Source organism: Vagococcus changpingensis, from assembly GCF_058211775.1.
The window spans coordinates 1-57,671 of the sequence record NZ_JBYVZB010000001.1 but is presented as its reverse complement, the minus strand read 5'-3'; the positions used below and the strand labels follow the sequence as shown (position 1 = coordinate 57,671).

Annotated in this window: 61 protein-coding genes, 2 tRNA genes, 1 rRNA gene and 3 pseudogenes (1 of these 67 running past the window's edge); 14 read left to right on the top strand and 53 right to left on the bottom strand. The window is 33.2% G+C overall.

All coding sequences use genetic code 11. The features are described from left to right. Nucleotides 1-110, top strand: the 3' end of a protein-coding gene (locus AC37UB_RS00335) for an iron-containing alcohol dehydrogenase (RefSeq protein ID WP_117974071.1). The gene continues 1,075 nt to the left of window position 1, outside the view; 110 of the gene's 1,185 nt are visible here — the last part of the coding sequence; its start codon lies beyond the left edge, outside the window; the stop codon is at nt 108-110. 37 nt (nt 111-147) lie between these two features. On the opposite strand, the gene AC37UB_RS00330 is transcribed toward AC37UB_RS00335, so the two are convergent. The 8 genes from AC37UB_RS00330 to rbsR form a co-directional block, all read right to left on the bottom strand. Further along, on the bottom strand, nt 148-867 hold the full coding sequence (locus AC37UB_RS00330; protein WP_241699618.1) for an epoxyqueuosine reductase QueH: 720 nt from the start codon (nt 865-867) through the stop codon (nt 148-150). Nucleotides 868-1,269: 402 nt separating this feature from the next. Beyond that, nucleotides 1,270-1,473 (bottom strand): hypothetical protein, encoded by a 204-nt coding sequence (locus tag AC37UB_RS00325; protein ID WP_117974067.1) that lies wholly within the window; start codon nt 1,471-1,473, stop codon nt 1,270-1,272. A gap of 23 nt (nt 1,474-1,496) precedes the next feature. Continuing rightward, nucleotides 1,497-1,628 (bottom strand): VanZ family protein, encoded by a 132-nt coding sequence (locus AC37UB_RS00320; RefSeq protein ID WP_370448246.1) that lies wholly within the window; start codon nt 1,626-1,628, stop codon nt 1,497-1,499. 81 nt (nt 1,629-1,709) lie between these two features. Next, the gene (locus tag AC37UB_RS00315) at nt 1,710-1,835 is read right to left on the bottom strand and encodes a hypothetical protein (RefSeq protein WP_255424334.1); all 126 of its coding nucleotides are present in this window, start codon (nt 1,833-1,835) and stop codon (nt 1,710-1,712) included. A 117-nt stretch (nt 1,836-1,952) separates the two neighbouring features. Then, nucleotides 1,953-2,831 (bottom strand): ribose/proton symporter RbsU, encoded by an 879-nt coding sequence (gene rbsU / locus AC37UB_RS00310; RefSeq protein ID WP_117974063.1) that lies wholly within the window; start codon nt 2,829-2,831, stop codon nt 1,953-1,955. Nucleotides 2,832-2,862: 31 nt separating this feature from the next. Beyond that, nucleotides 2,863-3,258, bottom strand: coding sequence for a D-ribose pyranase (gene rbsD, locus AC37UB_RS00305; protein WP_117974061.1), 396 nt, complete (start codon nt 3,256-3,258; stop codon nt 2,863-2,865). Then, nucleotides 3,258-4,172: a ribokinase gene (gene rbsK, locus AC37UB_RS00300; RefSeq protein WP_117974059.1), complete on the bottom strand. Its 915-nt coding sequence runs from the start codon at nt 4,170-4,172 to the stop codon at nt 3,258-3,260. Before rbsK ends, rbsD begins: the two co-directional genes overlap by 1 nt. A 93-nt stretch (nt 4,173-4,265) precedes the next feature. After that, the gene (gene rbsR / locus AC37UB_RS00295; RefSeq protein WP_117974057.1) at nt 4,266-5,258 is read right to left on the bottom strand and encodes a ribose utilization transcriptional repressor RbsR; all 993 of its coding nucleotides are present in this window, start codon (nt 5,256-5,258) and stop codon (nt 4,266-4,268) included. A gap of 101 nt (nt 5,259-5,359) precedes the next feature. Here rbsR and AC37UB_RS00290 point away from each other — a divergent pair, with 101 nt between their 5' ends. The 3 genes and pseudogenes from AC37UB_RS00290 (at nt 5,360) to AC37UB_RS00280 (ending at nt 6,793) form a co-directional block, all read left to right on the top strand. Further along, nucleotides 5,360-5,557, top strand: coding sequence for a hypothetical protein (locus tag AC37UB_RS00290; protein WP_117974055.1), 198 nt, complete (start codon nt 5,360-5,362; stop codon nt 5,555-5,557). 294 nt (nt 5,558-5,851) lie between these two features. Continuing rightward, nucleotides 5,852-6,214 (top strand): annotated as a pseudogene (locus tag AC37UB_RS00285) (helix-turn-helix domain-containing protein); the annotation flags it as partial. A gap of 48 nt (nt 6,215-6,262) precedes the next feature. Next, complete coding sequence (locus tag AC37UB_RS00280; protein ID WP_490685379.1) at nt 6,263-6,793, top strand: hypothetical protein; 531 nt, start codon at nt 6,263-6,265, stop codon at nt 6,791-6,793. Here AC37UB_RS00280 and AC37UB_RS00275 read toward each other — a convergent pair. The 3 genes from AC37UB_RS00275 to AC37UB_RS00265 are packed head-to-tail and all read right to left on the bottom strand — an operon-like array spanning nt 6,786 to nt 8,754. Next, entirely contained in the window at nt 6,786-7,286 is a 501-nt protein-coding gene (locus tag AC37UB_RS00275) for a hypothetical protein (protein ID WP_490685131.1), read from the bottom strand. The two genes, AC37UB_RS00280 and AC37UB_RS00275, sit on opposite strands and share 8 nt — an antisense overlap. After that, the gene (locus AC37UB_RS00270; RefSeq protein WP_490685130.1) at nt 7,258-7,683 is read right to left on the bottom strand and encodes a transglutaminase-like domain-containing protein; all 426 of its coding nucleotides are present in this window, start codon (nt 7,681-7,683) and stop codon (nt 7,258-7,260) included. Before AC37UB_RS00270 ends, AC37UB_RS00275 begins: the two co-directional genes overlap by 29 nt. Nucleotides 7,684-7,728: 45 nt before the next feature. Next, on the bottom strand, nt 7,729-8,754 hold the full coding sequence (locus tag AC37UB_RS00265; protein WP_490685129.1) for a threonine aldolase family protein: 1,026 nt from the start codon (nt 8,752-8,754) through the stop codon (nt 7,729-7,731). 395 nt (nt 8,755-9,149) lie between these two features. Between AC37UB_RS00265 and AC37UB_RS00260 the strand changes: the two genes are divergently transcribed. Both AC37UB_RS00260 and AC37UB_RS00255 read left to right on the top strand, forming a co-directional pair. Next, on the top strand, nt 9,150-9,722 hold the full coding sequence (locus AC37UB_RS00260) for a hypothetical protein (RefSeq protein ID WP_117974049.1): 573 nt from the start codon (nt 9,150-9,152) through the stop codon (nt 9,720-9,722). Nucleotides 9,723-9,735: 13 nt separating this feature from the next. After that, the gene (locus AC37UB_RS00255) at nt 9,736-10,743 is read left to right on the top strand and encodes a helix-turn-helix transcriptional regulator (RefSeq protein ID WP_490685128.1); all 1,008 of its coding nucleotides are present in this window, start codon (nt 9,736-9,738) and stop codon (nt 10,741-10,743) included. Nucleotides 10,744-10,782: 39 nt separating this feature from the next. Here the strand turns inward: AC37UB_RS00255 and folP are convergent, their stop codons facing one another. The 9 genes from folP to AC37UB_RS00210 all read right to left on the bottom strand — a co-directional run bounded on the left by folP (nt 10,783) and on the right by AC37UB_RS00210 (nt 16,190). Then, on the bottom strand, nt 10,783-11,559 hold the full coding sequence (folP, locus tag AC37UB_RS00250; RefSeq protein ID WP_490685127.1) for a dihydropteroate synthase: 777 nt from the start codon (nt 11,557-11,559) through the stop codon (nt 10,783-10,785). Between the two features lies 1 nt (nt 11,560). After that, nucleotides 11,561-12,127, bottom strand: a complete 567-nt coding sequence (locus AC37UB_RS00245; protein WP_117974045.1) for a non-canonical purine NTP pyrophosphatase — start codon at nt 12,125-12,127, stop codon at nt 11,561-11,563. 2 nt (nt 12,128-12,129) lie between these two features. Next, nucleotides 12,130-12,693: a GTP cyclohydrolase I FolE gene (folE, locus tag AC37UB_RS00240; RefSeq protein WP_117974091.1), complete on the bottom strand. Its 564-nt coding sequence runs from the start codon at nt 12,691-12,693 to the stop codon at nt 12,130-12,132. A 1-nt stretch (nt 12,694) separates the two neighbouring features. Further along, nucleotides 12,695-13,183: a 2-amino-4-hydroxy-6-hydroxymethyldihydropteridine diphosphokinase gene (folK, locus tag AC37UB_RS00235; RefSeq protein WP_117974043.1), complete on the bottom strand. Its 489-nt coding sequence runs from the start codon at nt 13,181-13,183 to the stop codon at nt 12,695-12,697. Nucleotide 13,184: 1 nt separating this feature from the next. Further along, entirely contained in the window at nt 13,185-13,547 is a 363-nt protein-coding gene (gene folB / locus AC37UB_RS00230; protein WP_117974041.1) for a dihydroneopterin aldolase, read from the bottom strand. Between the two features lie 133 nt (nt 13,548-13,680). Beyond that, complete coding sequence (locus AC37UB_RS00225) at nt 13,681-13,872, bottom strand: hypothetical protein (RefSeq protein WP_147340788.1); 192 nt, start codon at nt 13,870-13,872, stop codon at nt 13,681-13,683. Between the two features lie 84 nt (nt 13,873-13,956). Continuing rightward, nucleotides 13,957-14,217 carry a metal-sensitive transcriptional regulator gene (locus AC37UB_RS00220; RefSeq protein ID WP_071456657.1) on the bottom strand — a complete coding sequence of 87 codons (261 nt, stop codon included), beginning with the start codon at nt 14,215-14,217 and terminating at the stop codon, nt 13,957-13,959. A 19-nt stretch (nt 14,218-14,236) separates the two neighbouring features. Continuing rightward, nucleotides 14,237-15,877 carry an FAD-dependent oxidoreductase gene (locus AC37UB_RS00215; RefSeq protein WP_241699624.1) on the bottom strand — a complete coding sequence of 547 codons (1,641 nt, stop codon included), beginning with the start codon at nt 15,875-15,877 and terminating at the stop codon, nt 14,237-14,239. A gap of 1 nt (nt 15,878) precedes the next feature. After that, nucleotides 15,879-16,190, bottom strand: coding sequence for a rhodanese-like domain-containing protein (locus AC37UB_RS00210; RefSeq protein ID WP_490685126.1), 312 nt, complete (start codon nt 16,188-16,190; stop codon nt 15,879-15,881). A gap of 184 nt (nt 16,191-16,374) precedes the next feature. Between AC37UB_RS00210 and AC37UB_RS00205 the strand changes: the two genes are divergently transcribed. Then, nucleotides 16,375-17,187, top strand: coding sequence for an NUDIX domain-containing protein (locus AC37UB_RS00205; RefSeq protein WP_117974035.1), 813 nt, complete (start codon nt 16,375-16,377; stop codon nt 17,185-17,187). Between the two features lie 22 nt (nt 17,188-17,209). Further along, the gene (locus tag AC37UB_RS00200; protein ID WP_117974034.1) at nt 17,210-17,899 is read left to right on the top strand and encodes an alpha/beta fold hydrolase; all 690 of its coding nucleotides are present in this window, start codon (nt 17,210-17,212) and stop codon (nt 17,897-17,899) included. 35 nt (nt 17,900-17,934) lie between these two features. On the opposite strand, the gene AC37UB_RS00195 is transcribed toward AC37UB_RS00200, so the two are convergent. From AC37UB_RS00195 to ppdK, 3 genes are read right to left on the bottom strand one after another with little or no spacing between them, the layout of a single operon-like run. Further along, complete coding sequence (locus AC37UB_RS00195) at nt 17,935-18,765, bottom strand: pyruvate, water dikinase regulatory protein (RefSeq protein WP_117974031.1); 831 nt, start codon at nt 18,763-18,765, stop codon at nt 17,935-17,937. Beyond that, complete coding sequence (locus AC37UB_RS00190; protein WP_079345118.1) at nt 18,752-19,384, bottom strand: helix-turn-helix transcriptional regulator; 633 nt, start codon at nt 19,382-19,384, stop codon at nt 18,752-18,754. Before AC37UB_RS00190 ends, AC37UB_RS00195 begins: the two co-directional genes overlap by 14 nt. 13 nt (nt 19,385-19,397) lie before the next feature. Next, on the bottom strand, nt 19,398-22,034 hold the full coding sequence (gene ppdK, locus AC37UB_RS00185; RefSeq protein WP_490685125.1) for a pyruvate, phosphate dikinase: 2,637 nt from the start codon (nt 22,032-22,034) through the stop codon (nt 19,398-19,400). A gap of 175 nt (nt 22,035-22,209) precedes the next feature. Here ppdK and AC37UB_RS00180 point away from each other — a divergent pair, with 175 nt between their 5' ends. Continuing rightward, complete coding sequence (locus tag AC37UB_RS00180; protein ID WP_490685124.1) at nt 22,210-23,067, top strand: YitT family protein; 858 nt, start codon at nt 22,210-22,212, stop codon at nt 23,065-23,067. Nucleotides 23,068-23,106: 39 nt separating this feature from the next. Here the strand turns inward: AC37UB_RS00180 and AC37UB_RS00175 are convergent, their stop codons facing one another. The 20 genes and pseudogenes from AC37UB_RS00175 to uvrB form a co-directional block, all read right to left on the bottom strand. Further along, complete coding sequence (locus AC37UB_RS00175; RefSeq protein WP_071456648.1) at nt 23,107-23,355, bottom strand: KH domain-containing protein; 249 nt, start codon at nt 23,353-23,355, stop codon at nt 23,107-23,109. A gap of 13 nt (nt 23,356-23,368) precedes the next feature. Next, a complete protein-coding gene (gene rpsP, locus AC37UB_RS00170) occupies nt 23,369-23,644 on the bottom strand; it encodes a 30S ribosomal protein S16 (RefSeq protein ID WP_117974025.1) in 276 nt (91 codons plus the stop codon). 96 nt (nt 23,645-23,740) lie between these two features. Further along, a complete protein-coding gene (locus AC37UB_RS00165) occupies nt 23,741-24,631 on the bottom strand; it encodes an ATP-binding cassette domain-containing protein (RefSeq protein ID WP_490685123.1) in 891 nt (296 codons plus the stop codon). A gap of 10 nt (nt 24,632-24,641) precedes the next feature. Continuing rightward, nucleotides 24,642-25,817, bottom strand: coding sequence for an ABC-2 transporter permease (locus AC37UB_RS00160; protein ID WP_490685122.1), 1,176 nt, complete (start codon nt 25,815-25,817; stop codon nt 24,642-24,644). Further along, the gene (locus AC37UB_RS00155) at nt 25,810-26,859 is read right to left on the bottom strand and encodes a hypothetical protein (RefSeq protein ID WP_490685121.1); all 1,050 of its coding nucleotides are present in this window, start codon (nt 26,857-26,859) and stop codon (nt 25,810-25,812) included. The genes AC37UB_RS00160 and AC37UB_RS00155 overlap by 8 nt, the downstream gene beginning before the upstream one ends. 92 nt (nt 26,860-26,951) lie before the next feature. Then, nucleotides 26,952-27,686 carry a potassium channel family protein gene (locus AC37UB_RS00150; RefSeq protein WP_490685120.1) on the bottom strand — a complete coding sequence of 245 codons (735 nt, stop codon included), beginning with the start codon at nt 27,684-27,686 and terminating at the stop codon, nt 26,952-26,954. Between the two features lie 560 nt (nt 27,687-28,246). Next, entirely contained in the window at nt 28,247-28,600 is a 354-nt protein-coding gene (locus tag AC37UB_RS00145; protein ID WP_117974019.1) for a phage holin family protein, read from the bottom strand. Next, complete coding sequence (locus tag AC37UB_RS00140) at nt 28,600-28,920, bottom strand: PspC domain-containing protein (RefSeq protein ID WP_117974017.1); 321 nt, start codon at nt 28,918-28,920, stop codon at nt 28,600-28,602. The genes AC37UB_RS00145 and AC37UB_RS00140 overlap by 1 nt, the downstream gene beginning before the upstream one ends. An 18-nt stretch (nt 28,921-28,938) precedes the next feature. Next, nucleotides 28,939-30,438, bottom strand: a complete 1,500-nt coding sequence (gene liaX, locus AC37UB_RS00135) for a daptomycin-sensing surface protein LiaX (protein WP_117974015.1) — start codon at nt 30,436-30,438, stop codon at nt 28,939-28,941. 185 nt (nt 30,439-30,623) lie between these two features. Continuing rightward, nucleotides 30,624-31,928: a murein hydrolase activator EnvC family protein gene (locus AC37UB_RS00130; protein WP_158559467.1), complete on the bottom strand. Its 1,305-nt coding sequence runs from the start codon at nt 31,926-31,928 to the stop codon at nt 30,624-30,626. Between the two features lie 136 nt (nt 31,929-32,064). After that, nucleotides 32,065-32,478, bottom strand: a pseudogene (locus tag AC37UB_RS00125) (argininosuccinate lyase); the annotation flags it as partial. After that, nucleotides 32,469-33,054, bottom strand: a pseudogene (locus AC37UB_RS00120) (argininosuccinate synthase domain-containing protein); the annotation flags it as partial. The pseudogenes AC37UB_RS00120 and AC37UB_RS00125, both read right to left, overlap by 10 nt. 191 nt (nt 33,055-33,245) lie before the next feature. Continuing rightward, a complete protein-coding gene (gene phoU, locus AC37UB_RS00115) occupies nt 33,246-33,923 on the bottom strand; it encodes a phosphate signaling complex protein PhoU (protein WP_117974011.1) in 678 nt (225 codons plus the stop codon). A gap of 37 nt (nt 33,924-33,960) precedes the next feature. After that, the gene (pstB, locus tag AC37UB_RS00110) at nt 33,961-34,713 is read right to left on the bottom strand and encodes a phosphate ABC transporter ATP-binding protein PstB (protein WP_117974009.1); all 753 of its coding nucleotides are present in this window, start codon (nt 34,711-34,713) and stop codon (nt 33,961-33,963) included. An 11-nt stretch (nt 34,714-34,724) separates the two neighbouring features. Further along, nucleotides 34,725-35,534, bottom strand: a complete 810-nt coding sequence (pstB, locus tag AC37UB_RS00105) for a phosphate ABC transporter ATP-binding protein PstB (protein WP_117974007.1) — start codon at nt 35,532-35,534, stop codon at nt 34,725-34,727. 13 nt (nt 35,535-35,547) lie between these two features. Next, nucleotides 35,548-36,432, bottom strand: coding sequence for a phosphate ABC transporter permease PstA (pstA, locus tag AC37UB_RS00100; protein WP_117974005.1), 885 nt, complete (start codon nt 36,430-36,432; stop codon nt 35,548-35,550). Next, nucleotides 36,432-37,352: a phosphate ABC transporter permease subunit PstC gene (gene pstC / locus AC37UB_RS00095; RefSeq protein ID WP_117974003.1), complete on the bottom strand. Its 921-nt coding sequence runs from the start codon at nt 37,350-37,352 to the stop codon at nt 36,432-36,434. The genes pstA and pstC overlap by 1 nt, the downstream gene beginning before the upstream one ends. A gap of 29 nt (nt 37,353-37,381) precedes the next feature. Beyond that, the gene (locus AC37UB_RS00090) at nt 37,382-38,224 is read right to left on the bottom strand and encodes a phosphate ABC transporter substrate-binding protein PstS family protein (protein ID WP_490685368.1); all 843 of its coding nucleotides are present in this window, start codon (nt 38,222-38,224) and stop codon (nt 37,382-37,384) included. 245 nt (nt 38,225-38,469) lie between these two features. Next, a complete protein-coding gene (uvrA, locus tag AC37UB_RS00085; RefSeq protein WP_490685119.1) occupies nt 38,470-41,292 on the bottom strand; it encodes an excinuclease ABC subunit UvrA in 2,823 nt (940 codons plus the stop codon). Nucleotides 41,293-41,304: 12 nt separating this feature from the next. Next, nucleotides 41,305-43,305 carry an excinuclease ABC subunit UvrB gene (uvrB, locus tag AC37UB_RS00080; protein ID WP_490685118.1) on the bottom strand — a complete coding sequence of 667 codons (2,001 nt, stop codon included), beginning with the start codon at nt 43,303-43,305 and terminating at the stop codon, nt 41,305-41,307. A 150-nt stretch (nt 43,306-43,455) separates the two neighbouring features. Here uvrB and AC37UB_RS00075 point away from each other — a divergent pair, with 150 nt between their 5' ends. Then, a complete protein-coding gene (locus tag AC37UB_RS00075) occupies nt 43,456-44,790 on the top strand; it encodes a C1 family peptidase (RefSeq protein WP_490685117.1) in 1,335 nt (444 codons plus the stop codon). A 47-nt stretch (nt 44,791-44,837) separates the two neighbouring features. Here the strand turns inward: AC37UB_RS00075 and AC37UB_RS00070 are convergent, their stop codons facing one another. Together AC37UB_RS00070 and AC37UB_RS00065 are read right to left on the bottom strand one after the other, a co-directional pair. After that, entirely contained in the window at nt 44,838-45,785 is a 948-nt protein-coding gene (locus AC37UB_RS00070; protein WP_241699626.1) for an LCP family glycopolymer transferase, read from the bottom strand. 100 nt (nt 45,786-45,885) lie between these two features. After that, a complete protein-coding gene (locus AC37UB_RS00065) occupies nt 45,886-47,061 on the bottom strand; it encodes a MalY/PatB family protein (RefSeq protein ID WP_117973993.1) in 1,176 nt (391 codons plus the stop codon). 162 nt (nt 47,062-47,223) lie between these two features. Between AC37UB_RS00065 and AC37UB_RS00060 the strand changes: the two genes are divergently transcribed. Together AC37UB_RS00060 and feoB are read left to right on the top strand one after the other, a co-directional pair. After that, nucleotides 47,224-47,460, top strand: a complete 237-nt coding sequence (locus AC37UB_RS00060; RefSeq protein WP_158559466.1) for a FeoA family protein — start codon at nt 47,224-47,226, stop codon at nt 47,458-47,460. After that, nucleotides 47,450-49,363 carry a ferrous iron transporter B gene (gene feoB, locus AC37UB_RS00055; RefSeq protein WP_233519212.1) on the top strand — a complete coding sequence of 638 codons (1,914 nt, stop codon included), beginning with the start codon at nt 47,450-47,452 and terminating at the stop codon, nt 49,361-49,363. The genes AC37UB_RS00060 and feoB overlap by 11 nt, the downstream gene beginning before the upstream one ends. 43 nt (nt 49,364-49,406) lie before the next feature. On the opposite strand, the gene AC37UB_RS00050 is transcribed toward feoB, so the two are convergent. From AC37UB_RS00050 to AC37UB_RS00030, 5 genes are all read right to left on the bottom strand, one after another. Next, nucleotides 49,407-49,613 carry a heavy-metal-associated domain-containing protein gene (locus AC37UB_RS00050; protein WP_117973987.1) on the bottom strand — a complete coding sequence of 69 codons (207 nt, stop codon included), beginning with the start codon at nt 49,611-49,613 and terminating at the stop codon, nt 49,407-49,409. Nucleotides 49,614-49,708: 95 nt separating this feature from the next. After that, nucleotides 49,709-51,007, bottom strand: a complete 1,299-nt coding sequence (gene asnS / locus AC37UB_RS00045; RefSeq protein ID WP_117973985.1) for an asparagine--tRNA ligase — start codon at nt 51,005-51,007, stop codon at nt 49,709-49,711. Nucleotides 51,008-51,028: 21 nt separating this feature from the next. Continuing rightward, nucleotides 51,029-52,216: a pyridoxal phosphate-dependent aminotransferase gene (locus AC37UB_RS00040; protein ID WP_117973983.1), complete on the bottom strand. Its 1,188-nt coding sequence runs from the start codon at nt 52,214-52,216 to the stop codon at nt 51,029-51,031. A 13-nt stretch (nt 52,217-52,229) separates the two neighbouring features. Then, nucleotides 52,230-52,709: a cell wall elongation regulator TseB-like domain-containing protein gene (locus tag AC37UB_RS00035; RefSeq protein WP_117973981.1), complete on the bottom strand. Its 480-nt coding sequence runs from the start codon at nt 52,707-52,709 to the stop codon at nt 52,230-52,232. Nucleotides 52,710-52,734: 25 nt separating this feature from the next. Next, nucleotides 52,735-55,428: a helicase C-terminal domain-containing protein gene (locus tag AC37UB_RS00030; protein ID WP_490685116.1), complete on the bottom strand. Its 2,694-nt coding sequence runs from the start codon at nt 55,426-55,428 to the stop codon at nt 52,735-52,737. Nucleotides 55,429-55,602: 174 nt separating this feature from the next. On the opposite strand from AC37UB_RS00030, the gene AC37UB_RS00025 reads away from it, so the two are divergent. Together AC37UB_RS00025 and gloA are read left to right on the top strand one after the other, a co-directional pair. Further along, nucleotides 55,603-56,466 carry a hypothetical protein gene (locus tag AC37UB_RS00025; protein WP_241699630.1) on the top strand — a complete coding sequence of 288 codons (864 nt, stop codon included), beginning with the start codon at nt 55,603-55,605 and terminating at the stop codon, nt 56,464-56,466. An 80-nt stretch (nt 56,467-56,546) separates the two neighbouring features. Continuing rightward, nucleotides 56,547-56,921: a lactoylglutathione lyase gene (gloA, locus tag AC37UB_RS00020; RefSeq protein WP_117973975.1), complete on the top strand. Its 375-nt coding sequence runs from the start codon at nt 56,547-56,549 to the stop codon at nt 56,919-56,921. A gap of 313 nt (nt 56,922-57,234) precedes the next feature. On the opposite strand, the gene AC37UB_RS00015 is transcribed toward gloA, so the two are convergent. The 3 genes from AC37UB_RS00015 to rrf form a co-directional block, all read right to left on the bottom strand. Further along, a tRNA-Asn gene (locus AC37UB_RS00015) sits at nt 57,235-57,308 on the bottom strand. 26 nt (nt 57,309-57,334) lie between these two features. Further along, nucleotides 57,335-57,408, bottom strand: a tRNA-Asn gene (locus AC37UB_RS00010). A gap of 11 nt (nt 57,409-57,419) precedes the next feature. Next, nucleotides 57,420-57,535: ribosomal RNA gene (gene rrf, locus AC37UB_RS00005) — 5S ribosomal RNA — on the bottom strand. Nucleotides 57,536-57,671 lie beyond the last annotated feature (136 nt).

The window sequence follows — 57,671 nt, the reverse complement described above, 5'->3', positions numbered from 1 at the left end:
CTGAACAATCAGTGAAGCATTCAAATATCAGCACAAAAGCCTATGTACCACTTAGCGCTGATGATGTATTAGCTATCTATACTGACTCATTAACACCTATGACATTTTAAATAAAAAAGCATTTCTCGAGAAAAAGAGAAATGCTTTTTATAATTCAGCTTCTTTTAAATACTGCTTTGCTTCTTTATTGATGTTTTTTAAATCTATCCCTTGCTGTTTAGCAGCAAAAACACACCCACAATAACATTGACGATAAACATCGTATTCTCTACATAATTCAATTGATCTTTGATAGCCACCTCTTTTTTTAAAATCACTTGGCAAATAATTGACGTCATAAATCTTTTGAATGTCTAATCCAATTTCATTAATCAGTTGAGCATTTTTCTTTGGAGAAATCGTTAAGGCACTACCGAAATAATCAAATCCTCTTTTTTGCGCTTCTTCAGCCACTAGGTCTAATCTCATCTGAAAACAACTCGTACACCTTTTTCCACCTTCTGGCTCAGATGTTAATCCCTGTTTAGTCATTATTTTAATGAATTCATTTGGTTCGTAATCAGCTTCGATAAACGCCACTTCTTTATGATACTCACGATTAAATGTTTCTACAAACTCCTGTTGAACCATCGCTCGCCTTTTATATTCACTCTCAGGATAAATATTGGAGTTGGCAAAGTATATCGTGACATCTGCGTAATCCGTTAAAAACTCTAATGTGTAGGTACTGCATGGTGCACAACAACTGTGTAGCAATATCGTTGGACGTGTTTCCTCTTTTTGCCATGTTTGAATTAACTTTAACAACACACTATCATAATTGATTGTTTGATTTTTCAAGTTACTTATAATATCCATCGAATCCATCACTAATACTCCTCTATTGTATCTATTTTATTTTATTATAGCAAAGTTACATGTTTTGTTGCTATATGAGTGATGTGTTGAAAGTCATACCCATTCTTTTTGTCAGAAAAAACTCATTATCGGATAGTTGACAACTAACTATTCATTAATCTTTATAAATAAGAATAGTTTTCTCAAAGCCTTCTTCTATACACGAGTTGGTTCAATAACTTTTTCTACTAAAACTATTTTTAATATTTCACTATCTTCATAAAAAAGAAACCCTACAAATAAGATTTCTTTTTTAATTTTGAGGTAGACCTTTTCAGAGTCATAATGTTGTCGTCTGTAATACATGGTAAGTCTACAGCACGACATAACGTCATTTATGTTTACCTAATGATAAAACAACTAATTATTAGGTTAACTATTTAAAAGCCCAAAGAAATTTTTTTCAATAAGAGAGTTGAAATTTTTAAGAGAAAGCTCTTCATTATCACTAATTTTATCTAAAATATTTTCTTTACTTTTAATATAAAAATAGAATTTTTTTTCATGTTCAAAGCTAAGGCAGTATTCATTAAATGGTGTTAAAATTTCAATATCAAAATTTTTAATCTCTCTCAATGTATTTTCTTTAAATCCTAATTTTATATTAAAAGACCAGTAATTCCTCCTAATGTATTAGTTATCATGTCAGTAATATCTGTCGCTCCTAAACCAAAAATAATTGGTAACACTTCTATTCCAAGTGAGAATAAAAAATAAGCATTCTTTTTTATTATTAATTCCTAACAGTCCACCAAAAGGGATGAAAATAATGACCTTGTTAATGATTTCTGATAAATCTGTTCTTTGGTTAACTATGACTGATTATTGAATTGAATCATTAAGTCATCAAATGATAATGAAAACTTAAATAATAATACCCAAATTAAACTAATGATATATCCTATAAATAAAACTTTTTCCTTTTTACTATCTCTCATATTTCCACCTCTAATCATCTATCTAACCTTATTAGAAAACGAATCATCCCAAAGTCTTAATGAATGTTAACTGATAAACATGAAAAAAGGCCTTCACGAAGAAGGCCTTGAAACTAATTATACAATAACTGTTAATGTTGCCGCTAATAAAATAAGGATAAGCCCAACAATGGTTATTTTCATCTCTTTTGATGTTTTCTTTTGTCCTAAGAACCAAATACCTGTTAAAGTCGCTAATACAACAGATGTTTGGGATAATATGAATCCTGTTGCTAATCCATTCATACTAGGTTGAGCTGATATTAAATATGTTAAAGCTGCAAAAGCAAAGAAAAATCCTGAAATAATTTGTTTATAAGATACTACTTGAGTCAATGCATTTTCTTTTTCTTTTATAGCGATAACTAAACTATAAACAACCGCCACAATCACCATTCCAATGGCTTGTGGTAAGAATGCATTCATTCCTGTAATGCTTGTTTCTTGCGGTGCTGCTGAGTATAACCAATAACCAATTTCACCAACTGCTAAAATAATCACAGCTTTCTTAATGTTACTAGAATTAGCACTGTCTTTTTTTTCAGACCACACTGTAAACCTTGCACCAATGATAATTAATACAAGAGCTAAAGCACCTATCAATTTATCCGTTATTGTTGGCCAGTTTCCTAAATGAACCACTCCCCATAAAGAAGCAACAATTAATTGAAATGCTGTTGTGATAGGCATCGCTCTTGATGAACCAACTAATTCAAATGATTTAAATGTTAAAATTTGTGCACTTGCCCAACCAATCCCTGATACGATACCTAATGTTAAATCCATGCCAGTTGGCAATGTTAAATCATTAGCAAAAAATAAAATGATGGCAAAAATTAATGTTCCAAGCGTTGATCCAACAATTTGATTAACTGGTTTGCCACCAATTTTTGATGCAATAGTTGGGTATAATCCCCAACCTAGTAATGGTCCTAACCCTATTAGTAAAGCTGTCATATTTACAAAATCCTCCTGGTAAAATTTCTAATTAAAATGTTACGCCACTTTCAAGTAAGATATTCGCATAAGGTGTCATTTCACCAGTTCGAATAAACGCATGTGTCTCGTTCAATTTTTGTTTCATGTTACTATGTGGGATAAATTCAATCGGCGTGTCAGTAAAACGTTCTTCAATACGTTTTAAAATACTTGGATTAGCCTCTTTTATCTCCTCTGCCAAATAAATCTTTTGAACTTCTAATTCTTCTAATACATTATCCAAAACGTCAAGAAAACTAGGGATACCATTTGTAACAGCTAAATCAATTTTTTCTGTTCCAAATGGGACTGGCATACCAGCATCTCCAATACTTAATAAATCGAAATGACCCATTTTCGAAATAACTCTTGATATATCACTATTAATAACTGCTGACTTTTTCATTATTTTATCTCCTTTATTTCATTTTCAAAAGGTATTGATGGCTGTGCTCCATAGCGTTGCACGGTTAGGGATGATGCTTTATTTCCATAATCAATGGCTTCTTCAATATTAGAAAAATCTTTTTCTAATCGACTAGCAAAAGCTCCTATAAAAGTATCCCCTGCTGCTGTTGTATCAACTGCTTTTACCTTATAAGCTGACACAAAACCTGATTGATCGCCAAAATTATAGTAGGCACCACGACTTCCTAACGTGATAATTACTAACTCAACACCTAGTTCTTGTAATTTTTTTGCAGCTAATTCAATTGATTGGTCATCATCTAAAGAGATTCCAGTAATTAATTCTGTTTCTGTTTCATTTGGAATAATGATATCTGTTAACTTAAGAAGTTCGTCAGAAATATTTTTGACTGCTGGTGCTGGATTTAAAATCGTTTTAACTCCTGCTTCTTTTGCCAGTTGAAAAGCTCTGAATGTCCCACTGATAGCACTTTCAAACTGTGCAATTAAAAAATCGCTTGTCTCAATTACTTGTTTGTAATCTTCCACTAAATTTTCAGTAACATGATTATTTGCACCTGCATAAATCATAATACTATTTTCGCCAGATTCGTCAACCGTTATAAATGCTTGACCTGTTGATTCATTATCAATTGTTTTAATACCTGATACATTTATTTCTTCACCTTCAAGCAATTCAAACATGACTTTGCCTGCTGCATCATTACCAATGGCACCAATAAAACTAGTGTTAGCTCCAGATCGTTTACTAGCTACTCCTTGATTGGCTCCTTTACCACCACCTGCAGTAAAATGTTCAATCGCATGAATGGTTTCACCAGGTTTAGGCATTTCTTTAACTCTTAACGTTGTATCTAGATTAATACTTCCAATAACAGTAACATGATTCATTATAAGTTCCTCCTATTTTTTCTTATTAAAACGTTTTAGTAAAACGTTTTAATTTTGTCTTCGAAAAAAATATAGCACACTTTGAAATAGTTTTCAAGTGTGTGCTACCGATAATCTTTGAATTAACTGAACGGGTAAAACTATTTCAGTCTCATCCATTTCAGGATGCTCTATACGTTGAATTAATGTATTGGCTGTCTTTTGACCAAGTTCAAAAATAGGCTGTGACACTGTTGTCAATGACGGAGAAATATACGAACTCATTTCTATATCATCATAACCTACTACGCTATAATCATCTGGTATTTTTTTGCCACAATCACTTAATCCCGCATAGACACCAAAGGCTATTTCATCATTTGCCGCAAAAATAGCCGTTGCCTCCGTAAGTAAAATATCTGATACTCGTTTTTTTCCACTTGATTTTGTTAAATCCGTCGCAAAATAAATAACATCGCCCAAAAAATTAGCTGAAAATCCTTCTAATCGTTTTAAAATATTTTGGCTAGATGATTCTGGAAATAGTACAGCAACAATACGGTGCTCCAAATCATTTAAAAGATTAGCTACCAATTTCCCACCTAAATAATCATCTGTCTTTATAGAATCTTTTATCTGACTCGTTGATTGCCTATCTAGCTCAATAACTGGGATATTTTTTAAAGCTTCTTGTTTAACTAGTTCACCCATAGATACCCCAGAACTTGCGACAATCAGACCATCTACTCCTCGGTGGTTTAACGCTTCCAATGCTTTAATGCCCTTCTCATCATCTGTATCGACATTACATAGAATAGTCATAAAATCAGATTTAAATAACACCTCTTCTATTCCTTTTACTAAAGTAGCGAAAAAAGGATTGGTGATATCTGGTACAATAATTCCAATTGTCTGGCTTTTTTTCATCACCATTCGTCTAGCAAAATAATCTGGCGCATACCCCAGATCATCTCTTGCTTTAAAAACTTTTTTCACCGTATCAGGATGAAATTGACGATACTTTCCATTTAAAATTTGAGACACTGTCGTGATGGATACTCCTGATTGTTTTGCTACATCTTTTATTGTAATCTTCTTTTTGGTCATACTATTCTTCCTTTATCTTTAAGCTAATTAATCAATATAATTGTTATTATACCTTAAAATATGATACCCTTTGTAGTATATAAATTTAAGGAGATTTTTTAATGGGATGTCATTGTAAAAAAAGTTTACCATCAAAAATATTAATTGCTACTTCACTAATCATTATGACATTATTTAATAATACGTCATACAGTCAAATGGTTTTTAAAATTGGTGGTATGATCCAAATCATTGGTATCATATGGTTTATTATTATGTATGTTTTAAATAGAACAACTACATGTAAAGTTAAACAGTAGATAGTAGCATTTACTCATTAGTAAATGCTTTTTTGTCAAACTATTTTTTAGGATGACTCATGTTAATATATTCTTCATACGTCATCCCGTATTTGACACTCTCCACTAAAGGTTCTTCTTTAAAGTGAAAATAATAATCTTTTCCCCATGGTTTCATCCCAATTTTTTGCGTAACTTTCCCTGAGCTACTATTATCCTTATGATGGGTAGCATAAACAACTTTTCACTTCAAATCTTCAAAGGCTATTTTGTGATTTTTCCATATACTTCACTCCCATCACACTTTTAGCAAGATTGGTCAAATTTTTTTCATTTACCTATGATACACTTTTACTAGAAAAGGAGGTCATCTTAATAAATTACTCCCACTACATCAAACGAGCGATTTCCTATATTCAACAACACTTAAATAAAGACTTAACACTTACTATAATTTCTGACTACATTGGGTACTCAAGTTATCATTTTCATCGGTTATTTAAAAAAGAAACAGGGCTATCTCTGTATGACTATATCCAACAACAACGTTTAATACAAGCTTCTATGCTCTTAAAATACACCAATCTACCTATTTTAGAGATAGCCTATCAATCAAAATTTCAGTCACAAGAAAGTTTTACACGTGCTTTTAAAAAAACATTTCAATTACCACCAAAAAAGTATCGCACACTTAATCAAATCATAACACGTAAAGGAGAGATTTTTATGTCACAACAATCATCTAATATTAATGGTTGGTTTAAATCAGGTTCAGCTAGTGAAAAATACGATATGACCATTGACAATTCTGTTTTACATATTAATCCACAGTCAGCTAAATTGTTTTCTATAGTAGATAATTTCGAAGAAGAAGAGTTTGGGACTATCATGCAACAATTTAAGGCCCAATCGTTTATTGGAAAACGTGTAAAATTTTCTGCCTTTTTAAAAACAGAATTACTTACAGGTTCAGCTGGTCTGTGGGTAAGAGTGGATTCAAAATATTATGATATGCTTGCTTTTGACAATATGAAAGATCGATTAATTACCAATACTACTGACTGGAATTTTTATTCATGCGTACTTGACGTCCCTACCCAAGCAGATATTATCAATATTGGTATTTTATTACTAGGCGAAGGCCAGGTTTGGATTGATTCTTGTCAATTTCAAGAAGTTTCCTTAACAGAAAACACCACAGAAATATCACCTAGTCAATTTGTTCCTGATTTTCCTGAACACCTAGATTTTAGCTAGGTGTTCTTTTTTCTTTCACTAATTGTTTTGATATCCTCAATACTTCCTTCATTTCAAATGAATCCAGCCGCGTATCTTTTTCTTGCCCATAAACAATTGTTTCATATTGCTTTGTTAATTGACTAAATTTATTTCTTATTTTAGGTATATTAGTAGTCACATTTTTGGCATACTGACTTAGAGAAATACTTTCTTCTCTCTTTAATATAAGAGTCATCTGTCTTAATAACAATGAATACACTTTAGTAAAGGGCCAATGTAATATTTTTATGACCATCCACAAACTAATAACATATCTATATTTCCAGAACAGTACCAAGCCAATTATTACGACAATTAATAAAATAATCTTTATAATAAGCATCAAAATACGTTGGTTATTATCAAAAAAAGTTGTTAATCTCATCCAGGTGGTTTCTTTATTATTTAAATCATTATTTTCTAATTTTTCTTCTCTAGACTGACTAGTAGGCAATTGGTTTACTGTCAGCATTTTTCTCACTAGAAGAAGGCGTAGGTGCAGTCTCTTCTATAGTGTTATTATCCACTGTAGCCTGAGTTCTTGTAAAGCTTGGCGTTGGTTCAAAGGGAACCCAATCACTTCCTTCAAAATACACTTCTACCCAAGAATGCGCATCTGAATTTCGAATATTATAAATGGTTTCTTCTTGTATTTTTTCTCTTATCGCTCCTTGACTAAATCCTTTCACCCAGCGAGTTGGAATACCAATACTTCTTAACATGACATTCATAACGGTTGAATAATTATCACAATACCCTATCTTTGACTCAAACAAAAAATAGTCAACATAATCTCGACCTTCAGGTGTATGTCTTGCAGCTGATTTTGAATAATTATATTCTGCTGACATTTTCAGATAGGTTTCCACTAAATAAAAATTGTGAGGTGATCTTAATCACCTCACAATTTTTATTTATAAGTAACTTATTAACTCATCTACATTTTTTTCTAATGTGCCCCAACTTGTTGCAAATCTAACAACCATACGATCATTATCATATTTTTCCCATATTGCAAAAGACACATGCTGTTTTAATTTGTCTACTTGATCATTTGTCATAATAATAAATTGTTGATTCGTAGGAGAATCAAAAAATAACTCGTAACCTCTGTCTAAAAAAGCTTGCTTTATTTTTAAAGACATAGCAACAGCATGTTGACTAATATCAAAATATAAATTATTTGTAAATAGTTCCAAAAACTGAACCCCTAATAATCGTCCTTTTGCAAGTAGTGCACCATGTTGTTTTACAGTAGAAATAAAGTGTTTTGGTTCATTATTTTTAGTAAACACAACTGCTTCACCACATAACGCACCAATTTTTGTTCCACCGATATAAAACACATCCGAAAATCGAGCGATATCTTGAATTGTTACCTCTGATTCTTCACTAACCAAACCATATCCTAGTCGTGCCCCATCAATGAATAATGGCAACTGGTTGTCATGACAAACTCTTGATAAATCTTCTAACTCTTCATATGTATAAAGAGTCCCATATTCTGTTGGAAAAGAAATATAGACCATACCAGGTAAAACCATATGTTCTTTAGTCTCATCTGCATTAAAGACTTCTAGATACTCTTTAACAGAATGAGCAGATATCTTTCCATTTACTGATGGTAACGTCAATACCTTATGACCACTATATTCAATGGCACCAGCTTCTCTTACATTAATATGACCAGTCTCAGGTGCTATAACACCCTCAAACTTATTCAACAATGCATCAATCACTATTTGGTTTGTCTGTGTTCCACCAACTAAAAAATGAACGGAGGCATCTTGACACTCTATCACTTCTTTTATATTTTCAATTGCTTGTTTTGTGAAGGAGTCAGAGCCATAACCGTATTCCTGTTCCATATTTGTTTCTATTAAACGTTGTAATACTTTTTCATGAGCTCCCTCAAGATAATCATTCGCAAATGATATCATCCAAATACCTCCAGTCGTTTTTTATCAAACTTTTTTATTTTTTATATTTAATAATATACGGTTTTTTTATCCATTTTTTATCAAAATAGTTATTTTATTGTTTTTTTATTTATAAAAAAACAAACATAAGAAAAATTCTAATAAATATTAATAGTATATTAAGTTATTTGACACATTAAGTCAAATAATTTTCTAAAACAATTCTAAAAAAAGAAGATAAATATTAGATATAGACACATTATACTATCTTTTTTTATAAAAAATGATGTTTTATGAGTTTTAAACAACTGTTTAGTATTTACAACGCCAACAATATATGATAAATAAATATATAGTTCATTATATGTTTATTATTATGTTATATAATATAATGACATAATAAAGGAGAATTGAAAATGATTAGCACACAACGTTCAACAAAACAAATAGCTTACTTAACAATAGCTATTGCTGCAAATACGGTACTAGGTTCTATTATCACCTTTTCAGGGGTTCCTTTTTTATTTCTAGATTCCATTGGAACAATTTTTATTTCAACACATTTCAAATTAAAATATGGTCTACTCACCGCTGTTAGTACTCACTGTTTATTATCTGTCATCCATGGACCACTGGCCTTACCTTTTATGTTAGTTAGTCTATCCATTGCAATCGTTTCACACTGTTTCAAATCATTTATTCATTCTTATAAAAAAGCTATCCTAGCTGGAATTATTATTGCTATTGTGGGTGCTCTTTTTAGCACGCCTATTCGAATTCTTTTGTATGGTGGATTTAAAGGAATGCAAAAATCTGTTAGTGATTTATTTTTTATCATGTTTAATCACTCAGGTTTTACTTATTTTTCATCTGTGTACTTTAGTACTTTTATTGATTTAGTTGGTGATAAAGTCATTTCATGTTTACTCATTACATATTTAATCAACCTAGCTCCGTTAAAAAAATATATAAGAAAAATTAACTGGTGAGGTGAAGAGTTATATGTCTAGTCAGGAAAGAATCTTAATAATTTTTATTCGACTCCTACAAGGAAATAGGCTATCTAAAGCTGATTTGATGGCAGAATTTCAAAAAAATGGGAGCACTATTCAACGAGATATGGCCATCATAGATGAGTTATTACATACAATAAATACTAGTTTACCAGCATCGAAATTGTCACCTTTTAGACAAATTGGAGAATTAGATCGTAAAAAACGTGGCTTCTATCAACTAACTGCTTTTAAAGAGAGATCTTATATGACGGATCAAGAACTGTTTATGGTTTTTAAAGTATTATTTGCTAGCAGGGGGTTTCACGAAAATGACTTAAAAACGATCTACTGTAAATTATTTAATAACGTTGAAAATAAGCACACCATGGATAAATTATTGGCTAATGAACGATTTTATTATGAAGGCGTTCCAGAATCAACTATTTATCCATCCCTAACCTTATTATTAAAAGCCATGTTAAATCAACAAAAAGTCAAATTTTCTTATACTAAAAATGGTGAAACAAAAATTTTCACACGAGTACCTATGGATATTTACTTTTCTGATCTTTATTTTTTCATGGTTTCTGCTAAACATACCGCAAAAGATGATACTGATTTTGAAGCATTAAATAAATTTCGTATTAATAATATGAAACAAATAAACGTTCTAAATGAGCATAAACCAGTTGAATACGCAAATCGTTTTCAAGGAGGTATTTTAAGAAATCAAACCGCCCTTCCTTTTTTTGGTGATCCAATTACGTTAATTATCGACTTTTATTACGAGCCTGCTTATGTTCTAGATAGATTCCCCCATTCTGTCATAAAACAAGTCAATAAAGATGGGAGTCACCGTATTGAAATACCTGCTAATAATGGTTATGGTGTTAAAATGTGGTTATTAGAACAAGGTGCCCATGTTAAAGTAATTTCACCAAAATATATCCAAAAATATTTAATTGATAACATGAAGCAAACACTTTCTTATTATGATATTTCAACCACTAAATAAAAGACAAATCTATCATTATCATAGATTTGTCTTTTTTGTTTATCGTTTTAATTTATTCCAAACCGTTAACGCATCACTCATTCCTTTGACATTATGGACTCTAACCACCTCTACTCCTTTTTCCAATGAGAAAAGAGAAGCTGCTACTGTTCCAAAATCTCGTTCTTTTGGTTTATCTTCATTAATTAAATGGGCGATTGTCCGTTTTCTGGATACCCCGTAAAGTAATGGATAATCCTCATAACGACATTTTTCTGGGTAAGATAAAATGAGTTCATTATCTTCCATTGATTTATGAAATCCAATCCCTGGATCAAAACAAATGTTTTCTTTTGGAATATTATATGATTGGCATTGTTCCATTTTTTCTTGATAAAACTGAGCTAAGTCATCAAAAATGGATACCCCTTCTTGTCTAGGGCGTGAATGCATGATAATGACTGGTACATTATAGGACACCACTACTTCTGCCATACCATCCATATCCATCCCTTTAATATCATTGACAATATTTGCTCCAGCTTCGATTGCTGCTTTTGCTACTTCTGGGAAATAGGTATCAATTGAGATTGGAACGTCGCTAAACGTGCGAATAGCCTGAATGACAGGTATCACACGTTTCATCTCTTCATCAAAACTAATCTCCATATAACCTGGTCGAGTCGATTGTCCACCAATGTCGATAATATCAACACCCTCAGCAATCATCTCTTTTGCATGTTCCACGGCTATTTCAGCATCTGTATAGTCACCACCATCTGAAAAAGAATCTGGTGTCACATTTAATATGCCCATAATTGGTTTATCTTTAAACATGTTAACGCCTCCGTATTAATTCATTAAACGCCTGATTTCTTGGGCTAAGTTCATCACGTTGCTCCATATTGAGTAACGAAAGAGTCTGAGTATATCCAGTTGGAATTAAAATCGAATCAAACCCATATCCGCCACCTTCACAGATGGTCTCTGATACCCGTCCTGTTAATACTTTTTCGACAATGATTGGTTTATCTTCAAGGTTATATAAAACTAAACAAGCGTGCAATTTAAATCGTCTGTCACTCTCGTATTCTAATAAATTCAATAATTGCTCATTCATTTGCCTGTCTGTTAATCCCTTTTCAAAAAAACGTGCTGTATGAATCCCCAACTTATCAGGAAACGCACACAATTCTAATCCCCCATCATCTCCTATGACAGGTTTTTGAATAATCATCGCAATTTCCTTAGCTTTAATCAACGCATTTTCTACATAGGTTTTACCGTTTTCCACGATGTCGATTGGTTCACTATATGTTGTATAGGATTCTATCGTTTCACTTGGAAATGCCAGTTGTAATTCGCGTATTTTATTTTTATTATTACTAGCTAAAATTAACTGCATGACTAATCTAACGCTCGTAAAAAATCGTCTTTAACATCCTTATCTTCTTTAAAAACACCTTGATAATGGAATGTTTTCGTCACACTACCGCGAGCTTTTACGCCACGCATTGCCATACACATGTGTTCTGCTTCAATCGATACGGCAACGCCTTTTGTTCTAACTTTTTCATTGATTAAATTGGCAATTTGGATTGTTAAATCTTCTTGAACATTTGGTCGTTTCGCACAAAATTCAACCATTCGAGCCACTTTACTTAGACCCAATACTTTATGATCACTTGGAATATAGGCAACGTGTGCTTTTCCAAAAAAGGGAAGTAAATGGTGCTCACACATTGAATAAAACTCAATATCTTTAACCAAGACCATGTCATCTTCATTCAAACTTGGAAAGACTTTGTAATTAGTAAATTCCTTTTCTCGTACGGAAGAAAAGACTTCTGCATACATTTTTGCTACACGTTTTGGTGTTTCTTTCAATCCATCGCGATCAACGTCTTCTCCAATCGCTGTCAAAATCGTCTTTACTGCTTCTTCAATCTGCCATTGTTTGTCTTGTTCCATCCTAATCCCAACTTTCATTTGTCTGTCTGACCTCACCAGCATTTCCTGATAACTCTATCCATTCATCAAGTGATTTTCCTTTAAGCATTTCTTTAGTGTAAACATCTTTTAAAGGAATCAACACAAAAGAGCGTTTCGTGATTTCTTTATGTGGAATGATTAAATCAGGTGTTTCAATTTCTAACTCTCCCATTAACACAATGTCAATATCTATCGTTCTTGGTCCCCATCTCACCAAACGTTCTCTATCTAAATTGGCTTCGATGTCATTCACCGTTTTTAATAACTCATTCGGAGACAATGTTGTCTCAATTTTTATGACAGCATTTAAATAATCATCCTGTGGCACATCACCATACGGATCTGTTTCATATATATCTGACTTACTTAAAACACTAATCTCACTATGTTGATTCAACTGTTCCACTGCTTGTTTTAGATAATGACGTGAATCCCCCATATTACTTCCAAGTGCCAAATAGGTTTCCATATTAATAATCTCTTTCCATTTCTATTTCGACATTATCAAAAAAACCGGCAATTGGGACATGATATTTTCTCGTTCTAACTAGAGCATGTTCAAGCATATCACCATATTTTTCACCTAATATATCTAGCACATAATAAGTAACAGCTTCAATCAAATCAAATGATTTAGATTCCAAAGCTGTTTTTACATCCGTGTACACATCAGCATAACTAATTGTTTGATGTAAATCATCTGTTTTACCTGCTTTTTCTAATGGTAATGTCAATTCTATATCTAATTCTAGTTTTTGTCCTAGTACTTTTTCTTCTCCCATCACACCGTTATAAGTATAAACTAGCATGTTATTAATTCTTACTTTTCCCATCACTATCTCCTTAAAAATATAGTATCGTCTATCCTTAGTGCTATTATACATAAAACTGTCAAAAAAGAGTCATTTTTATTAAATAAACATAAAAAAACACATCAAGACACCACTCACCTTAATGTGTTTTCTATTATTTCGATAAATCTAATTGCAACATATAATTATCAATAATTTCAGCTAAATCTGAAACGGATTGCTCGCTATATGAATTATCATATCCACTTGTCATGATAGTAATAAAATAGGGTTGTTTTTTATCTTTCACTAAGGCAATATCATTGCTGACTGTATACATTGGCATCCAACTTATTTTATGTACCACATCAACTCTCAGCTAACGTTATCAGGTATCCAACAAGTAGTAAAAAACCAACTATCCGTCAAGACAAATAGCTGGTTCAAACTTTTATTTTTTTATCACTAAATCAATGGCTTCTTTGATTTTTTCATCACGGTCTTCTTGAGTGATTGATTCTTCCTCTATGCAATCAATTAAATTTTCTGCTACAACTACACCAATAGCACGATCGATACTTGAGCGGATAGCCGATAGCTGAACCACAATGTCACGACAACTCTTGTCCTCATCTAACATTTTAAGAACTCCCCTAATTTGTCCTTCCGAACGTTTCAAACGATTACTAACTTTTCTTTTTGTGTCTTCCATTGTGACCACTCCTTATTATTTATGAAATTCCATTAATCGCCTTATACAGCAGATATGATCCATCTAAGTTTTTCACGTCATAACCCATTTGTGCAAGCATACGTTGTGCGATGTAACTTCTTTGTCCACTTTGACAGCTTAAAATAATTTCTTTGTCTTTTGGTAATTCGTTTGCACGTTGACGAATATCATTAAGCGGAATATTAATAAACCCATCAATCGTTCCTTGCGCAAACTCTTCTGGTGTTCTGACATCGACTAACATTGCTCCTGATGCTTTCACTTGTTCTAATTCAGTTAATTGAATATTTTCGGCTAAATGTTCAATAATGTTTAATGCGGCATACCCAACCATATTCACAATATCTTTTGCCGAACCAAATGGTGGCGCGTAAGTTAATTCTAATTCTGGTAAATCTTCAACAGTCAAACCACCTTTAATAGCTGTTGCTAAAACGTCAATACGTTTATCGGCTCCATCTTTTCCAACAGCCTGTGCACCATAAATTTTACCTGTTGTTGGATTAAATATCAACTTTAAGAAAATCATACTAGCACCAGGGTAATATCCTGCGTGGTTTTTTCCATCAACATGAACCACATGATACTCATAACCTAAATCTTTTACTTGTTTTTCTGTTAAACCAGTTGACGCTATTGTTTGCTCAAATACTCGAACAATGGCTGTTCCAATACTGCCTCTATTTTTACGTGGCATACCAGCAATCACATCTGCCACTTGACGACCTTGACGATTGGCAGGTGAAGCTAGTGCAATCATGGCGTCTTCATCATTAATTTGATTTTTAACGATAATCGCATCACCTACTGCATAAATATCTTTAACATTTGTTTCATAAGAATCATTAACTAAGATACCCCCACGCATACCCAACTCAATACCAGCAGATTCAGCTAATCCATTTTCAGGGCGAACGCCAACTGACATCAAGACTAAATCAGTGCCTATTTTTTCACCAGTATTTAATACAAGCGTTTGTCCGTTATTTTCCATTGCTACAACACCTTGGCTAGTTAGAACTTTCACCCCTTTATCACGCAACTCGTTCGTAATAAACGAAGCCATTTCAGCATCAACTGTTGGTAAAACGTGTGGTGCCATCTCAATAATGGTCACGTCTAATCCACGATGAACTAAATTTTCTGCCATCTCTAAGCCGATAAATCCCGCTCCAATAACCACAGCCTTTGTAGGTTTATGATTGTTTAAATAAGTCATTACTTGATCAACGTCAGGGACATTTCTTAATGTAAATAAGTTTGTTGCGTCATTAATGCCGTCTAATGGTGGGATAAATGGTTTAGCTCCTGGTGAGAGAACTAATTTATCATAGCTCATTACTTCCTCTTGACCATTATGTAACAGTGTCACTTCTTTTTTATCTGCATCAACTGAAATCACTTCTGTTTTAACTTTGACATCCAAATTAAATCTAGCTTTTAATGTTTCAGGAGTTTGAACTAATAAATCCTTACGATTGCTAATTTCACCAGAAACATAGTATGGCAATCCACAATTAGCAAATGATACATAAGGTCCTTTTTCAATAATCACAATGTCCATCTCTTCATCTAAACGTCTTAATCTTGTTGCTGCGGACATTCCTCCTGCAACGCCACCGACAATAATTGTTCTCATATTACTTATCCCCCCCTTTCAATGTTCCATTCCACATCATCATGCCACCTTCAATATTGTAGGCATCATATTTTTGACTAACTAGGTATTGTGTGGCACGTTTACTTCTAGGACCTGATGCACAAACCACATAAACCGTTTTTCCTTTTGGTTTATATTGTTGAAGCGTATCCAATGGAACATTTTTTGCTTTAGGTATATGCCCTTGAGCAAATTCTTCTGGACTTCTCACATCTATTAATTCAATCGGTTTTTTCAACTTTTCTTGTAATTCTTGTGCTGAAATACTTGGCACTTTCTTAAATAAAAACATATATTCCTCCTAGATATTTGCGTCTTACACAACTAATATACCCCCTACCCTATAAAAAGAAAAGTAATCTGCTCACTTTTTTAATGTATTTTTTACCTATTTCAATGTAAATAGCTTTCAAATTGATTTGAATCTGATAAAATAGAAACAGATTAGTAAGTATATAAAGAGAGGTAATTAGATTATGTCGACTTTCGACAAAAAAACAACAGAACAGCACTACTATGAAACACAAGTTAGTGAAAAAGAATATTTACATTGGTATAAACAGCAGCATTTCCCGACACAAGATATGCCATCTGTCACAGTTGATAATGTCATATTTTGTTACAATAAAGAACAAGATGCCTTAAAAGTACTGCTTATAAAACGTAGTACTCACCCTTTCAAAAACTCATGGGCTCTTCCTGGAGGATTTGTTATTCCTGGAGAAGCAACGGCAGACAGTTGCATTAGAGAAACAAAAGAAGAAACCAACGTCACAATTACCCGTGAACACGTAGAACAACTTCACACCTTTAGTACTCCTGGACGCGATCCACGTGGATGGGTGATTACAGTCAGTTATTTAGCTTTTATTGGAGAAGAACCTCTTGTTGCAGGAGATGAAGCGGCAAAAGCATCTTGGTTCGATTTAACACGTGAGGGAAATTTGTTATACCTTACCAATCATCTTGATGCAAACATCTGTGTTAATTTAGATACTGGTGAATCAATTGGAGAGAATTCACTAGCCTTTGACCATGCCAAAATTATTATTAAAGCCTTTAACCGTGTGTGCAATAAAATGTATCACGAGCCTCAAGTTTTGCGTGTTTTAGGAAAAGATTTTACAATTAGTGAGGCAAGAAAAGTCTATGCTAAATTTTTAGGTGTCAACTTTAAAGATATTGATCATTCAAACTTTAAAAAAGCAATGTTACCTTACTTTACTGAAATTGGAGAACGTGCAACTGGTGTTGGCCGACCATCAAAAATATATGAACTAAAATTCTAAGTCATTACTGGGGGGAAATCTTATGGAAAAAATCGTCTCATCAACTGATGGAAGTCATATTTTTTACAAAGTATTAGGACAAGGGACACCCATGTTCTTCATTCATGGAAATAGCGGCTCACATCAAGCTTTTCAAAAACAAATCGACGTCTTTCAAAAAAACCATCTACTTGTTTTGATGGATACAAGAGATCATGGCCACTCAACAAATCAAAGTGAACAACTTGATTTTCAAGCCATTTTTGATGATATACTATCTATCTTGGAAAATGAGCAAATTGAACAAACCATTATGGTAGGATTTAGCGATGGTGCAAACATTGCCCTCTCATTTGCCAATTATTACCCAGAACGTGTATCAAAAATGGTATTAATTTCCCCTAATATTCGTTTTGACCAACTAAAAAAAAGCAAGCAACTGCTCTATAAATCACTGCGAGTCGTTAGTGAATACTTACTAAGATTAAAAAAAGAGTCTAGGGTATTACGTCTAGCCATGAAAAACCTACCTCTCACCTCAAATTATCGTGAGAAGTTAAAGATGCCCATTTTATTTATTTTTGGTGATCGGGACATCATTGATCTAAAAAAGGTCAGCCCTTTTATTGATTCCTTAAAACAAGCGAAGTTAATCGTATTAAATAAAACCGGCCACTCGATTTTAAGAACTCGTCCCCTAATAGTTAACAAAGAAATTGAATCTTTTATATAGAAAAAGCGATACGCATTGACACGTATCGCTTCTTTTTATTGACTTTTATATGCTTCTTCGATTAACTGAGCAGATTCTTCAATTGATCGATTTTCAACATTTATGATTATGGCACCTAATGATTCGTACAATTCGTGTGCAAAATTTAACTCTTCTTTGATTCTATCAAGTGCCACATAAGATGAGCTACCATTTAGTCCAAGTGAATCTAAACGTGATTGTCTCACACGCATAATATACTCTGGACTAGCTGTTAAGCCTATGACTGGCACCTTGTTCAATTGGAATAATTCTTTTGGAATTGGGACTTCTGGTATCAATGGTAAGTTTGCGACTTTGACCGAACGATTAGCTAAATACATGCTTAGTGGTGTTTTAGATGTACGTGAAATCCCTAAAATCACTAAATCTGCTTTTCTAAACCCTTTTGGATCTTTCCCATCATCATATCTCACAGCAAATTCAATCGCTTCAATTCGTTTAAAATACTCCTGATCCATTAAATAAAGTGAGCCACTTTCATGACTTGGTTCCATATGTGTTCTATGTGATACTTTTGTCATTAATTCTGTCATGTAATCAACATATTCAAGACCCGTACTTTTAGCAAAATCGGCACAAACTTTATTTAATTCACTATCAACTAGTGTTGTCACCACAATCGCTTTTTCATTTAAAGCATCAGCTAATATTTGCATTAATACTTCTTTTGAATCCACAAAGGGAAATTTTTTAATATCATAGTTTTCAAGTTTTGGAAACTGTGCTAATACGGCATTTATAATGCGTTGGGCTGTTTCTCCAATTGAATCTGATATAACAAATAGTTGTAATTGCTTAAATTTACTCTCTCTAAAGTTGTTCATGTTTTAGTTCTCTCCCTAACTTAATAAAGTGCTGTACCACTTTTGTTTTTGATAATTTACCAACGACTTGATTGGTTTCTCGGCTTAATACGGGTAGTGAATCAATTTCATGGGCGCTCAATAAACTACCTGCCTCTAAAATGGTCATATCTGGGTAAGTAACCACGAGATTAGGCATACGAGTCATAATAATCGCAATCGCTAAATCTAAATCTTGATTATTTAACAAGCTTCGTAATAAATCTTTTCGTGATACCAAACCGATTAAGTCCTTTGATTCTTCATCAATGACATAAAGTGACCCACAATCATACATAAATAGGGATGTGGTAGCATCTTTAATTGTTGTATGAGGATAGATAATGACAGGATTTGACATGACCTCATCCACTTGGACATCAAATAAATGTTCTTGTAATAATGGATCAAATGGTAATCCTGAATAGATATAGCCTACTTTTGGTCTGGCATCAAGAATTCCTGTCATCGTTAACACAGCTAAATCACTTCTTAATGTTGGTTTAGTTAATCCTAATTGTTCTGCGATTTTATCTCCACTAATCGGCTCATTCGTTTTGACAATCTCGATAATCTTTTTTTGTCGCTCACTTAGTTCCACAAAGACACCTCTTTTATTCGTTATTAGACGCACGGCGGATGGTACTTTGAGCTGCTGCAATATAAGCAATCGGAATTCTGTATGGTGAACATGACACATAATCTAAGTTAATGTCATCAAAGAATTCGATTGACGTTGGGTCACCACCTAATTCCCCACAAACACCAATTTTTATATTTGGTGTTGTTGAACGACCTTTTTCAACGGCTGTCTTAATCAATTCTCCCACCCCACCTTTATCAATTGTTTGGAATGGATCAACTGGTAACACGCCTTTTGAAACATATTCGTTAATATATTTTGCTGCATCATCTCTTGAAAAACCAAACGTCATTTGCGTTAAGTCATTTGTTCCAAAACTAAAGAAATCCGCAGTTGTAGCAAGTTGATCGGCAATTAAACAGGCTCTAGGTAGTTCAATCATTGTCCCTATACGGTAAAAGACATTGATATCTTCTTCTTCCATCAAAGCATCTAGATACAATTCAATTTTTTCTTTTAGTTCACTTAACTCTTTTGTTGTTCCTACTAATGGTATCATAATTTCAGGTGTTACGTCTAAACCAGTTTCACGTTTCATCGCAATGGCACTTCGAATAATCGCTTCACTTTGCATAATGTAAAGTTCGGGATACGTCATACCTAAACGACAGCCACGGTGTCCAAGCATTGGGTTCACTTCATGTAATTCTTTCAAACGACGTTCAATTTCATTTTTACTCACATTCATCTCTTGAGCTAAAAGAACAATATCTTCTTCTTTCGTTGGCATAAACTCGTGCAATGGTGGGTCTAGTAAACGAATCACACCTGGCAACTCATTTAATGTCTCAAATATTTCTTTAAAATCATCCATTTGATAATCTAAAATAACTTTTAACGCTTTTTCGCGTTCAATATAGCTATTTGATAAAATGAAACGTCTCATTTGAATCAAACGTTCTGCACCGAAAAACATATGTTCTGTACGAATTAATCCGATACCATCTGCACCAAAGTACAGTCCTGTTTTGATATCACTGACTGTTTCAGCATTCATTCTTACATCAAGACGAGCATGTTTTTTCGCCCAAGCCATAATCGTATCAAAATAATGAGAGGTCCCTGTTACTTCCACTTCTAATTCTCCAAGGTAGATAACACCATTAGAGCCATCGACTGAAATCACGTCACCTTCGTTTAATTGACCTCCCGGATACACCACACGTTTTAAAAAGTCATCAATTTCTAACTCGCTACATCCAGCGACACAACATGTTCCCATTCCACGAGCAACAACTGCTGCGTGAGATGTCATACCACCACGACTTGTGACAATGGCCTCACTTGCTACCATTCCTTCGATATCCTCAGGAGACGTTTCTTGACGCATTAGAATGACCTTCTCACCTTGTGCTGCCCATTCTTTTGCTGTTGCTGCATCAAAACAAACTTTCCCAACAGCCGATCCAGGACTAGCTGGTAACCCAACGTCAGATACCTTTACTGCTTCTTCTAAGGCTACTTTTGAAAACTCTGGATGAAGTAAATGACTAATCATATCAGGATTTAATGTCAGTAAAGCATCTTCTTCTTGAATTAATCCTTCTTCGACCAAATCAACGGCAATTTTCACACTGGCTTGTGCAGTCCGTTTTCCATTTCGTGTTTGTAAAATATACAATTTCCCTTTTTCCACAGTAAACTCGATATCTTGCATGTCACGATAATGTTGTTCTAACAAATGAGCTAGACGAGCAAATTCCTCATAAACTTTAGGTAGATCATTTTTTAATTTTTCGATTTGTTCTGGCGTACGAATACCTGCTACAACATCTTCACCTTGTGCATTGATTAAGTACTCACCAAATAATTTATTTTCACCAGTCGCTGGATTTCTTGTAAAGGCAACACCTGTTCCACTGGTATCTCCACTATTTCCAAAGACCATTAATTGAATATTAACAGCTGTTCCAATATCGTCTGGAATATGGTTTAACTCGCGATAAATATGAGCTCTCTCATTGTTCCAAGAATGAAAGACTGCTTCAATCGCTAAATGTAATTGTTCTTTCGCAGATTGCGGAAACGGTTTCTTTTTAATTTCCAAAATAATACGTTTAAATTCAGTTACAATGCTCTTTAAATCATCACCAGTCAACTCACTATCTAATTTTACCCCGTGTTTTTGTTTGTAAAATGTTAAATAGTTTTCAAAATACTGCATATCAATCCCAAAGACAACGTTTCCAAACATTTGTAACAAACGTCGATAACAATCGTAGGCAAATGCTTCGTCCTCTGTTAATGAAGCAAGTTGTTCTACTGTTTCATCATTTAACCCCAAGTTTAAAATCGTATCCATCATACCCGGCATTGAGAATTTTGCTCCACTGCGAACAGAAACAAGTAATAAATCGTTATCGCCTTCAAATGATTTATTGGTTTTCTTTTCTAACAAACTCAAATGCTCATCTATTTCTTTTTTTAATTCATCTGATAATTCTTTTGTTGTATTTAAAAATGACATACATGCTTCAGTCGTAATAGTAAACCCTGGTGGGACTGGTAAGCCTAAGCGTGTCATTTCAGCCAAGTTTGCTCCCTTACCACCTAATAGGTCTTTCATATCTGCATTGCCTTCATCAAACTGATATACTTGTTTTAACACACTAATACCTCCAATTAACTTTTATTAATACCTATTATTTAGTATATAGTACGTCATATATAAAATCAATAGATAATTAATAGGTTTTATTAGAATGTTCATTCACAAATTAATGTAAAACTACTTTAAAAAATTTCTGAAATAAGTTACGATATATTTTCAAGGAGGAGTCAATATGGTACAAACTTTACAAAAAAAGATGGGGACACGCTTTAGTGATACCTTATTTATTGTCATTGGAACACTTTTTGTTGCATTTGGTTTCAATGCTTTTTTATTGCCCAATCGAATTGTGTCTGGAGGAATCAATGGATTAACCATTATTTTATACGAGACACTTCATTTAACACCCAGTATTGTGTTATTTTCAGTTAACTTTGTGTTGCTGACACTATCTTTCTTTTTATTAGGGAAAGAAATTTTTTTCAAAAGTATTTTAGGCAGTTTTCTTGTGCCATTATTTGTGTCATTACTACACGGTGTGGCTCTAAGTCATATTGAGCCTATTTTAGCTGCTATTTTTGGTGGGATTACAGTTGGTCTTGGTGTTGGTTTGGTCTTTTTAGGAAAAGGCTCAACTGGAGGAACTGCCTTAATTGCATTGATTGTCCAAAAATATATTCCAATTAAATTAGGAATTATTTTAGGAATTTGTGATGGTTTAGTTATTTTAAGTGCTCTTTTTGTGTTTGATGTGCAGGCGGTTTTGTTTGCTCTTATTGCATTATATTTAACTAGTCGTATGGTTGACACTGTCCAAGTTGGTCCTGAATCATCTAAAAATGTCATGATTATTTCTAATGACTATAAAAAAATTCGAGAACAGATTATTTCTGATTTAGATTTAGGAGCTACTCTTATTCCTATAGAAGGTGGCTTAAATCTTGAAGAGAAGAAAATGATTATGGTCGTTATTCAGGAAAATCAATTTATCGCACTAAAACAAGCAATACTATATATCGACGAAGAAGCATTTGTCGTGGTTACAAGTGCTCATGAGGTTGTTGGTAAAGGATTTACTGCTTATAGATGACAAAAAAGCAAGCGTTAGATTAACTCTAACACTTGCTTTTTAATTGTTGTCATCTAGAATGTTTAAACGAATTCTCTTAGAATGATCCGTACGAACACTGTAAACAATTGTACGTATTGCTTTTGCCACACGACCTTGTTTTCCAATGATACGACCGATATCTTCTGAAGCTACTTTTAAATTGTACTCCATAAATTCCTCAGATTCTTCTACATCTAGGCGAACTAAATCGGGTTGACTAACTAACGGACGGACAATGGTTAATACCAAATCTTTTACATCAGTCATTCATAAGCCCACCTTATTTTTTAGTATATTTAGCTTCGTGATGTTTTTTCATGATTCCTTCACGAGATAAAATGTTACGTACTGTATCAGAAGGTTGAGCTCCTTTTGATAACCAGTCTAAGATTAAGTCTTCTTCAACTTTTACTTGAGCTGGATCTGTTAATGGGTTGTAAGTTCCCACTACTTCGATGTAACGTCCATCACGAGGTGAACGAGAATCTGCTACTACCATACGATAAAAAGGTTTCTTTTTAGAACCCATACGTTTTAAACGAATTTTAACTGCCATTATTAAGGCACCTCCAAAAATTTTTTGATTTGTTTTAATCACAAAGCATAGTTTAACAGTTTTAATTACTCTTGTAAAGTGTTTTTTCTTTACAGGTTAATCTTTTTTATTTAACCCAAATTTTATGTCGTAGGCTTCCTTTAAAGAGAGCCTTGAAACCGTCACACTACTCATTTCTTCTAAAGGTAGATTAAGGAATAATTCTTTCTCATCACCATTATCTAATGGTAGTAAAAATAATCCTCCCGCTAATAATTGACCTCTTTCTATGATCTCTTCTGATAAAAAACGACAATCCGCTTGATTTATTTTTAGATACCTTGTTTGATCTTTCGTTCCAGTCTTTCGGTCAAAAAATAATTCTAATTGACCATTTGATAGGAAGAAAATACGATCTGCATACTGTTCCAAGTTATCCAACAGATGAGACGCTATAATGATTAGTTTTCCCTCATCTCTTTTTTTCGCCATAATGGTTGAAATAAGTGTCACGTTTGTTGGATCTAGCCCATTCATTACTTCATCCATTAGCATAATTTTCGTATCAGCTGCTATTTGCATAGCAAAACATAATCGTTGTCTCATACCTAGTGAATAGTTACCGACTAAATCATTAATATAATCTGCCATATTTAGCTCATTAATTAACTCTTTAACTGGAATTTTAGACTTCCAAATCTTTTTATACATCGTTAAATGCTCTAAACCAGTTTTATGATTATACAAATCTTGCTGGTCTGGCATCATACTTATTTTTTTATAAAGTTTAATTTGCTTTCTAGCTGATTTGTAAGTTCCTTTTTTATCTATGATTAGTTGACCTTTGTGTGGCGTTTCATAATTCATTAAAACATTTAACAAGGTACTTTTCCCTGTTCCATTAGGTGCTACTAATCCCACAATTTCGCCCGCATGAAAGTCTTCAGTAATATCTTTTAAAATTGGTTTATTTTTATACGAAAAACTAATATTCTCTAATTTAATCATAGACTTCTCCTTATAGTTGACGTTTTTTTACGGTACTTAATTTAAGTAATAGAATCAACAACAACACTGTCACTCCAACGACAAGGTATCCTTGATTTGTCGTAAGGTAAGGGGTGGACCAAAAGAAACCTTGATATCCTGACACTATATCACCACTATATAAGTAACTAGTAGGTGAATAGTAAAGTGCGTAGATGTCTCCTAATCCATGTCGTTGATAAAACAGGCTGGAAAATGTTATTAACACAATCACGACCAGATTGATAAAATCTTGTTTTAGCCAAAAAGAAATTAAAAACGTGAACAATACAATGGCTAGACAACTTAATCCCATCAAACCTAAACTCTTCGCTAAAAACAAACCGATTGTCTCGCTAGAAAAGATTGAATTCAAATTAGACACGGCATCAATTGGAAAGACACTGTAGCTTGATGGTAAACTTAATGAACCAAATCCTCGGCGTAATCCTATCCAAATAAACCCGATACTAAGAGGAATTATCATTAAAAAGAGTCCGATAAACGTTATAATCAATTTAGCGATTAGTCGTTTAAATACACTCAAAGGGTAGCCATTTACTAAACTCTTATGCTGACGATCTTTACTAATCATATCTACCGAAAACAATATAGCTAACAAACTAAAAAGGACTGGTAATATTCGGTGCATTAGGCGAGAAACTACTTGCCAAGCTGTTTCTTCATTTAACTGATTTAACGATAACTTACTCGTTTGTTTAGCGTACTGCGCCATTTTTGGACCCATACTTCTATTACCATAAAAATTGTCAAACTCCGCGAAATCATTACCATATGTGTAATATAATGGGTTTAGATTCCTACCACCTTCATACCATTCAGCAGTTTCTTTCGCATATGTTTTGAAGTCTTGCTTTTTTAGAGCCTCATATCTTTTTTCTTCAATTGGCAATAACATACGAAATGATTCAACAGCACTTAAAGTGTCTGGGTGTGTCTCACCTTCAAGATTCACTGTTTCTAAAAAATGCTTTTTGTCTAGGTAGCTTGCTTCTATTTTTTTTAAATTCGTTGTTTCATAAATCTTAAAGTTGGGTTCAATTTTTATCACAAAAAATAAGGAAAGAAACCCCACAATCAAGTATAAGGCGATATTTTTTTTATTATGAAAAAAATCTTGCCATTCTTGTTTCAAATAATTAATCATTGTGTCTTCCTCCCCTACTTAATTTTAGTTGGATAAAAAAGATAACGATTAACACCACAATACTGCCAAGTAAATACATCACACCTTGATTAATTGAAACGTATGAAGTGCCTTCAATAATTAAAGATGGGGAAAGAACTGTTGCTAATTTAAGCTGGGTTGGAAACAACCAAATAAAGGCATAGGCCATACACTCAATAATCACCGTGACATAACTATTTTTGGTCATATTATTTAAAACTGAACTGATTAAAAATGATAGCATAAACATTAAATAGCCAAATAAAATATAATAGCAAATTTTCTTAACCACTGTTGTGATAACAAACTTATTTTGGTAAACGACTTCAATCAAGCTTAAATCACCAAATCCATTTCCACTAATACTTTGTAAAATAGCTAAATAACAAATACTTAAAACGAGTAATCCACCTAATATCAAACTCTTCTTAATAAAATTACGTATCAATCGTTGTGTTAAACTTCGAGGTTGTCCTTTCAACAGACTCTCATGTTCTTTTTCATCTACGATTAATCTTGCATTAACTACTGATATCAATGGAAACCATGCTACACCTAGTATTGTTAATAAAGAGATAATTAACCGACCAAATGTTAATGACTCCAACGGTAAGGTCTCACCTGATTCTTTTAACGCCTTGTAATACGTTTCATCTCTTTGTACCTGCTCTTTTGATAACTGAAGGGAGGTAATATCGGAAAAGCCATCCAACTGCCTAGCTTGTTTACGAATATCAGTCAATTCAATGGTTGTGTCGATATAATTTTGTTCATCTTCGAATAATAATGCGTTAGACTGTCTTGCTATCGCTGATGTTTGTTGTAATAAATTTTGATACAGCGTTCCCCCTTCATCACTTGGCACATTTCGATAATCTAAAAGGGCAACCGTGATTTGAAGTGTTTCAGCTTGATTTAATTCTTTCAGACGATAACTATTTTTCTGCTGAGAAATCATAAAGATTCCTGTCATCACTATAAAAAACAGTATCACATACACAATACGTTGTTTTTTACTCATTTTACACCTCAACTTCCTCATAATTATTTCATTTAATTTTAATTATATCACAATACCAAACAAAAAAGCCTCGCATAAAACGAGACTTTTTATCATTTTGTTGTGTTATTCAATTTTTGTTGTTTCTTTTTTTCTAATTCTAGCCAAGCTTCAATGATTTCTAAATCTTCCTTATTAAACGATTTTTGTTTTAGTAATTCTTCAATGACATCATCTGCTTTTTTATGATTGGGCTTCTTAGAATGACTAATAATCCGCGTTAAGTTACTAGTAAAAGTTGAAATAATTCCAACACCTAAGACCATTAATATCCCACCGACAAGTCTTCCTAACCCAGTTTGAATCATAATATCCCCATAACCAACAGTTGTGACAGTCTGCATCTCCCACCAAATCAAATCCTCATAATTTGTAATATTAGGCTCGATCCATAGTAACGGTAACGGTAAAAAAATAAAAATAATCAAAAAAGTATTAAAAAGTTTTCCTGTACCTGTTTCTCTTAATTTCAAAAATACAGGTAATAAATACCGTTGTCCAAGCGAAGTGATTTGTATACTCTGCATGATAAGCGGAAAAAATTTTACCAAACGAAATGCATGATGAAATGGGATAATCGCAATAAAATCTAAAAAATGATGTTTTAAATAATCCCTTTTATTATCGGTTTTCCATAATGTATAAAAACTATCTAAAGCAAAAATAAGCAATATTATGATATCTATTATTTCTTTGTATTGAAAATTAATAACATTGATAACTATTGAAATAATAATCAATAGAAACATCATGAGTAAATAAATTTTTTTTAATTTTTGTTGGTTCATTACTCTCTCCCACATGATTAATCTTTAACATTAAACAACTGTTCTTAGAAATTGAAAAGGATGATCATCTCATCTACTGATAAATTAAACAGGTTCATACTCTCCTCTATTTACAATAGTTCTAGCCTATCTCATATACACTGATAGAAAAATAATAAAATAACTTTATAGTAAAAATCAAGTTTTGTTTTTACTTTAGATTATCTATAAAATTTAACAGTTGGTTACATATTTTTCTTAGCGGTTGCTAACATCAATCGAATACGATTCAATCGATGATTGCACATCTATTTTAGCAAATACCCCACATCTGGAAGCGATTGGGTAAATGGTATGTTTTTTGCCAACCCATTAACACCATTACCATCAGTTTTTAAAAGAGTTTCCATCTGACTTTCTTTATCTGTTCTTATAGTTCATTTTCAAATTTTTTTCATAAATACCAGTTTAAATCAAAAGACATAAAAAATCTAGCAAAGAGATAAACTAACGGATAATCATATAAATAAACAAAAAAGCATACAGTGTTAACACACTATATGCTTCACTATCATACAATTTTAATATCTATCGACATGTCTATTAATCACAATGGAATTAATCAATGAAAGAAGTAGCGAAATAAATACTGCTGCTCCTAAACTAGAGAAAGCAAAGTTTTGTTCACCGACAATCACAGATGTGAATTTTAACATCATCCCATTTATTACGAAACTAAACAAACCAAATGTTATGAGTGTAATAGGTAGTGACAAGATATGTAATATGGGTTTTACTAATACATTTAATGCCGATAAAACAACACTTGCCACAATGGCTATCATAAAACTATTAACATAAAACATGGAAGGAAATAATACAGATAATGAGATGAACGCCAACGTATTAATAATTAGACGTTGAAAGTATGTCACTAAAAGTCACTCCAGTCATCTTCTTCTACTTTTTGTGCTTCTTTTCTTGGTCGTTTTGCTTTATATTGTTTAGATGATTCTTCATAATTATAACCGCCATATCCTTCATATGGAGAACGTGGTCTACTTTGTTTATTTGAACCTGGAACAATTAAGGCTAGCAAAATATATAAAATAATTGGTGAACCTAGTGTAAACATTGATAAAATCACATAAATGATTCTTACCAAGGTTGGATCGATATTAAAATATTCTGCAATACCTGCTAATGTTCCTGTTAAAACAATATTATTACTTGATTTTGTTAGTTTTCTTCCCATTTTTTTTCACTCCATCTATTAGTCATTATCTTTCAAGTAAATACTTCCTGTTGTCGTATTTAAAGATAATTGAACCATATTATCATCTTGTCGAACAAATTCAACCATTTGATTCATTCGCTCTTTCTTTTCTTTTAAAATATCAATGTTACTAAAACGATTTTTAATTGAGCCAAAATTCGTTTGGCAATCTGCTTGAATACCTGCTTGTTTTGCAAGGGAAACTTTGATGTCTCCATTTACCACAGTTGCTTTAATTTTTTTTGTTTTTAAATCATTTGAAGTAACTTTTACTGCGCCATTAATTAATGATACATTAGTATGCTCAATAACGGATTTACTGATTAATTCACCGTTAACAGTTTGACCAATAAAATCTACAATGTCACTATCTTCTACTTGAATATCACCATTAACACCTTCAACTTCAAGCATAGTTGCTTTAATATTTTTTACCTTCATTTTACCATTTGTTGATTTGAGGAAAATATCACCCAGTAACATATCTTCAACTTTAATATCGCCATTTAACATTTTCACTGACACATGATCAAATAAATGTTGTGGTAAATAAAAATCTAATTCACAACTTAGTCGTTTGTTTGGTACTTGAAATGAAATGTTTTCTTCATCTACAACAATTTCACTACGCTCAATGAATGCTTCAAATGGTGTGTTATTGTTTAATTTACCATAAAACTTAATGTTTGCAACGATCTTAACATCTGGTTGGTTCCATGTTTTAAATTTAACTTTACCATTTGCTACTTTGACATCAATCAACGTAGCTGTACTATTTGGATAAAGAAATTCATGTGTAAAACTATGAGAACTTACACCAGGTACTTTGATATTCACGTCTTTCCATTCCACATTATCAGAAACGGTAGAACTAACCGCATCCACTGTTTTTTTCAAAAAATCACCAAAGTATTTACCTGCTTCTTCTACTTTACCAGACGCATGGTTTATTTTTTGATTGGTTTGTTCTTTCCAATCTTTTGGAATATCAAACCCTAATATTTTTTCTGTTTCTTGTGCATCACGACGCTCTTTTTTTATCGATTTTAATTCTTCATTTAATTCTGCTTTGTCATTAGATAATTGAATATCTGTTTCTTTTAAATAAGCTAAATCTTTTTTTAGTTGCTCTCGCTCAGCTTCTTTTTCAGGAGTCAATGTATCTAAATCTTCCATTGTATCAAAGACTGTCAGTTGTTCTTCAATTTCTCGAATATCTTGTCTTAATCCTTGAATTTCAACTGTTAATTCATCATATTCTACAGATTTTCTATTTTCTTCTTCTGCTAATTTTTCTAACACTCTTTCTAATACTTTACTATCATTGTATCCTGTTTTGGATTGGCTTTCTGCTGATTTATAATTTACTTGCTTGGCTTCATTATCAATTAATTTTTCATCTTTTTCTGTGGCAATATTTTCTAATAATACTAATGCCTCATCAGTTGTTAAAATACCTTTTTTAACTAAGTCTAAAATTCGTTCACGTTCGTTCATTATATATCCTCCTCTTAACTTCTTTATCTATCACATTACTAACCTACACTCATATTATGTCTTATTTTTAAAGAAATGTCATAGGACTTGAGTTGGATTTATTCCTGTATACCAAGACTTATTCGTTTATCATTCTAAAAAATAAAAACCTTAAAATAAATTTTAAGGTTTTTATAGCTTACTGACTAAAAGGATAAGATAGACGTTGGATTAATAAATCCACTCCATAAACTAGAACTAATACCAAAATGTAAATGGGCTCCTGTTGAATTTCCTGTTGATCCGACTGTCCCAATTGTGTCTCCTGCGTCAACTACTGAGCCAACACTTGTACCGATATTTGTCATATGCATATAGTATGTATACAATCCATTGTCATGTAAAATAATCACGTGATTACCAGCACTTGGATGATAACTTGCTTCCACTACTTGACCAGCTCTAGATGCCAATATTGGCGTTCCTGCTCCAGTAGCTAAATCAATTCCATCATGATGATCTCCTGAGTAACCAGTTGGATCCGTTCTGGAACCAAACCCACTCGTTATCGTATACCCTCCAGAAAGTGGCAATGAGAAGCCATCTTGACTTGGTAGTGAGATTGTTTCATTTTTGTCTTCATCTGTTTTGGTATTATTATTACTCTTTCCAATCGCACTAGATTGCTTAGAAATGGAAAGGCTCGATTGAGCTTCTAATTGTTTAGCTTCTGCTTCTTTTTGTTCTTTTTCACGTTGTTCTTGTAACGCTTTTTTAGCTGCTGCTTGTTTATCCGATAATTCTTTCAAACGTTTTTTATTTTCTTCAGAAATACGTTTAGCTTCTGCTTTTTGTGATTCATATGCAGATTTATTATCTGTTTCTTTTGATAACTCTTTTAAAATTTTATCTGCCAAAGCAACTTGCTCTGCTTTACTTTTTTCTAATTTTTCTTGTTTTGTTTTTAACTCTTTAGCAGTCTTGTTAACATCAACAACTTTTTTATTTAATGTTTCTTTTTTCTTAGCTAAGGTAGCTTGATCTTTTTTTTGTTCATCCATAATATCTTTATTAGCTGAGACTAATTTAGAATAGGCTACTGTTCGACTAAGTGCATCAGATATTGATTCTGACTCTAAGATAACATTGACCAAATCTTGATCTTCCCTATTTAACTGCATAGAACGAGCTTGACTTTCTATTTGTTTGTTCCGCTTATTAATAATGATTGTTAAATCATCTATTTCTTTTGTTAATGAATTAATTTCTTTTTCTAATGATGCCTTTTCTTCTAACACCTTATTGATATCTTTATCCAATTTAGCAATAGTTGAATCTAAATCAGATAGCGTTTTATCTGATGCCTGTTTCTTTGCATTTAACTCATCTATTTTTTTTTGAGAGTCCTCTATTTTTTTATCAACACTCTCAGCATGAATAACAGCCGGACAAACAAATCCAGATAGAGTTGTTGTTAATAAAGTAAAGGCAATCATTTTTTTAAATCTCATGTATAGTCTAACTCCAATTCTATTTCTATTTATTATTTTCATTGTAAACTATAACATAAATTCATCATAAAAAGGTTACAAAAAAATGACATTTTTAATCATATTGTCTTCACCCGCCAACTATTATATGAACGCTTTACTCACTTGATAGCGTTGATTTTGCCAGAGAAATTTGATTCTTTACTTGTTCAAAGCCAGTTCCACCAAGACTATTCCTTCGTTTCACAGCCGTTTGGGACTGTAACACGTCATATATATCCTTATCTATTAAAAGAGATAATTCTTGGTAACGAGTTAGAGGAACATCTTGTAAATAACAACCAGCAGTAGCACATTCTAGAACAAGTAACCCTAAGATTTCATGAGCTTGTCTAGATGGTACTCACTTAGAAGCTAAATAATCTGCCAATGCGGTTACATGAGAACAATCTTTTTCAGCTAAATAAAGCATTTTTTCTTTATTGAGTCTCATGGTTTCCAACATATCTGTCAAAATAACCATTGACACACCCATTGTCTCAATAGTATCAAACATGCCTTCTTTGTCTTCTTAACAGTGGCTCTCCTCTTGTATAATTTCACTTTTGCGGTTCCATTAACTACTTTTTGTGTTTCTTTAATGTATGCTAAAATCGCTTGTATCGCTGGATTAAATCATAATGCATTGTCTATTAAATTAGACAATGTGTTTTCTAAAATTGGTTTAAAATGCGATACTTCGCGTACGAGTGTTCAATCTTCACTTTCTTTATGATCCGGTAAGAGTGTCATCGCCCCTAGACACTCATATGCCATCACTGTTGCATCAACTTGATGCGCTAATTCTACTAATTTTTTTAAAATTAATAGACGACTTAAAGCCGATACTAATGGGTATTTTTGCTCATAGTAAGCATGTGTTGGTAAGGCTGGTAAGACAACATCAGTCACAAACTCTTCACGAACATCAATCACATAAGATTCAATAGCGCCAACTGTCAAGGCTTTTTCTTTAATAAATCTAAATCTTTCCCTTCACCTACATCCAAGTAAACAGCAACCACATCATACTCTTTTTTAACCAACTAATTGCTACTGATGTATCCAATCTATCTGAATAAGCTAAACCTACTTTTTCTTTTGTCATATTATATTCCTCTAATTTCTACAAATTAAATTATGTTCAATATTATCTATTTCAAGGTACCTCCTCAACATATTTATTCATAAAATAACGTAAAAATTAATATTTATTCTTAAAAGGCCATTTAAAGTGAATATAAAATCTTTAAAATATATAAAAAACACTTAGATAATAAATCTAAGTGTTTTAATTGATTATTCATCTTCATGCATTGTTGCTGCTAATTCGGATATTTTACCTGTTCTTAAGTAGATAATCCACTCACAGATATTGCAGACATAATCCCCGATACGTTCTAAATATCCAGCAACCTGTAAATAATCAGCTCCAACAATAACTGTTTCAGTATCTTGTTCCATAGCTTTAATTGAATGACGATAAATCGATTTAAAATAATCATTTGTTACTCTATCACTTTGAGCGATTTTGATTGCTTTGTCGCTATCTGTATGAATATAAGCATCCAATACAGAACTAACCATTCCCATTACATGTGTCGCCATATCAGATATTTCCTCTTCAATCGATAAAACACGTTTGTTTCCTTTTAATCGAATCGTTGCTTTTGCAATTGAAACAGCATGATCTCCCATACGTTCTAAGTCGGAACTTGCTTTCATAATTGTTACAATGCGTCTTAAATCTGTTGTAACAGGTTGTTGTAGAGCAATCATTTCAAAACTCTTCTTTTCCAGACCTAATTCCTGTGCGTTGATTTCGCTATCAGATTCAATCACATTTTTTGCTAGTGATTTATCATGGTCAATAAATGCACGTACAGAATTACTAATCGCTGTATTTACATCATTACCCATGTTTTCAAATTTATCATGTAGATTTTGTAAATCTTCTTCAAATTGACTTCTAAGCATGTCCTTCATCTCCTTCATCTTGCCTTATCTTTTTTTGTTAACCAAACTTACCAGTGATATAATCTTCCGTTTCTTTTTGTCCAGGATTTAAAAATATTTTTTTCGTTTTATCATATTCAATTAAATCACCATTTAGAAAAAACGCTGTTTTATCTGATATACGTGAGGCTTGTTGCATATTATGTGTTACCATAATCATTGTATAGTCATCCTTTAATTCTAACAACATATTTTCTATTTTACCACTAGAAACTGGATCAAGAGCACTAGTTGGTTCATCCAATAAGATAACTTCAGGTTGAACAGCTAGTACTCGAGCGATACATACCCGCTGTTGTTGGCCACCAGACAAAGAAAGTGCGCTTTTATTTAATTTATCTTTTACATCATCCCAAACCGCTGCAGCTTTTAGACTTTCTTCCACTATACGATCTAGTTCTTCTTTAGAATGCTTTCCTTCCAATCGTAAACCATAAATAACATTTTCATAAATACTAAATGGAAAAGGATTAGGTTGTTGGAACACCATTCCAATTTGTTTACGTAGCGTGACAATATCTGTTTTTGGACTATAGATATCATTATTTTTATACGTCACTTTCCCTGTAATCGTTACAGATGGAATTAAATCATTCATTCGATTTAACGTTCTTAAAAAAGTTGACTTTCCACATCCTGATGGGCCAATCAAAGCCGTAATGCCACCTTGATCAAAATCCATCGTAATTCCCTTTAAGGCTTCATTATTACCATAATATAAGTGCAAGTCGTTTGATTCAATTATTGACATAACGTTCCTCCTTAACCAAAGTGACCTGAAACATAATCTTCGGTTGCTTGTATTTTTGGACGAGTGAAGATTTTTTTCGTTTGATCATATTCTAACACCTTACCCATGTAAAAGAACGCAGTATAATCACTAATACGAGACGCTTGTTGCATATTATGTGTTACGATGACAATCGTGTAATCTTCTTTTAAATTAATTAATGTTTCTTCCACCTTACTAGTAGAAATTGGATCTAGTGCGCTAGCTGGTTCATCCAGCAATAAAATATCTGGTTTCATCGCAATAGCACGAGCGATACAAAGTCGTTGTTGTTGTCCACCTGATAATGCTAATGCACTTTTATGTAAATCGTCTTTTACTTGATCCCATAAAGCTGCCTGTTTCAAACTTGTTTCGACTGCTTCATCCAAAGTTTGTTTATCTTTTTGTCCATGACGTTTTAAGGCAAATGTAATGTTTTCATAAATAGATTTACTGAATGGATTAGGTCTTTGAAATACCATTCCAATATGTTTTCTCATCTCATAAACATCAACTTTTGACGAATTAATGTCAATGTTTTTATAAATAATTTCTCCTGTCACTTTTGTCCCGTCGATTTGATCATTCATTCGATTTAAAGAACGTAAATAAGTTGATTTTCCACATCCTGACGGACCAATAAGAGACGTAATTTTATTTTTTTCAAATTCTAGTGATACCCCTTTAATCGCCTCATTATCACCATACCAAACATGTATATCTTTTGTTTCTAACGCCAAATTCTGTTCATCTTTATTCATTGTTATGATATGCGTATCATCGGTATTATAAGTTTTCATTTAAATCCCCAATCTAAGCTGATGTAATTTTTTTATGGAGTTTCTTACCTAAGAAACGTGCTAAAAAGTTAAATAGTAATACAGCAATGATCAACACAGCAGAAGCTCCTGCTGATACTTGAGCGCCATCTGGCATGTTACCTTCACTATTAATTTTCCAAATGTGAACAGCTAGTGTTTCTGCCTGTCTAAAGATATTTAATGGACTAGAAATGCTTAATGGGTTCCAATTAGTAAAATCAAGTGCTGGAGCACTTTGTCCAGCAGTATAAATTAATGCTGCGGCTTCACCAAAAATACGACCTGCTCCTAAAATAACGCCTGTTAAAATACCTGGTAGTGCTTCAGGAACCACAACACGTGTGACAGTTTCCCATCTTGATAAGCCAAGAGCTAAGCCTGCTTCACGTTGTGTATAATGCACAGCTTTTAATGATTCTTCAACATTTCTTGTTAAGAGGGGTAAGTTGAAAAACGTTAAAGCTAATGCACCAGAAATAATAGAAAAGCCTAAACCAGCTTGAATAACAAACACTAAGAATCCAAATAAACCAACAACCACTGAAGGAAGTGAACTTAATACTTCAATCGCTGTACGAATAACGTTAGTAAAAAAGTTTTTCTTGGCATATTCTGATAAATAAATACCAGCTCCTAAAGAAATTGGAATACTAATTAGCATCGTAATAATTAATAAGTAAAATGAGTTAAACAACTGAATACCAATCCCTCCACCAGCTTGAAAACTCTTAGATGGTGTCGTTAAGAAACTCCAACTGATATGAGGTAATCCACGACCTAAAATATACAAAATTAAACTAGCCAGGATTAATGTAATAATACCTGCAACGGCGTATAATACGCCTGTTGCTATCTTATCCGCTTTTTTTGCATTCATTATTTCAGCTCTCCTTTTTTACCAATTAATCGTGTCACAACATTAAAGAATAGAGACATTAATAGCAATAGTAAAGCTAATGACCAAAGTGCATTGTTTTCAAGTGTTCCCATAACAGTATTTCCTATTCCCATAGTTAACACACTTGTTAAAGTTGAGGCTGGTGTAATTAAGTTATGTGGCATCAGTGAAGCATTACCAATAACCATTTGAATGGCTAAAGCTTCCCCAAAGGCTCTTGCCATACCAAATACAACAGCAGTTAAAATACCTGGAATTGCCGCCCTTAGCACTACCTTATAGATTGTTTGCCAACGTGTTGCGCCAAGTGCTAATGATGCTTCACGATAATGTCTTGGTACAGATTTTAATGCATCAATTGTCATTGATGTTACTGTTGGTAAAATCATAACAAATAAAACAAAAGTTCCAGCCAAAATACCAAATCCAGACCCTCCAAATACATTACGTACAGCAGGAACAACAACAGATAGCCCAATAAATCCATAAACAACTGAAGGAATACCAACCAATAATTCAATAACTGGTTGTAATATTTTTGTTCCTAATTTTGGTGAAATCTCTGTCATAAAAACCGCTGCACCAATCGCAAAAGGCGTTGCAATAATGGCGGATAATAGTGTCACAATAAACGAGCCTGTAATCATTGGCAATGCTCCAACCAATGGTTTTCCAGAGTCACTCACAGATCCTGGGTTCCATTCTTTTCCAAAAAGAAAATCGAATAGATTTACTTTATCTTTAAAGAAGGTAGCTAAACCTTTACTCGCTACAAAATAAAAGATGGCAACGACAACGACAACAATAAATAAAATGGCAATAAAACTAATAGTCTTACCAAATTGTTCTAATTTTGCTTTTTTTGACTTTTTTAGCAATTTGCTTTGAATATCTTCCAAAATATATCCTCCTATTGAAACAACAATTTTTATTTGGAAATTTCTTTTATATTACCTTCAACATCACGCTCAACTTGCATTTGTGATACTGGTATATAACCAAGTTGAGGAACAATATCTTCTTGTACTTCATCAGTCAACATATATTCTAAGAACTCTTTTGTTAATCCATTTGGTTCTCCTTTTGTATACATATGTTCATATGACCAAATAACCCATTTATTATTTTTAACGTTATTTTCTGTAGGTTTTACACCATCAATACTTAATGTTGCCACATCTTTTGTAACATAAGAGAAAGCTACGTAACTGATTGCGCCAGGTGTGGTACTAACGATTTGTCTAACCATCCCAGTAGAGTCTTGTTCTTGTGACCCTTTTGCTTTTTGTCCATCCAATACCCATTGTTCAAACGTGTGACGACTACCACTTCCTGTAGCTCGATTAATCAAAACGACATCTTGATCTTTTCCGCCAACTTCTTTCCAATTGGTAATTTCACCTGTAAATATTTTCCTTAAATTTTCCATTGTGATGTTTGACACACCAACTTCTTTATTAATGATTGGTGTCAATCCAACAACAGCTACTTTATGATCAACTAATAGTTTACTGTCAATTCCTTCTTTTTCTTCTGCAAACAAATCGGAATCACCTATCTGTACGGCACCGGATTGAACTTGACTTAAACCAGTTCCACTACCTCCACCTTGTACATTAATAAATTTACCTAAATGATTACTACTATATTGTTCACCAGCTGCCTCAACAAGTGGTTGCATGGCAGATGACCCAACAGCATTAATAGATTCTCCATTGTCAACTGCGCCACATCCTGTAACAGTCAATAAAAACCCTACTGATGCGATCATTTTTAACACTCTTTTCACGAATGTCCCCCCTAAATTTTTACAAAAAATTTACATATTGAAATAGTTTCTGACTTATCTCATGATAAACATATAATTTAGTAACATAAATTGCAAGTCTTTTTACATTTAATTTACAATGTAACCGCTTTACAAAAAATCTAATAAATTTATACAATTTCTTTACTTAAAATAACAAAAAACGACAAAAATTAATCTGTCGTTTTCGTCATAATATAGACCTCATTTTAACGTTCCATCACTTCTTTTAAATAATAGCCTGTATAACTTTCTTCTACTTTAATAATGTCTTCTGGTGTTCCAGTTGCGATAATGGTTCCACCACCATCTCCACCTTCTGGTCCTAAATCAATGACGTAGTCTGCTGTTTTTATGACGTCTAGATTATGTTCAATAACAAGGACTGTATTGCCACTATCTACTAAACGATTCAATACTTCTAGAAGTCGACTAATATCTTCTGTATGAAGACCTGTTGTTGGTTCATCTAATATGTAGAAATTTTTACCTGATGAACGTTTATGTAATTCACTGGCTAACTTCATACGTTGTGCTTCCCCACCAGATAAGGTAGTTGCTGATTGACCTAACTTCACGTAACCAAGTCCGACATCCACAATCGTTTGAAGCTTACGATGTATTTTAGGAATCGCTTGGAAAAAGTCAACAGATTCTTCCACTGTCATCTCTAATATTTCTGCAATATTTTTTCCTTTATATCTCACTTCTAATGTTTCAGAATTATATCGTTGACCATGACACACTTCACAAGGAACATACACATCTGGTAAAAAGTGCATCTCGATTTTGATGATACCGTCACCACGACATGCTTCACATCGGCCACCTTTCACATTAAAACTAAAACGCCCCTTTTTATAACCACGTGTTTTGGCTTCATTGGTTTTAGCAAACAAATCACGTATATCATCAAAAACACTCGTATAAGTTGCTGGATTACTTCTTGGTGTTCGACCAATCGGACTTTGATCAATGTCAATAATTTTTTCAATTGATTCATATCCTGTAATTTTATCAAATTTACCAGGTTTAGCTGAGTTACGATTGATTTTTTGAGCAAGTGCTTTTTTTAAAATCGTATTAACCAATGTACTTTTACCAGAACCAGAGACACCAGTAACCGCAACAAATTTCCCCATCGGAAATTCAACTGATAGATTTTTCAAGTTATTTTCTTTGGCACCAGTAATTTTAACACATTCACCATTGCCTTCACGTCGTTCTGTAGGGACATCGATTTTCCTTTTACCAGATAAATATTGACCAGTTAATGAATGTGGATCTTTTTCCACTTCTTCTGGCGTTCCAGCTGATATAATTTCTCCACCTTGTTCACCAGCACCTGGACCAATATCGATTAGATAATCTGCCGCTCGCATTGTATCTTCATCATGTTCCACAACAACTAGTGTATTACCTAAATCACGCATCTTTTTAAGCGAATCAATTAAGCGATTATTGTCTCGCTGATGCAATCCAATAGATGGCTCATCTAAAATGTATAGTACACCTGATAGATTTGACCCAATTTGAGTAGCGAGACGAATACGTTGTGCTTCTCCACCCGATAATGTTCCAGCAGAACGGCTTAGCGTTAAATACCCCAAACCGACATTTTCTAAGAAACTTAATCTATCTTTTATTTCTTTTAAAATTGGCTGTGAAATTATGGTATCTTGTTCACCAAACGTTAACTTGGACATATAATTTAATGATTTATTTACTGATAAATCACTGATTTCTCCAATATGTTTCCCATCAATTTTTACCGATAAGGCTTCTTTGTTTAGTCGATAACCATGACACGTTTCACATGTTAATTCTGTCATGTATAGCTTCATTTGTTCTCTTGTATAATCACTATTTGTTTCGTGATAACGACGATTAATATTTGTTAAAATCCCTTCAAAAGGAATATCAACATCACGCACGCCACCAAACTCATTTTTATAGTGGAAATGGAACGTCTTTTCTCCAGACCCTCTGAACAATAAATCTTTTTGTTCTTTTGTTAATTCTTTAAATGGTGTATCAAAATCAATACCAAATTGTTCGCAGGCTTGTTCTAACATATTTGGGTAGTAATTTGAGCTGATTGGATTCCACGGTACAATCGCTCCTTCACGCAACGTTTTCATCTCATCTGGAACAACTAAGTCTGCATCTACTTCCAACTTAACACTTAATCCATCACACTCTGGACACGCACCAAATGGCGTATTAAATGAAAACAATCGAGGTTCAATATTGCCTACTGTAAATCCACAGTAAGGGCAAGCATAATGCTCGCTAAACAAGATTTCCTCTTGTCCAATAACATCAACCAATACATAGCCGTCAGCTAGACGTAATGCCAATTCAAGTGAGTCAAACAATCTTGAGCGAACGCCATCTTTTATCACAATACGGTCAACGATAATTTCAACATCATGCTTTTTATTTTTTTCTAACTCTGGCACTTCAGAAATATCATAGGTTTCCCCATCAACTCTCACTCGGACAAACCCATCTTTTTTGATTTTTTCAAATACTTTTTTATGTTGTCCTTTTTTCCCACGAATGAGTGGTGCTAGAATCTGAATTCTCGTTCTTTCTTCTAACTCTAACAATTTATCTGTCATCTGCTCTGGAGACTGACTACTAATTTTCGTACCATCATTTGGACAAATAGGCTCACCTACTCGAGCGAATAATAGCCTTAAATAGTCATTTATCTCCGTGACGGTCCCAACTGTTGAACGAGGATTTTTACTGGTTGTCTTTTGGTCAATTGAAATGGCTGGACTCAACCCATCAATACTATCAACATCTGGCTTATCCATTTGCCCTAAAAATTGTCGTGCGTATGACGACAAACTTTCGACATAACGACGTTGCCCTTCAGCGTATAACGTATCAAATGCTAAGGAACTTTTTCCTGAACCAGAAAGTCCTGTAACCACGACGAGTTTATCTCTTGGAATAGTTACATCTATATTTTTTAAATTATGTGCTCTTGCACCACGAATCACTATTTTATCATTTGCCATATACCTTATCTCCTATTTACTTGCTTTTAGTTCTAGCAACGTATCTCTCAATGTGGCAGCTTTTTCAAAATCAAGTGCCTTGGCAGCATCTTTCATTTGTAACTCAATATCATGTAAAACAGCTTCTTTTCCATCTCTATCCATTGCATTGTATTGTTCTTTAATAGACACTGAATCAGCTGATTCATCTTCGCTTTCTTTTGTAATGCGAATCAAATCACGAATATCTTTCTTAATTGTTTTCGGTACAATACCATGTTCGGCATTATATTCTTCCTGAATAGTCCGACGACGACTTGTTTCTGACATCGCTCGCTCCATTGAGTCAGTAATCTTATCAGCATACATAATAACTTTACCGTCGGCGTTTCTTGCCGCTCGTCCGATGGTTTGGATAAGTGAGCGTTCACTACGTAAGAACCCTTCTTTATCAGCATCAAGTATGGCAACAAGTGACACTTCAGGAACATCTAATCCCTCACGCAATAAGTTAATCCCTATTAAAACATCAAACTCACCTAATCGTAAATCGCGAATAATTTCTGTTCTCTCAAGTGTTTTTATGTCACTATGTAAATATTTTACTTTAATTCCTAATTCTTTAAAGTAATCCGTTAAGTCCTCTGACATTTTTTTCGTTAACGTCGTAATAAAGACACGCTCATTTCGTTCAACACGTTCATATATTTCACCGACTAAATCATCAATTTGCCCCATGATTGGTCTTACTTCAATTACTGGATCGAGTAAACCAGTTGGTCTAATAATTTGTTCCACAATGTCATCTGTTTGTTCCATTTCATACGGTCCAGGAGTAGCAGACACATACATAATTTGGTCCACTTTTTCTTCAAATTCTTCCAATCTAAGTGGTCGGTTATCTAACGCACTAGGTAATCTGAAACCATAATCCACTAACATTTGTTTTCTTGCTCTGTCCCCATTATACATGCCCCTAATTTGAGGCATCGTAACATGGGATTCATCTACCATTATCAAAAAATCATCAGGAAAAAAATCGAGTAAAGTGTAAGGTGCTTCTCCTTCTCGTCTTCCATCCATATGCCGAGAGTAATTTTCAATCCCTGAGCAATACCCCATCTCACGCATCATTTCAATATCATAATTAGTTCGCTGTTCTAATCGTTGGGCTTCTAATAATTTTTCTTCACTTCTAAGTTCTTTTAAGCGCCAATCTAATTCTTTTTGAATTTTAGCGATGGCTTCTTCTAAATGCTCTTCATTCGTCACAAAGTGAGTCGCGGGGAAAATCGCCACATGCTCTCTATCTCCAATAATTTCACCTGTTAAGGCATTAAACTCTCTAATGCGGTCAATCTCATCACCAAAAAATTCAATTCTTAAAGCAAAGTCATCTTTTGACGCTAGAAATATTTCCACAACATCACCGCGTACACGGAAACGTCCACGCTGAAAGTCAATGTCATTTCGTTCAAACTGAATATCAACTAAATGTCTAAGCAGTTGATCCCGTTCCATTTCCATCCCTTCACGTAATGACAAAACTTGATTTTGATATTCTCTAGGATCACCTAAGCCATAAATACAAGACACAGATGCCACAACAATCACGTCATTTCGCTCTAATAGGGAACTAGTCGCTGAATGGCGTAATTTATCTATCTCATCATTGACACTCGAGTCTTTTTCAATATATGTATCACTTGAAGGAACATAGGCTTCTGGTTGGTAGTAATCATAATAGCTCACAAAATACTCCACTGCATTATTTGGAAAAAACTCTTTAAACTCACTGTATAGTTGTCCAGCAAGTGTTTTGTTGTGTGCAATAATCAGGGTAGGTTTATTAACTTGCTGTATTACATTAGACATGGTGAACGTTTTACCAGATCCTGTTACCCCCATTAATATTTGAGCTTTTTCATTATTTTCTATATTCTTTACTAATTGCTTAATCGCTTCCGGTTGATCCCCAGCCGGTTCATATTTTGACACTAAATCAAAGGTATTGTTTGTTTGTCTATCAATCATGCTGAAACTCCTTTAGATTTACTTATTTCCTCAATTTTATCATACCGAACATACTTTCGCAAAACAGTTCGCTTTATAAAAAAATAATCGATTTAGTGTTATTTTAAAGAATGTTGGAGTAGAATAGAAACAAAAGAAAGGTGTGGTTACATGGTTAAATCTATTTCAAATGAACAAATCAAACATATGGAGCAAAAATACGTGGCTAATCGTGAGCATTTATTAAGCCAACGTGCAGTGATGAAAAATGGTATTTTAGCCTCATCAGAAAATCAAAAAGCAGTTGTTGAAAACAATCCCGTTTTCTCTATCGACTTAGATACAGGAAACGTGACAAATCAAAAACAAAGTGGTCGTTGTTGGATGTTTGCAGCCCTTAATACATTCAGACATGATGTCTTAAACAATCATCACATCAAAGACTTCGAATTATCTCAAAACTATACGTTTTTCTGGGATAAATTTGAAAAAGCAAATTACTTCTATGAAAATATTATCAAAACAAGCAACCAAGAATTAACAAGTCGTGAAGTGGCATTTTTACTTGCAACCCCTCAACAAGATGGTGGCCAATGGGATATGTTAGTAGCGATTATCCAAAAATATGGGATTGTGCCAAAAACAATCATGCCTGAAACAAAAAGTAGTTCAAGCAGTCGTGAGTTAAATACTTACTTAAATAAAAAATTAAGAAAAGATGCCTTAACATTAAGAACATTAATTGCTAATGGCGCCTCTGAATCAGAAGTTGAAACTCGTAAAATTGAGTTACTACAAGAAATCTATAATTTATTAAGTACCTCTCTAGGTACACCACCAACTGAATTTGATTATTCTTACTATGATAATGATGGTAACTATCACTTAGAACAAGGGCTAACTCCTACTTCTTTCTATGATAAATATATTGGAACTGATTTAAATGATTATGTCAGCATTATCAATGCCCCAACAAAAGACAAACCTTACAATCAAGTTTATACAGTTGATATGTTAGGAAACGTCGTTGGTGGTAAAGAAGTTCGTCACTTAAACGTTGATATTGAAACATTCAAAAACTTAGCTATCGCGCAATTAAAAGATGGCGAAAGTGTGTGGTTTGGTTGTGATGTTGGCCAATCGTCAACAAGAGATACTGGTATTATGGCAACTGATATTTATAGTGTACAAGATACATTAGATATTAATTATGATATGAGTAAAGCAGAACGTTTAGATTATGGTGAAAGTTTAATGACTCACGCAATGGTCTTAACAGGCGTAAACTTAATCAATGATAAACCAACTAAATGGAAAGTTGAAAATAGTTGGGGGGATAAAGTTGGAACAAAAGGTTATTTTGTCATGAGTGATGATTGGATGAGTGAATACACTTATCAAGTCGTTGTAAACAAAAAATACCTTTCTGATGACTTAAAAGAAGTCATTGAAAAAGATCATGTCACTGTTTTAGCTCCTTGGGATCCAATGGGAGCTCTTGCATAAAATAGAAAAAAGAGTTGACCACTTTTAAGCGGCTAACTCTTTTTTTATTATTGTAATTGTGATTTAATTAAATTTTGTACACGAGCCAGTTCTGTTTCAGGAATTTCCTGATAAGAAATCCCATCAATCATCACTCCCTCACCTTGCAAGGTATCACTTTCGATGTGTTTAAAACTATCACGATATGTCATCGCAATCTCAAACATTTCATCCGGTTCTAAATCTGTTTTCATATTATTTTCTATTGCCGTTAATATTTCCTTATAACGTTTTACACCTGTAAAACCTAATGCCTTGTCAGCAATAGCTTCAATAACCTGTTGTTGTCGCACTTGTCTACCATAATCTCCATTTGGATCCTCATATCTCATCCGTGTATAAGCGAGTGCTTCTTTACCATTTAATTTGATTGGTCCTTTTTTAAAGGTCATACCATCTTGTTCAAATTCAAATTTGTTTGTTACCTCTACTCCATCAACTGCATTGACCAATTCTTCAAATCCCATCATGTTAATCCAAACATAATGATTTAAGTGCATATCTAATAAATGGTCGACAGTATCCATCGCCATTTTAGCTTGTCCATAAGCATAAGCATGAGCTATTTTTTCTACTGAATTATGTCCAACAATTTCAGCCCGTGTATCTCGTGGAATACTAATTAAAGTTGTTTTCTTTTCTTTAGGATTTACTGTTGCGACAAGCATCGTATCTGAACGTCCCACATCATTTCGTCCAAAATCACCAGTATCTAGTCCTAATAATAAAACAGAAAAAGGCTCTCCCTCTTGAATATTTTTATCATCGGATCTTCCTTCAACTGGTTCGCTTACCTTATTCGCCACGCCTTTTATATCAAAATAGGTTTTGGCCAATAAAACTCCTGATCCTACTATAACTAATAACAAAATTGTCACCAATACTATTATGGATTTTTTTAATTTACTTGACTTCTTTTTAACATTTTTTTTACGTCTACTTTGTTGATTACCCATCACACATCTCCTAAAAAAACCAATTTTATAGCACTAATTTTACCATAATGATTATTAATCCTATCATTTTTTTAGGTTAACCTTAAATAATTTTTAAAGTCTATGAATTTTTTATTACTTTTTCTAGATTTTTTATAGCTAACTCAATATTTTTAGGATGTGTGGCTAAATTGATACGAATAAACGTCCCACTGTGTTTACCAAACCATTCACCGTAATCTATCGCTAATTTAGCTTTATCTTGGACAATTTCTTTCATTTTATCTTGTGTAACATAACAAGATAAATCAACCCATGATAAATATGTCCCCTGTTTTTCATATACAATCGCTTCTGGTAATAATTTCTTAAATAATTGAGTCATTAAATCAAAATTATCATCTATGGTTTGATTCAATTCATCTAGCCACTGTTCTCCAAAATCATAACTTGCTTGCGTAGCAATAACCCCCATCAAACTAGTTGGATTACTGATTCTCGTCTTGATAAATTCATCATATCTTACTCTTAAATCAGGTGATGGAATAAAAATATGCGAATGAAGTAAACTTGCTAAGTTAAATGATTTTGATGCAGCATTCACCACAATTAATTTATCAAAATCGACACCCTCTACCCCTAAATAACTAATAAATGTATGACCTTTTGCTACAAAATCTTGATGAATCTCATCAGAAATCAATAAGACTTCATATTTTTGACAAATATCAGATATTTTCTTTAATTCCTCAAGTGTCCACACACGTCCAACAGGATTATGCGGCGAACAAAAAATCAGTGCTTTGACGTTTTCTTTTTTTATCTTTTCTTCCATCTCTTCATAATTAATCTCATATCTACCCTGATTAATCACTAAGTCAGATACAACTAACTTGCGTTTATTATCCTTTACCACATCATAAAACGGGTAATATACTGGTGAACAAATCATGACAGCTTCTTGTTCTTTTGTAAAACATTGAATTAAGTAATGCAGTGAATTCACGACACCTGTCGTAAAACGTAACCACTCTTTTTTAACTTCAACATTGTGTTGGTTTTTTTGCCAAGATTTCACTGCTTGGTAATATGAATCAGGTACTACAGAATAACCAAAAACACCATGATTGATTCTTTCAATCATTTTATTTTGAACCTCTTCAGGAATTTTAAAATCCATATCTGCTACCCACAAAGGAAGTAATCCTTCACTTCCAAAGTGTTCTGTAACCCCGTCCCATTTTAATGAGTCTGTTTGATGACGATCCACATAATACTTATCATAAAAATTTGTCATGTCTTTTTTGCACTCCTTTTTTAAGTAATATCTCATTCTATCATATATGACAATTAGTAAAAAAGGGGTTATTTTTACACAATGACAGAAAGGGTTGATTAAACTATAAATTAGGTTTAAAATAAAGATAAATTAGGCAAACCTAAAAAAGGAAGCGAAATGATGAAAACTTTATTAAATTTAAACCTTAATGACCAAGCAACTATCTCTCACATCTCTCACCCAGATGCAGATATGAAACAACGACTATATGACTTAGGTTTCTATCCTGGAACAACTGTCAAAAAATCACTTATCAGTCCAAAAAGTGATCCAATTGCTTACCGCTTGAGAGGAACAACTATTGCATTAAGAAATTCTGATGCACAATATGTGGAGGTGTCTAACGATGACAACTGAAGAAAAAGAGACCTTTGTTATTGAACGTAAAAAAGAATCGGATGTTGTGATTACATTAGCTGGAAACCCTAACGTGGGTAAGAGCTCAGTTTTTAACGAACTAACTGGACTAAGACAACACACTGGTAATTGGCCTGGAAAAACGGTTGATTTAGCCCAAGGACGAACTGAATTTGAGGGACAAGGATTCATATTAGTCGATTTACCTGGTACCTATTCCCTATCAGCTCACTCAGTAGAAGAAGAAGTCGCACGAGATTTCATTCAATCAAATGAGTCTCAGGCTACTATCGTCGTCTGTGATGCAACAAGTCTAGAGCGAAATCTAAATCTAGTATTGCAAATCATGCAACTGACACCAAACGTTATTGTGTGTGTCAATTTACTAGATGAAGCCAAAAAGAAAAAAATCCATATTAATTTAGAAAAATTACAAGAATTACTTGGTGTACCAGTCGTGGGAACATCTGCTGTAAAAAAACAAGGTCTTGATACCTTAATGGAAAAAACAAAAGGTGTGATCAATGGAGACATTACATCAAATCCATTTATGATGGAAGCTTTGCGACAAATCCATGTTGATAAAGAAACTGAAACACTAGCCATTATGGATAGAGCAAGTGTTATTGCAAAAGAAGTCACAATATTTGAAGATAAAAATTTCGATCTAAAAGACCAAAAATTAGATAAACTTCTCACACAAAAAAGCACTGGTATTCCTATTATGATTTTATTATTAATGCTTATCTTTTGGTTTACGATTGAAGGAGCGGATGGTCCTTCAGATTTTCTAGCTGATAATTTTGACAAATTTGGTAATTGGCTTATGGCTATTACAACGAGTTGGGGTGTCCCACATATTATTCGTGATGTGTTGATTAATGGCGTGTATAAAGTTCTATCAACCGTTGTTGCAGTAATGTTGCCACCTATGGCTATTTTCTTTCCATTGTTCACGTTATTAGAAGATTTTGGTTACTTACCTCGTGTTGCATTTAACTTAGATAAACATTTTCAAAAAGCCGGAGCCTGTGGGAAACAAGCATTAACCATGTGTATGGGATTTGGTTGTAACGCAGCTGGGGTTGTTGGGGCTAGAATCATTGATTCTCCTAGAGAAAGACTTATTGCCATTATGACAAATAATTTTGTACCATGTAATGGTCGATTTCCTATTTTGATTACAGTTATCACCGTCTTCTTTACTGGAGGAGCAGTTGGACTTTTAGGCTCTATCCAATCAGCGATCTTTTTAACAGGCGTCATCTTACTCGGCGTATTTACTACGATCATGGTTTCTCGTTTATTATCAAAAACTGTCTTAAAAGGGATACCATCTTCTTTCACCTTAGAATTACCACCTTATCGAAAACCACAAGTGGGGCAAGTGATTGTTCGCTCAATTTTTGACAGAACCTTATTTGTTTTATGGCGCGCCATTATTGTAGCTGCCCCAGCAGGGCTAGTGATTTGGGTATTAGCTAATGTTTCAATTGGTGATCAATCCATTTTACAGAGTGTGACCGGATTTATCGATCCATTTGCTCGACTTATGGGATTAGATGGTACTATTTTAATGGCTTTTATATTAGGACTACCTGCTAATGAAATTGTTATTCCTATTATGATTATGGGTTACATGGCAACTGGTACCATTACAGACTTTAGCTCACTGGATCAATTCAGACAACTATTATTAAGTAATGGGTGGACTTGGTTAACAGCTATGAATGTCATTTTATTTACTCTTTATCATTGGCCATGTTCTACCACCCTACTGACAATTTATAAAGAAACAAAAAGTAAAAAATGGACGTTCGCTTCATTTATTATTCCAACCATCATCGGTGTTGGTATTACGATGTTGACAACCGCTATCGCACATCTCTTTCACTTAGTTTAAAAAACAAAAAAATTCGACTGATTATTCAGCCGAATTTTTTTATTTAAAGGTTTGGTATGTAACCTAAATCTTCAATTTTATCTGCTATATCTTTAATAGCTATTTTTGATTCATCATAGACTACGTCTGCTTCTTTATTTTCTAAAGACACATCAACATCATTTACACCATCAAGTTCTGACAAGCCTTTTTCAATACGAGCAGAACAATGACCACAGTTCATGCCTTCAATTGCTATTTTCTGTTTCATGTTACTCACCTCTTCTAATTAGTTAATGTAAGAGTATGTCTTTTTTTATCTGTTGTCAAACAAAAAAGCCCCTTTAAAAAGGGACTTTTTACTCTCTATGGGTAAATACGGTGTAATAAACGTGGGAATGGACTTGCTTCACGAACGTGATCAATACCACATACCCAAGTAACAGTTCTTTCTAATCCTAGACCAAAGCCAGAATGAGGAACTGCACCATATTTTTGTAAGTCTAAATACCATTCATAATCTTTACGATCTAAACCATCTTTTTCAATTTCCGCTAGTAAGTAGTCGTAACCGATGGCACGTTCACTACCACCAATAATTTCTCCATAACCTTCTGGCGCGATTAAATCGGCACGAATCACCACGTCATCTCTTGTTGGATGTGGTTTCATATAGAATGGACTCATTGATTTTGGATAGTTTAAAATGAAGACTGGTTTTTCAAAATAGTTGGCGATAAATGTTTCATGTGGAGAACCAAAGTCATCTCCCCAAGTAATATCTTCAAATCCATTTTGTTGTAATAATTCCACTGCTTCATCATAAGAAATACGTGGGAATGGTAATTCTGTGTATTTTCTTAATAAGTCTTTATCACGTTCTAACACGTCTAAAGCATAGTCACAGTTTTCTAATACTTTTTCAATCATGAATGCGACATATTGCTCTTGAATTTCTAAACTTCCTTCTTGATCAACAAATGCCATTTCAGGTTCCATCATCCAGAACTCAGTTAAATGGCGACGAGTTTTTGATTTTTCAGCACGGAATGTTGGTCCAAAAGAAAATACTTTTCCAAAAGCCATTGCAGCAGCTTCAAGATATAACTGACCTGTTTGTGATAAGTACGCTGGAGAACCAAAATAATCTGTTTCAAATAATTCAGTCGTACCTTCTGGTGCACTACTTGTTAAAATAGGTGGATCAATTTTGATAAATCCACGGTCATTAAAGAATTCGTATGTTGCACGAATCAATTCATTTCTCACTTGCATAATGGCATGTTGTTTTGATGAACGTAACCATAAATGACGATGATCCATTAAAAAGTCAGTTCCGTGTTCTTTTGGTGTAATTGGGTAATCATGGCTCTCACCAACCACTTCAATTGTTTGAACCCCAATTTCATAACCAAATTTTGAACGAGTATCTTCTCTGATTTCACCAGTGATGATGACAGATGTTTCTTGATTTAAGCTTTTTGCTAATTCAAATGTTTCGTCGCCTACTTCATTTTTTACTACAACACCTTGAAAATAAGCTGAACCATCTCTAAGTTGTAGGAAGGCAATTTTACCACTTGAGCGTTTATTGGCTACCCAAGCACCTATTTTAACAACTTCCCCAACATGTTTTTTCGAATCAATAATGTTTATTGTTTCCACTTTAGCACCCCACTAATGATATTAAATTCGTTTACTATCAATGAATTTGTTTATTTGACTGATTGCTTGTGTCAAAGTATCCATATCTGTTGCATAACTAATGCGCACATGATGACTTGTGCCAAATGCTTCACCTGTTACAACGGCGACATGCGCTTCTTCTAGTAAGTCATTTACCCATGTTGTCACATTATCATACCCACACATAGCCATTGTATCTTTGATATTAAGATATAAATAAAATGCGCCTTGTGGTTTTTCCACCTTCACACCTGGTATTGCCTGAATTAATGGAAAAATATCGTTTAATCGTTGTTCAAACGTTTGACGCATTGATTCCACAATATCTTGGCTGCCACTCAACGCTTCAATGGCAGCATATTGGCTCACAGTTGCAGGATTGCCTGTTGATTGTGACATCACTTTAGACACTTGAGACACAATCTCTGGTTGACATAGAGCGTATCCAATACGCCAACCTGTCATAGAATAGGTTTTAGATACCCCATTAACCACAATTGTTTGTTGTTTAATCGCATCAGACAAACTCACTATTGATGTAAATACATTACCATTATAAACTAATTTAGCATAAATATCATCGGCAATTATATAAATGTTATTTGAAACTGCCCAATTACCAATTTCAAACAGCTCTTTAGCTGTATAGACAGTACCTGTTGGATTAGAAGGTGTATTTAAAATTAGCACACGGGATTTATCTGTTCGTGCTCTTTCTAATTCTTCCACTGTTACACGGTAGTGGTTTTCCTCTGTTGTTTCAACAAATACATTTTTTCCATCTGCTAGTTCTACTTGCGCACTATAACTTACCCAATAAGGTGTTGGAATAATAACCTCGTCACCTGGGTTTAATAAGGTTTGAAATAGGGCATATAAAACATATTTTGCCCCATTTCCAATGAATACCTCATTTGTCTGATATTCCACGCCATAATCAATACGAGTCCGTTCAATAATAGCTTTTTTTAATTCAATTAAACCAGTTGCAGGTGTATAAAAACTTGATGAACCATCTTCAATTGACTTTATGGCTGCTTGTTGAACCGACTTAGGTGTAGAAAAATCTGGCTCCCCAATAGTCAAATTTAATACATCTACACCCTTATCTTTTAACGCTTTTGCTTTTGCTGCTGCTTGTAATGTTGCTGATTCTTTCAAATTTTTTACTTTTTTAGAGAACCCCATTTTTTTCATCTCCTTAAATTTTTAGTGTATCTTCTTTAATTTCTCCTGAGTAAAAATCAACTAAATAATACACTAAATGGCCGTCTTTACTAGTCGCTGTTATTTCCCATACAGGTTTATCATCAACTAACCCCAGTGATACTTTTTTGATTTTTTTTGTTTCATTCTTTTTCAAAACAGCCTTGATGGCATCATCTTGTGTGACTCCTTTGTTAGCATATATCACAAATGCTTCCTTTCCATTTTCAGGTATCATCACAATTTTTTCTTCATTATTGTTGTCTCTTCCCACAATGCTAAAGGTATTTTCTTGTCTTGTAAACCAATAAAACTCATCAATCTTATCAATATGACCTAAATTTTTGGCAATCGTCACTGCTTGTTTTTTGGTTGAACGATAAGTTGACGTTGAACGATAAAGAATCGCACTTATTATTACAGTAATCGCAATAAGAGTTATCGTCAAATATTTTAACAATTTATTTTCACGCATATACTCTCTCCTTTAGGTTATTTTACTAACTTTTATTTTTTAAAAACTGCTTACTATTATCAACTAGTTCAGGTAATGTTACCGGTAAAATATCTAATTCTTTTGGTAAATAGGAGCACAAAATGTTACTATATCTACTATTTATTAATCGATCATCAAGTAATACTAAAATTCCTTTATCTGTTGGACTTCTTAACAATCTTCCTACTCCTTGACGTAACTTAATCCCAGCTTGCGGAATAGCATCCTCATAAAAAGGATTAACTCCTTGTTGTTCTAAGTAATGATATCTAGCTTGAACAATCGGTCTATTAGGTGGTTCAAACGGTAGTTTGGTCATGACCACAATATCTATTGACTGTTTACTAAAATCCATGCCTTCCCAAAAGCTATTAGCACCTAAAATAATGCACTTATTTCCTTGGTTAATCTTCTTTAAAATTTTTTCTTTCGTACCAGAAATTCCCTGAGCCAGAATTAATACTTCACCTTGATTAAAATAATCTATTAAATATTGATAGGTTTTTTCAAGTAAGTTGTGCGAGGTAAATAAAACTAACATCGTTTGTTCATGTGTGTTATACAACTTTTTAACAACTTTATAAATTTGTTTAGAAAACTCTTTTGTTGAAGATAAATTAGAATAATTAACCTCTTTTATCAAGTACAACCTAGCTTGATTTTTATAATCAAAAATAGTTGGTAATGTCTTCTTAGCTACATTATTTAATCCTAATTTATTTTCTAAAAATGATGACTCATTATCTAACTGTAGGCTACCACTTGTATAAATAATTTTTTTAGCTTGATGATACCAGTTATATTGTTGAATGGATAAATTTTCAAAGTTAACCATCGATAAAACTAAATGCGATTTTTTACGATATGCCCACTTCACAAAATCATCATCATAATCATAAAAAAATTGGTTAAACCATTCAGATATTTCAATGACTCTATTTAAAGTATTAAAAAAATCTTTTTCAATTAGAGTAGAACCCACTTGACTCTTTTCTAATATATCTTTTTTCAAATGTGATAACTCTCTCAATAATACTTTAATCTGTTGAATACTTCGTTTAACCATTGGCACTTGTTGAAGAAATGTCAATAACTCAACCATCACTTCTTCTCTTACCTGATGTAATCTATAGTAATTAAAAAAACATTCCTCTAACCAATCTAGAGATTCCCTCAATTCTTGACTAATATTTCCAATCATAAGCCCTTGTCTTTCCCATAAAACATTAAACTTAGACAAATCACTAGATAGTTCAATTAGATGATTTAATTCATAACCAAATTGAGAAAATGATAATTTTTTAGTAGACAAATTTTCTATTAAAGCAGGTAATTGATGTGCTTCATCTACCACAACTAATTCAAATTCAGGTAAAAATGGCTCTTTTTTTTGGCTATCTGCAAATAAAAAAGCATGATTAACAATGATAAAATCAGCAAATCGACATCTATCATTTAAATAATTAAAAAAGTCTTCCTCATGAAATAAAGAGGAATCAAATAATTCCATTTTACCTGTATGTTGAACATGTTGATAAAATATATTATTTTTACTAACATTTACTTCGTCCAAATCACCAGTCGTTGTTTCAAGAAGCCAAACTAATACAGCCATTTGACAGATAGCATATGTTTTTTGAGGTACTGGATTATCTAATGTTTGCTTAAATGACTCCAAACTAATATAGTGTGAAGCACTTTTCACAACAACGCCGTATTTAGACATACCAGTTAACTTATTTAACAGTGGGATATCTTGATAAACTATTTGATTTTGTAACATAATAGTAGATGTTGAAATTAAGACTTGTTTAGAGCTATTAACAAAAGATAAAGGATATAGGTAACCCATTGTCTTGCCTGTTCCAGTTTCAGCTTCTATAAAGAAATCCTTTTCTTGGCTTTCTTTTGCTAAAAATTGATAAATATCCTCGGACATCTCTTTTTGATTTGCTCTCAAAACATCTAATGCACTACCAAATGTTTCATTTGTACAACGAACATTATAACGATAATCATAATTTTTTTTCTTTAAAACAAGACCATCTATCATCATAAGATGATTCTCTTTTTTTGATTCTTTTTTTCGTGTCTCATCCAATATCATTTGAAATAGATCATGATTATTAACACCTAGTTCTTTAGATAACTGAGTGAATTTTTCTAATGTCATTTCAGGTAGCCCTCTTAATTTATCAATCATTTTGATAAATCCTTGAGCTGTTACATAAGCATCACTTAGTGCTTGATGAGGATTAGCATGATCTAATGCCATTTCAGATGCCATGTCACTTACCCTAAAACCATTAGAGGTTGGATATAATACTTGAAATATCTCAACAGTATCTAAACAAGGGCTTTTTAAAGGTTCAATACCAGCCCTCACTAATTCACTATTTAAAAAATTAAAATCAAAAAACACATTGTGCGCTACAAACACGCAGCCATCAAGAAGTTGTCTTATTGTATAAGCCACATCTTCAAAATAAGGCTCGTTTGCCACATCTTTATTTGAAATACCAGTTAATTCAGTGATATGTTTTGGTATTGAGCGTAGTGGATTAATATCAATCGACATTTGATTTACAATTTTCTGATTTTCAACAATTACACAGGCAAATTGAATAATTTTATCCATTTCTTGATTGGTACCAGTTGTTTCAATATCTACAACGGCAAATAAACTTGATGCTTCCATTACCCCAATCCTCTCTGTTTTTACTCACCATTGTATTATACTATATTCTAATAATAAGTCATTAGATAAAAACATTATCTAAATCTAGGTATGTGTTTGTTTTAACCTTCAAACTATGGTTAAATATATTTAGACGCAACTTTATATTTTGACATAGAAAGGTATCGTAAGCTTATGAAGTCCTTGAAGACAGTTGGATTAATCATCATTATTTTTTGGATATTTGCTCTTTTCTTAACCTACACACCAAGTTTATTTTGGTATGCATATCTTTTTATTTCATCCCTTGCGCTTTTTTTAGCTATTACTTTAATCATCTATTTAAATCCAGAAATATACTATAATATAAATGATTTTTTTACTCAGTATTTCAAAAGCCATGATGAGATAACTCTAAATGATGAAGATGATTATTATACTATTCCTCGTAAAAAGAAGAAACAGAAAAGAAAAAAGAAGAAACATTATGATATTACTTCATTTCGTCAAAGAAAAGATACCCATTCTGATCATATGATTATTAATACTTCTTCTTCAAATATCAGACATAAAGAATATTTGCATACATCTATACCGCAGATAAAAACACAAGAAAAGCAACAACTACTATTTGAAATCATCTTAACTTTAAAAGAAGAGCATTTTTTCTCAAGTTTATATGCCGGAATATCAGATAATGAATTAACTGAAAATTACGAAGAATACCATGACCGCAAAATTTTTGAACTATATGATAACGTCATTCCAAATGCTTATGCTAAAATGTTATATGATCCAAAATCGACTAATAATCGACTAAGTATTTTTATACCAAATAAAAAAAATCATGATGCCGACTTTAATTTAGGGTTTATTGCCATTGAAGACAGTTATAAAGCCGATACCTTGATTAATAAGTATACTAATATACAAGTAATTCCAACCATTCTTGGTGGTACTTATAAAGAAGTAAAAAAAAGTGATAACAATAAAATTCGTATCAAAACGGATTTTATTCCTTACGATTTAACAATCTCTTTAGCTTTTTATAATATCTAACAACAAATCAAAAAACTAGAAATGAGTTCAATATCATGTTAGTATAAAATTAGTTTAATACGAGGGGATGGATAATAAATATGAAAATGGCTCATACATGCGTCAGAGTAAAAGATTTAGATGCTTCTCTTGATTTCTATAAGAAAGCATTTAACTTTGAAGAATCTCGTCGACGAGATTTTCCAGAAAACAAATTTACACTTGTCTATTTAACATTGCCAGGTGATGATTATGAATTAGAATTAACTTATAATTATGACTCAGAAGGATACGATTTAGGGAATGGTTATGGTCATATTGCTATATCTACAAATGATTTAGAAGGACTTCATTCTAAACATAAAGAGGAAGGTTTTAACATAACTGAATTAAAACATTTACCGAATGTACCACCTTCTTACTACTTTATTATTGATCCAGATGGCTACAAAATCGAAGTTATTCGCGAAAAATAGTCCTAGATATTAAAAAAATAAATAGTATTGATTAAATGGACATTTAATCAATACTATTTTTATTTATGCCACAAACATGTAATACCATGCCTGTAAGAAATAGCTTTATTATGAAAAAACTCCTTTTAATTAATACATACAAGCAAGATGACATTCAAGATGACATTTATCACGATAAGATTGAATCAAAAGACAATACAAAAATATATTCAAGAACAAGAAACAAATAACAGAATAAGAGGTAGTAAGCAAATAAGAGTATACGATTATCAATTTAATAAAAAAAGCCTAGAACAAACTAGGCTTTTGATAGCTCCGGCAGTAGGACTCGAACCTACGACATCATGATTAACAGTCATGCGCTACTACCAACTGAGCTATGCCGGATAATTATTAATTTTTTTACTACTGTACTCCGGCAGTAGGACTCGAACCTACGACATCATGATTAACAGTCATGCGCTACTACCAACTGAGCTATGCCGGATAATTATATAAGCACGGCAACGTCCTACTCTCACAAAGGGAAACCCTTCACTACCCTCGGCGCTAAGAAGCTTAACTTCTGTGTTCGGCATGGTTACAGGTGTATCCTTCTTGCCATCGTCACCGCACTTATATGTTTTTTATTGAGTGATGATTCACTCAAAACTGGATGTTAAGTTAGTATCAATATAATGGTCCACCGCTATCTTGGTTAAGTCCTCGACCGATTAGTACTAGTCCGCTCCATACATCACTGTACTTCCA

Coding starts and splice junctions, on each gene's coding strand:
- AC37UB_RS00330 (WP_241699618.1), bottom strand. CDS start 867: ATGGATTCGATGGATATTATAAGTAACTTGAAAAATCAAACAATCAAT.
- AC37UB_RS00315 (WP_255424334.1), bottom strand. CDS start 1,835: ATGAGAGATAGTAAAAAGGAAAAAGTTTTATTTATAGGATATATCATT.
- rbsU (WP_117974063.1), bottom strand. CDS start 2,831: ATGACAGCTTTACTAATAGGGTTAGGACCATTACTAGGTTGGGGATTA.
- rbsD (WP_117974061.1), bottom strand. CDS start 3,258: ATGAAAAAGTCAGCAGTTATTAATAGTGATATATCAAGAGTTATTTCG.
- rbsK (WP_117974059.1), bottom strand. CDS start 4,172: ATGAATCATGTTACTGTTATTGGAAGTATTAATCTAGATACAACGTTA.
- rbsR (WP_117974057.1), bottom strand. CDS start 5,258: ATGACCAAAAAGAAGATTACAATAAAAGATGTAGCAAAACAATCAGGA.
- AC37UB_RS00290 (WP_117974055.1), top strand. CDS start 5,360: ATGGGATGTCATTGTAAAAAAAGTTTACCATCAAAAATATTAATTGCT.
- AC37UB_RS00280 (WP_490685379.1), top strand. CDS start 6,263: ATGTCACAACAATCATCTAATATTAATGGTTGGTTTAAATCAGGTTCA.
- AC37UB_RS00275 (WP_490685131.1), bottom strand. CDS start 7,286: ATGCTGACAGTAAACCAATTGCCTACTAGTCAGTCTAGAGAAGAAAAA.
- AC37UB_RS00265 (WP_490685129.1), bottom strand. CDS start 8,754: ATGATATCATTTGCGAATGATTATCTTGAGGGAGCTCATGAAAAAGTA.
- AC37UB_RS00260 (WP_117974049.1), top strand. CDS start 9,150: ATGATTAGCACACAACGTTCAACAAAACAAATAGCTTACTTAACAATA.
- AC37UB_RS00255 (WP_490685128.1), top strand. CDS start 9,736: ATGTCTAGTCAGGAAAGAATCTTAATAATTTTTATTCGACTCCTACAA.
- folP (WP_490685127.1), bottom strand. CDS start 11,559: ATGTTTAAAGATAAACCAATTATGGGCATATTAAATGTGACACCAGAT.
- AC37UB_RS00245 (WP_117974045.1), bottom strand. CDS start 12,127: ATGCAGTTAATTTTAGCTAGTAATAATAAAAATAAAATACGCGAATTA.
- folE (WP_117974091.1), bottom strand. CDS start 12,693: ATGGAACAAGACAAACAATGGCAGATTGAAGAAGCAGTAAAGACGATT.
- folK (WP_117974043.1), bottom strand. CDS start 13,183: ATGGAAACCTATTTGGCACTTGGAAGTAATATGGGGGATTCACGTCAT.
- folB (WP_117974041.1), bottom strand. CDS start 13,547: ATGGGAAAAGTAAGAATTAATAACATGCTAGTTTATACTTATAACGGT.
- AC37UB_RS00220 (WP_071456657.1), bottom strand. CDS start 14,217: ATGGAAGACACAAAAAGAAAAGTTAGTAATCGTTTGAAACGTTCGGAA.
- AC37UB_RS00215 (WP_241699624.1), bottom strand. CDS start 15,877: ATGAGAACAATTATTGTCGGTGGCGTTGCAGGAGGAATGTCCGCAGCA.
- AC37UB_RS00210 (WP_490685126.1), bottom strand. CDS start 16,190: ATGTTTTTATTTAAGAAAGTGCCAAGTATTTCAGCACAAGAATTACAA.
- AC37UB_RS00205 (WP_117974035.1), top strand. CDS start 16,375: ATGTCGACTTTCGACAAAAAAACAACAGAACAGCACTACTATGAAACA.
- AC37UB_RS00200 (WP_117974034.1), top strand. CDS start 17,210: ATGGAAAAAATCGTCTCATCAACTGATGGAAGTCATATTTTTTACAAA.
- AC37UB_RS00195 (WP_117974031.1), bottom strand. CDS start 18,765: ATGAACAACTTTAGAGAGAGTAAATTTAAGCAATTACAACTATTTGTT.
- AC37UB_RS00180 (WP_490685124.1), top strand. CDS start 22,210: ATGGTACAAACTTTACAAAAAAAGATGGGGACACGCTTTAGTGATACC.
- AC37UB_RS00175 (WP_071456648.1), bottom strand. CDS start 23,355: ATGACTGATGTAAAAGATTTGGTATTAACCATTGTCCGTCCGTTAGTT.
- rpsP (WP_117974025.1), bottom strand. CDS start 23,644: ATGGCAGTTAAAATTCGTTTAAAACGTATGGGTTCTAAAAAGAAACCT.
- AC37UB_RS00165 (WP_490685123.1), bottom strand. CDS start 24,631: ATGATTAAATTAGAGAATATTAGTTTTTCGTATAAAAATAAACCAATT.
- AC37UB_RS00160 (WP_490685122.1), bottom strand. CDS start 25,817: ATGATTAATTATTTGAAACAAGAATGGCAAGATTTTTTTCATAATAAA.
- AC37UB_RS00155 (WP_490685121.1), bottom strand. CDS start 26,859: ATGAGTAAAAAACAACGTATTGTGTATGTGATACTGTTTTTTATAGTG.
- AC37UB_RS00150 (WP_490685120.1), bottom strand. CDS start 27,686: ATGAACCAACAAAAATTAAAAAAAATTTATTTACTCATGATGTTTCTA.
- AC37UB_RS00140 (WP_117974017.1), bottom strand. CDS start 28,920: ATGGGAAGAAAACTAACAAAATCAAGTAATAATATTGTTTTAACAGGA.
- liaX (WP_117974015.1), bottom strand. CDS start 30,438: ATGAACGAACGTGAACGAATTTTAGACTTAGTTAAAAAAGGTATTTTA.
- AC37UB_RS00130 (WP_158559467.1), bottom strand. CDS start 31,928: ATGAGATTTAAAAAAATGATTGCCTTTACTTTATTAACAACAACTCTA.
- phoU (WP_117974011.1), bottom strand. CDS start 33,923: ATGCTTAGAAGTCAATTTGAAGAAGATTTACAAAATCTACATGATAAA.
- pstB (WP_117974009.1), bottom strand. CDS start 34,713: ATGTCAATAATTGAATCAAACGACTTGCACTTATATTATGGTAATAAT.
- pstB (WP_117974007.1), bottom strand. CDS start 35,534: ATGAAAACTTATAATACCGATGATACGCATATCATAACAATGAATAAA.
- pstA (WP_117974005.1), bottom strand. CDS start 36,432: ATGAATGCAAAAAAAGCGGATAAGATAGCAACAGGCGTATTATACGCC.
- AC37UB_RS00090 (WP_490685368.1), bottom strand. CDS start 38,224: ATGATCGCATCAGTAGGGTTTTTATTGACTGTTACAGGATGTGGCGCA.
- uvrA (WP_490685119.1), bottom strand. CDS start 41,292: ATGGCAAATGATAAAATAGTGATTCGTGGTGCAAGAGCACATAATTTA.
- uvrB (WP_490685118.1), bottom strand. CDS start 43,305: ATGATTGATAGACAAACAAACAATACCTTTGATTTAGTGTCAAAATAT.
- AC37UB_RS00075 (WP_490685117.1), top strand. CDS start 43,456: ATGGTTAAATCTATTTCAAATGAACAAATCAAACATATGGAGCAAAAA.
- AC37UB_RS00070 (WP_241699626.1), bottom strand. CDS start 45,785: ATGGGTAATCAACAAAGTAGACGTAAAAAAAATGTTAAAAAGAAGTCA.
- AC37UB_RS00065 (WP_117973993.1), bottom strand. CDS start 47,061: ATGACAAATTTTTATGATAAGTATTATGTGGATCGTCATCAAACAGAC.
- AC37UB_RS00060 (WP_158559466.1), top strand. CDS start 47,224: ATGAAAACTTTATTAAATTTAAACCTTAATGACCAAGCAACTATCTCT.
- feoB (WP_233519212.1), top strand. CDS start 47,450: ATGACAACTGAAGAAAAAGAGACCTTTGTTATTGAACGTAAAAAAGAA.
- AC37UB_RS00050 (WP_117973987.1), bottom strand. CDS start 49,613: ATGAAACAGAAAATAGCAATTGAAGGCATGAACTGTGGTCATTGTTCT.
- AC37UB_RS00040 (WP_117973983.1), bottom strand. CDS start 52,216: ATGGGGTTCTCTAAAAAAGTAAAAAATTTGAAAGAATCAGCAACATTA.
- AC37UB_RS00035 (WP_117973981.1), bottom strand. CDS start 52,709: ATGCGTGAAAATAAATTGTTAAAATATTTGACGATAACTCTTATTGCG.
- AC37UB_RS00030 (WP_490685116.1), bottom strand. CDS start 55,428: ATGGAAGCATCAAGTTTATTTGCCGTTGTAGATATTGAAACAACTGGT.
- AC37UB_RS00025 (WP_241699630.1), top strand. CDS start 55,603: ATGAAGTCCTTGAAGACAGTTGGATTAATCATCATTATTTTTTGGATA.
- gloA (WP_117973975.1), top strand. CDS start 56,547: ATGAAAATGGCTCATACATGCGTCAGAGTAAAAGATTTAGATGCTTCT.